This is a genomic window from Streptomyces sp. NPDC050211 (assembly GCF_040656035.1).
In the GTDB taxonomy this organism is placed as follows: domain Bacteria; phylum Actinomycetota; class Actinomycetes; order Streptomycetales; family Streptomycetaceae; genus Streptomyces.
In genome coordinates this window covers 1-57112 of record NZ_JBFALC010000057.1, presented here as the reverse complement: position 1 = coordinate 57112, position 57112 = coordinate 1, and the positions used below count along the sequence as shown (strand labels likewise).

General features: G+C 70.5%; 53 protein-coding genes (1 of these 53 cut by a window edge). 33 read left to right on the top strand and 20 right to left on the bottom strand.

From position 1 onward, the window contains the following. Positions 1–259, top strand: partial view of a glycoside hydrolase family 75 protein gene (locus AB0I98_RS38310; protein ID WP_362949963.1) — the 3' end only. The gene continues 449 nt to the left of window position 1, outside the view; 259 of the gene's 708 nt are visible here — the last part of the coding sequence; its start codon lies off the left edge, out of view; its stop codon occupies positions 257–259. Between the two features lie 78 nt (positions 260–337). Here the strand turns inward: AB0I98_RS38310 and AB0I98_RS38305 are convergent, their stop codons facing one another. Then, positions 338–1099, bottom strand: coding sequence for a glucose 1-dehydrogenase (locus AB0I98_RS38305; RefSeq protein WP_362949962.1), 762 nt, complete (start codon positions 1097–1099; stop codon positions 338–340). Positions 1100–1265: 166 nt separating this feature from the next. On the opposite strand from AB0I98_RS38305, the gene AB0I98_RS38300 reads away from it, so the two are divergent. Next, entirely contained in the window at positions 1266–1904 is a 639-nt protein-coding gene (locus tag AB0I98_RS38300; RefSeq protein WP_362949961.1) for a TetR family transcriptional regulator, read from the top strand. Positions 1905–1928: 24 nt separating this feature from the next. Here the strand turns inward: AB0I98_RS38300 and AB0I98_RS38295 are convergent, their stop codons facing one another. The 5 genes from AB0I98_RS38295 to AB0I98_RS38275 all read right to left on the bottom strand — a co-directional run bounded on the left by AB0I98_RS38295 (position 1929) and on the right by AB0I98_RS38275 (position 5500). Then, a complete protein-coding gene (locus AB0I98_RS38295) occupies positions 1929–2339 on the bottom strand; it encodes a PTS fructose transporter subunit IIA (RefSeq protein ID WP_362949959.1) in 411 nt (136 codons plus the stop codon). Then, positions 2332–2931, bottom strand: a complete 600-nt coding sequence (gene dhaL / locus AB0I98_RS38290) for a dihydroxyacetone kinase subunit DhaL (protein ID WP_362949958.1) — start codon at positions 2929–2931, stop codon at positions 2332–2334. The genes AB0I98_RS38295 and dhaL overlap by 8 nt, the downstream gene beginning before the upstream one ends. Positions 2932–2978: 47 nt before the next feature. Next, positions 2979–3971 (bottom strand): dihydroxyacetone kinase subunit DhaK, encoded by a 993-nt coding sequence (gene dhaK, locus AB0I98_RS38285; protein ID WP_362949957.1) that lies wholly within the window; start codon positions 3969–3971, stop codon positions 2979–2981. Between the two features lie 259 nt (positions 3972–4230). Further along, the gene (locus AB0I98_RS38280; protein ID WP_362949956.1) at positions 4231–5118 is read right to left on the bottom strand and encodes a PaaX family transcriptional regulator C-terminal domain-containing protein; all 888 of its coding nucleotides are present in this window, start codon (positions 5116–5118) and stop codon (positions 4231–4233) included. 49 nt (positions 5119–5167) lie between these two features. Next, a complete protein-coding gene (locus AB0I98_RS38275; RefSeq protein ID WP_362949955.1) occupies positions 5168–5500 on the bottom strand; it encodes a hypothetical protein in 333 nt (110 codons plus the stop codon). A gap of 489 nt (positions 5501–5989) precedes the next feature. Here AB0I98_RS38275 and AB0I98_RS38270 point away from each other — a divergent pair, with 489 nt between their 5' ends. The 6 genes from AB0I98_RS38270 to AB0I98_RS38245 all read left to right on the top strand — a co-directional run bounded on the left by AB0I98_RS38270 (position 5990) and on the right by AB0I98_RS38245 (position 11189). Beyond that, complete coding sequence (locus AB0I98_RS38270) at positions 5990–6967, top strand: ABC transporter substrate-binding protein (RefSeq protein ID WP_362949953.1); 978 nt, start codon at positions 5990–5992, stop codon at positions 6965–6967. Beyond that, on the top strand, positions 6964–7785 hold the full coding sequence (locus tag AB0I98_RS38265) for an ABC transporter permease (RefSeq protein ID WP_362949952.1): 822 nt from the start codon (positions 6964–6966) through the stop codon (positions 7783–7785). Before AB0I98_RS38270 ends, AB0I98_RS38265 begins: the two co-directional genes overlap by 4 nt. A 6-nt stretch (positions 7786–7791) precedes the next feature. Next, positions 7792–8574 carry an ABC transporter permease gene (locus tag AB0I98_RS38260; protein WP_362949950.1) on the top strand — a complete coding sequence of 261 codons (783 nt, stop codon included), beginning with the start codon at positions 7792–7794 and terminating at the stop codon, positions 8572–8574. A gap of 31 nt (positions 8575–8605) precedes the next feature. Continuing rightward, entirely contained in the window at positions 8606–9400 is a 795-nt protein-coding gene (locus tag AB0I98_RS38255) for an ABC transporter ATP-binding protein (RefSeq protein ID WP_362949973.1), read from the top strand. Positions 9401–9756: 356 nt separating this feature from the next. Further along, on the top strand, positions 9757–10731 hold the full coding sequence (locus AB0I98_RS38250) for an alpha-L-glutamate ligase (protein ID WP_362949949.1): 975 nt from the start codon (positions 9757–9759) through the stop codon (positions 10729–10731). 29 nt (positions 10732–10760) lie between these two features. Next, entirely contained in the window at positions 10761–11189 is a 429-nt protein-coding gene (locus AB0I98_RS38245; RefSeq protein WP_362949948.1) for an RpiB/LacA/LacB family sugar-phosphate isomerase, read from the top strand. A 119-nt stretch (positions 11190–11308) separates the two neighbouring features. Here the strand turns inward: AB0I98_RS38245 and AB0I98_RS38240 are convergent, their stop codons facing one another. Then, complete coding sequence (locus AB0I98_RS38240; protein WP_362949947.1) at positions 11309–11656, bottom strand: hypothetical protein; 348 nt, start codon at positions 11654–11656, stop codon at positions 11309–11311. A 186-nt stretch (positions 11657–11842) separates the two neighbouring features. On the opposite strand from AB0I98_RS38240, the gene AB0I98_RS38235 reads away from it, so the two are divergent. Further along, complete coding sequence (locus AB0I98_RS38235) at positions 11843–12211, top strand: ferredoxin (protein ID WP_362949946.1); 369 nt, start codon at positions 11843–11845, stop codon at positions 12209–12211. Between the two features lie 104 nt (positions 12212–12315). Further along, positions 12316–13494, top strand: a complete 1179-nt coding sequence (locus AB0I98_RS38230; RefSeq protein ID WP_362949944.1) for an acyl-CoA dehydrogenase family protein — start codon at positions 12316–12318, stop codon at positions 13492–13494. A 140-nt stretch (positions 13495–13634) separates the two neighbouring features. On the opposite strand, the gene AB0I98_RS38225 is transcribed toward AB0I98_RS38230, so the two are convergent. The 3 genes from AB0I98_RS38225 to AB0I98_RS38215 all read right to left on the bottom strand — a co-directional run bounded on the left by AB0I98_RS38225 (position 13635) and on the right by AB0I98_RS38215 (position 17512). Next, positions 13635–15524, bottom strand: coding sequence for a propionyl-CoA synthetase (locus AB0I98_RS38225; RefSeq protein ID WP_362949942.1), 1890 nt, complete (start codon positions 15522–15524; stop codon positions 13635–13637). Between the two features lie 261 nt (positions 15525–15785). After that, positions 15786–16799, bottom strand: a complete 1014-nt coding sequence (locus AB0I98_RS38220; protein ID WP_362949940.1) for an NADP-dependent oxidoreductase — start codon at positions 16797–16799, stop codon at positions 15786–15788. A gap of 134 nt (positions 16800–16933) precedes the next feature. After that, positions 16934–17512: a TetR/AcrR family transcriptional regulator gene (locus AB0I98_RS38215; RefSeq protein ID WP_362949938.1), complete on the bottom strand. Its 579-nt coding sequence runs from the start codon at positions 17510–17512 to the stop codon at positions 16934–16936. 239 nt (positions 17513–17751) lie between these two features. Between AB0I98_RS38215 and AB0I98_RS38210 the strand changes: the two genes are divergently transcribed. The 3 genes from AB0I98_RS38210 to AB0I98_RS38200 all read left to right on the top strand — a co-directional run bounded on the left by AB0I98_RS38210 (position 17752) and on the right by AB0I98_RS38200 (position 20445). Next, the gene (locus tag AB0I98_RS38210) at positions 17752–18543 is read left to right on the top strand and encodes an SDR family oxidoreductase (RefSeq protein WP_362949936.1); all 792 of its coding nucleotides are present in this window, start codon (positions 17752–17754) and stop codon (positions 18541–18543) included. Positions 18544–18886: 343 nt separating this feature from the next. Continuing rightward, on the top strand, positions 18887–19948 hold the full coding sequence (locus AB0I98_RS38205) for an alkene reductase (RefSeq protein WP_362949934.1): 1062 nt from the start codon (positions 18887–18889) through the stop codon (positions 19946–19948). A 62-nt stretch (positions 19949–20010) separates the two neighbouring features. After that, a complete protein-coding gene (locus AB0I98_RS38200; RefSeq protein WP_362949932.1) occupies positions 20011–20445 on the top strand; it encodes an alpha/beta hydrolase fold domain-containing protein in 435 nt (144 codons plus the stop codon). A gap of 752 nt (positions 20446–21197) precedes the next feature. Here AB0I98_RS38200 and AB0I98_RS38195 read toward each other — a convergent pair. Next, positions 21198–21665 carry a helix-turn-helix domain-containing protein gene (locus AB0I98_RS38195; RefSeq protein ID WP_362949931.1) on the bottom strand — a complete coding sequence of 156 codons (468 nt, stop codon included), beginning with the start codon at positions 21663–21665 and terminating at the stop codon, positions 21198–21200. A gap of 103 nt (positions 21666–21768) precedes the next feature. On the opposite strand from AB0I98_RS38195, the gene AB0I98_RS38190 reads away from it, so the two are divergent. From AB0I98_RS38190 to AB0I98_RS38160, 7 genes are all read left to right on the top strand, one after another. After that, the gene (locus AB0I98_RS38190) at positions 21769–22269 is read left to right on the top strand and encodes a PaaI family thioesterase (protein WP_362949929.1); all 501 of its coding nucleotides are present in this window, start codon (positions 21769–21771) and stop codon (positions 22267–22269) included. 124 nt (positions 22270–22393) lie between these two features. Beyond that, a complete protein-coding gene (locus AB0I98_RS38185; RefSeq protein ID WP_362949927.1) occupies positions 22394–22984 on the top strand; it encodes a TetR/AcrR family transcriptional regulator in 591 nt (196 codons plus the stop codon). Between the two features lie 360 nt (positions 22985–23344). Further along, positions 23345–24211: an alpha/beta hydrolase gene (locus AB0I98_RS38180; protein ID WP_362949926.1), complete on the top strand. Its 867-nt coding sequence runs from the start codon at positions 23345–23347 to the stop codon at positions 24209–24211. Positions 24212–24371: 160 nt separating this feature from the next. Beyond that, the gene (locus AB0I98_RS38175; protein WP_362949924.1) at positions 24372–24845 is read left to right on the top strand and encodes a helix-turn-helix domain-containing protein; all 474 of its coding nucleotides are present in this window, start codon (positions 24372–24374) and stop codon (positions 24843–24845) included. 277 nt (positions 24846–25122) lie between these two features. Then, complete coding sequence (locus AB0I98_RS38170) at positions 25123–25968, top strand: oxygenase MpaB family protein (RefSeq protein WP_362949922.1); 846 nt, start codon at positions 25123–25125, stop codon at positions 25966–25968. Between the two features lie 113 nt (positions 25969–26081). Then, the gene (locus AB0I98_RS38165) at positions 26082–27941 is read left to right on the top strand and encodes a serine/threonine-protein kinase (RefSeq protein WP_362949920.1); all 1860 of its coding nucleotides are present in this window, start codon (positions 26082–26084) and stop codon (positions 27939–27941) included. A gap of 54 nt (positions 27942–27995) precedes the next feature. Then, positions 27996–29561, top strand: a complete 1566-nt coding sequence (locus AB0I98_RS38160; RefSeq protein WP_362949918.1) for an NAD(P)/FAD-dependent oxidoreductase — start codon at positions 27996–27998, stop codon at positions 29559–29561. 4 nt (positions 29562–29565) lie between these two features. Here AB0I98_RS38160 and AB0I98_RS38155 read toward each other — a convergent pair whose 3' ends face one another. Then, positions 29566–30360, bottom strand: coding sequence for a glucose 1-dehydrogenase (locus AB0I98_RS38155; RefSeq protein WP_362949917.1), 795 nt, complete (start codon positions 30358–30360; stop codon positions 29566–29568). Between the two features lie 87 nt (positions 30361–30447). Here AB0I98_RS38155 and AB0I98_RS38150 point away from each other — a divergent pair, with 87 nt between their 5' ends. Continuing rightward, positions 30448–31299 (top strand): helix-turn-helix transcriptional regulator, encoded by an 852-nt coding sequence (locus AB0I98_RS38150; protein ID WP_362949916.1) that lies wholly within the window; start codon positions 30448–30450, stop codon positions 31297–31299. A gap of 7 nt (positions 31300–31306) precedes the next feature. Here AB0I98_RS38150 and AB0I98_RS38145 read toward each other — a convergent pair whose 3' ends face one another. After that, positions 31307–33094, bottom strand: coding sequence for a serine hydrolase (locus tag AB0I98_RS38145; RefSeq protein ID WP_362949914.1), 1788 nt, complete (start codon positions 33092–33094; stop codon positions 31307–31309). Between the two features lie 168 nt (positions 33095–33262). On the opposite strand from AB0I98_RS38145, the gene AB0I98_RS38140 reads away from it, so the two are divergent. Beyond that, positions 33263–34375, top strand: coding sequence for a nitronate monooxygenase family protein (locus tag AB0I98_RS38140; RefSeq protein WP_362949913.1), 1113 nt, complete (start codon positions 33263–33265; stop codon positions 34373–34375). After that, positions 34372–35913 carry an acyl-CoA synthetase gene (locus tag AB0I98_RS38135; RefSeq protein WP_362949911.1) on the top strand — a complete coding sequence of 514 codons (1542 nt, stop codon included), beginning with the start codon at positions 34372–34374 and terminating at the stop codon, positions 35911–35913. Before AB0I98_RS38140 ends, AB0I98_RS38135 begins: the two co-directional genes overlap by 4 nt. A gap of 68 nt (positions 35914–35981) precedes the next feature. On the opposite strand, the gene AB0I98_RS38130 is transcribed toward AB0I98_RS38135, so the two are convergent. After that, on the bottom strand, positions 35982–38396 hold the full coding sequence (locus tag AB0I98_RS38130) for a penicillin acylase family protein (RefSeq protein WP_362949910.1): 2415 nt from the start codon (positions 38394–38396) through the stop codon (positions 35982–35984). Between the two features lie 95 nt (positions 38397–38491). Here AB0I98_RS38130 and AB0I98_RS38125 point away from each other — a divergent pair, with 95 nt between their 5' ends. Further along, entirely contained in the window at positions 38492–39997 is a 1506-nt protein-coding gene (locus AB0I98_RS38125) for an acyl-CoA synthetase (protein WP_362949908.1), read from the top strand. A gap of 76 nt (positions 39998–40073) precedes the next feature. Here AB0I98_RS38125 and AB0I98_RS38120 read toward each other — a convergent pair whose 3' ends face one another. Both AB0I98_RS38120 and paaK read right to left on the bottom strand, forming a co-directional pair. Further along, positions 40074–41561 (bottom strand): glycoside hydrolase family 76 protein, encoded by a 1488-nt coding sequence (locus AB0I98_RS38120; protein ID WP_362949907.1) that lies wholly within the window; start codon positions 41559–41561, stop codon positions 40074–40076. A 139-nt stretch (positions 41562–41700) separates the two neighbouring features. Beyond that, on the bottom strand, positions 41701–42999 hold the full coding sequence (paaK, locus tag AB0I98_RS38115) for a phenylacetate--CoA ligase PaaK (protein ID WP_362949906.1): 1299 nt from the start codon (positions 42997–42999) through the stop codon (positions 41701–41703). Between the two features lie 197 nt (positions 43000–43196). Here paaK and AB0I98_RS38110 point away from each other — a divergent pair, with 197 nt between their 5' ends. Continuing rightward, on the top strand, positions 43197–43958 hold the full coding sequence (locus AB0I98_RS38110) for an alpha/beta hydrolase (protein WP_362949905.1): 762 nt from the start codon (positions 43197–43199) through the stop codon (positions 43956–43958). Here the strand turns inward: AB0I98_RS38110 and AB0I98_RS38105 are convergent. Both AB0I98_RS38105 and AB0I98_RS38100 read right to left on the bottom strand, forming a co-directional pair. Further along, on the bottom strand, positions 43924–45633 hold the full coding sequence (locus tag AB0I98_RS38105) for a sulfatase (RefSeq protein WP_362949971.1): 1710 nt from the start codon (positions 45631–45633) through the stop codon (positions 43924–43926). The genes AB0I98_RS38110 and AB0I98_RS38105 overlap by 35 nt on opposite strands. A 229-nt stretch (positions 45634–45862) precedes the next feature. Further along, positions 45863–47467 (bottom strand): acyl-CoA synthetase, encoded by a 1605-nt coding sequence (locus tag AB0I98_RS38100; RefSeq protein ID WP_362949903.1) that lies wholly within the window; start codon positions 47465–47467, stop codon positions 45863–45865. A gap of 167 nt (positions 47468–47634) precedes the next feature. Here AB0I98_RS38100 and AB0I98_RS38095 point away from each other — a divergent pair, with 167 nt between their 5' ends. The 8 genes from AB0I98_RS38095 to AB0I98_RS38060 all read left to right on the top strand — a co-directional run bounded on the left by AB0I98_RS38095 (position 47635) and on the right by AB0I98_RS38060 (position 53833). Then, positions 47635–48435, top strand: coding sequence for a crotonase/enoyl-CoA hydratase family protein (locus AB0I98_RS38095; protein ID WP_362949901.1), 801 nt, complete (start codon positions 47635–47637; stop codon positions 48433–48435). A gap of 9 nt (positions 48436–48444) precedes the next feature. Further along, the gene (locus tag AB0I98_RS38090) at positions 48445–49398 is read left to right on the top strand and encodes an OB-fold domain-containing protein (RefSeq protein WP_362949900.1); all 954 of its coding nucleotides are present in this window, start codon (positions 48445–48447) and stop codon (positions 49396–49398) included. Further along, entirely contained in the window at positions 49398–50444 is a 1047-nt protein-coding gene (locus AB0I98_RS38085) for a thiolase domain-containing protein (protein ID WP_362949899.1), read from the top strand. Before AB0I98_RS38090 ends, AB0I98_RS38085 begins: the two co-directional genes overlap by 1 nt. Continuing rightward, complete coding sequence (locus tag AB0I98_RS38080) at positions 50441–51607, top strand: thiolase domain-containing protein (RefSeq protein ID WP_362949897.1); 1167 nt, start codon at positions 50441–50443, stop codon at positions 51605–51607. The genes AB0I98_RS38085 and AB0I98_RS38080 overlap by 4 nt, the downstream gene beginning before the upstream one ends. Positions 51608–51690: 83 nt before the next feature. Continuing rightward, positions 51691–51933, top strand: a complete 243-nt coding sequence (locus AB0I98_RS38075; protein WP_155059979.1) for a DUF397 domain-containing protein — start codon at positions 51691–51693, stop codon at positions 51931–51933. Positions 51934–52068: 135 nt separating this feature from the next. Further along, the gene (locus tag AB0I98_RS38070; protein WP_362949896.1) at positions 52069–52962 is read left to right on the top strand and encodes a universal stress protein; all 894 of its coding nucleotides are present in this window, start codon (positions 52069–52071) and stop codon (positions 52960–52962) included. After that, positions 52963–53070, top strand: coding sequence for a CGNR zinc finger domain-containing protein (locus AB0I98_RS38065; protein ID WP_362949970.1), 108 nt, complete (start codon positions 52963–52965; stop codon positions 53068–53070). Positions 53071–53335: 265 nt separating this feature from the next. Further along, positions 53336–53833: a hypothetical protein gene (locus tag AB0I98_RS38060; protein ID WP_301977501.1), complete on the top strand. Its 498-nt coding sequence runs from the start codon at positions 53336–53338 to the stop codon at positions 53831–53833. 4 nt (positions 53834–53837) lie between these two features. On the opposite strand, the gene AB0I98_RS38055 is transcribed toward AB0I98_RS38060, so the two are convergent. Together AB0I98_RS38055 and AB0I98_RS38050 are read right to left on the bottom strand one after the other, a co-directional pair. Then, a complete protein-coding gene (locus tag AB0I98_RS38055; protein WP_362949894.1) occupies positions 53838–55787 on the bottom strand; it encodes a peptidoglycan recognition family protein in 1950 nt (649 codons plus the stop codon). A 215-nt stretch (positions 55788–56002) separates the two neighbouring features. Next, positions 56003–57112, bottom strand: a 1110-nt coding sequence (locus AB0I98_RS38050; RefSeq protein WP_362949893.1) for an aminoglycoside phosphotransferase family protein, incomplete at its 5' end; no start/stop codon positions are given.

Below are 57112 nucleotides of genomic sequence, written 5' to 3'. Positions count from 1 at the left end.
GGTGGCCGCCGTGATCCACGGGGACCGGGTCCAGTACGCCGTCGTCGGCGACACCGGCCCGCACGACCTCATCGGCGAGGCGTCCTACGCCGCCGCCCGGGGCCTGGGCATCGACCCCGACCCGCACGGCGGCGGCACGGACTCCGACGTCACCTACATCGTCTTCAAGGACAGCCGGGTGAAACCCATCGAGGACCACGCCGGAGCCGTCCTCATCGGGGAGCGACTGGCGCGGCAGTTCGTGCGGGGGCAGGTGTAAGCCCCGTTTCATCGAGACCCGTTTCATGCGGGGCGGTGAGCCGGAAGCAGCGGCTCGTGTCCGGACGCCGGGCGAGGGTCAGACCGCCGCCCAGCCGTCGTCGACCGGGAGGGTCACGCCGTTGATGTTGCTCGCCGCGTCCGAGGCGAGGAAGACGATGGCGGCGGCCTGCTCCTCCGGCCGAGCCAGCTTGCCCATGTTGACGAAGTGCGGGCCGAGCGCGGCGGGGCCGTGGGCGCTCTGATCGGCGTCCACCACGATGGCGGTCCGCGTGCCGCCCGGGGCGATGGCGTTCGCGCGGATGCCCTGCTTGCGGTACATGACGGCGAGGGACTTCGTCAGCCCCACGATGCCGTGCTTCGACGCGGTGTACGCGGCGCCCGCCGCGCTGCCCCGCAGCCCGGCCTCCGAGGCCGTGTTCACTATGGCGCCCCGGCCCGCCTCCAGCATGTGCGGCAGCACCGCCCGCGTCAGCATGAAAGGAGCGGTCAGGTTGACCCGTATGACCCGCTCCCACTCCGCGTCGCTCACCTCGCCGAGCGCCGACATCCGGTCCATGATCCCGGCGTTGTTCACCAGGACGTCCACCCCGCCGAAACGCTCCACGGCGGTCTCGGCGACCCGGTCGACGACGGCCTGCTCGCTCAGGTCGCCCACCACCGCGACCGCGGCGCCGCCCGCCTCCTCGATCTCCTTGACGACGGCCTGAGCGCCCTCGGCGTTGAGGTCCGCCACCACCACTCGGGCGCCCTCGACGGCGAAGGCCAGAGCGGCCGCGCGCCCGATGCCCGAGCCCGCTCCGGTGACGATGACGCTGCGCCCGTTCAGTCCGCCGGCCATGAGGTGCTCCTGTCTGTGCGTATGAGGACTGCCGCCCCTCGTGTGGGGGGCGCAGCGCTCGGGGCGTCGTGCCCGTTCGGCGCCACTCTACGACTTAATGTCTTCGAGTGACATAAAGTGGTGAGGGAGAATTCCGGCGCAGCAGCAACCGGAGCCGGAGGACCACATGACCGCCCCCAGCGCACGCACGGGACGCCCGCCTCTCACCGAGGAGCGCAAGGCCGAGATCCGGCTGGAGATCGCCCGGGCCGCGGTGGACCTGTTCGTCGAGCAGGGGGTGGCCGCGACCACCGGCGAGCAGATCGGTCAGGCGGTCGGCGTGTCGGCGCGCACGGTGTGGCGCTACTTCTCGAGCAAGGAGAGCTGTGTGTCGCCGCTGTTCTCGGCGGGCATCGACCTGATCGCCGACCGGCTGCGGGAGTGGCGGCCCGGGCACTCTCTCGACCAGGTCTTCTCACCGGAACTGGCGACCGACCACCGCCTCGTCGCCGGGCCGGACCGGGCCACCCTCGGCGCGCTGGTCCGGCTGACCCGCACCGAACCGGGACTGCGCGCGGTCTGGCTCCAGACCTACGACGAGGCCGAGCCGGTGTTCGCCCGTGCCCTCGCCGAACGGGCCGGGCTGGCCGCCGACGAGCTGCGTCCGACGATCCAGGCGGCGATGTTCAACGCGGCCCTGCGCGCGGCCGTCGAGCACTACGCCTGGCGCAGCGCCGAAGTGCGGATCGACCCGGAGACGGCGGAGGCCGAGCTGCTGGCGACCATGCGCTCGGCGCTCGCCGTCGTGGAAGAGGGGCTCACCTAGGACCGGTCAGGGCCCCGGGGTTCCTCATACCTTCCGATACGTGTACGCCTCCCCTGCCGCCGCCTCCACCGCCGCGAGGTCGGCTCCCGTCGCCGCCGTCACGACCGCGGCGACCGCGCCCTCGACGAAGGGGGCGTCCACGAGCCGTGTGCCGTCGGGGAGTTCGTCTCCCTCCGCGAGCAGGGCCTTGACTGTCAGCACCGCGCTGCCGAGGTCGGTGAGGACGGCGACCCCGGCGCCCCGGTCCACGGACGCGGCCGCAGCGGCGATCAGTTCGGCGCTGGTGCCGAGTTCGCCACTCTCGGTGCCGCCCGCGGGAGCGACGGGCACCGCCGTGCCGCCGCCCGCGAGCGCCTGCGCCAGCTCGGCCACCGACGCGGCGACCTGCGCGCTGTGCGACACCAGCACGATCCCGACGAGCTTGCCGTCACTCACCGCCCACCTCCGCGAGAGCAGCGATCAGCAGCGCCGACGAGGTGGCGCCGGGATCCTGGTGCCCGATGCTGCGCTCACCGAGATAGCTCGCCCTGCCCTTGCGGGCCTGCAACGGCGTGGTCGCGAGCGCCCCTTGCTCGGCTGCGGCGCGTGCCGCGGCGAAGGAGTCGTCGAGGGCGTCCGCGGCCGGCACCAGCGTGTCGATCATGGTCTTGTCGCCGGGCGCGGCCCCGCCCAGTGTCATCACCGCGTCCACGCCGGTGCGCAGCGCGGCCGCGAACTCCGCCTCGCTCACCTCGGCCGCGTCCCCGAGCGCCTTGCCGGTGCGGCGCAGCAGCGTCCCGTACAGCGGCCCCGAAGCGCCGCCCACCGTCGAGATCAACTGCCGTCCGGCGAGGGTGAGAACGCCGCCGGGCGTGTCCGGGGCCTCCTTCTCCAGCGTGGCGGTCACCGCGGTGAACCCGCGCTGCAGATTGCTGCCGTGGTCGGCGTCCCCGATGGGCGAGTCGAGAGCGGTGAGCCGTTCCGCCTCGCGGTCGACGGACGCGGCCGTCGCCGTCATCCAGCGGCGGAAGAAGTCGGCGTCGAGCACTGGATCTCCTTGCGTGGTAGGTGCGTTGGCTGCGTCCCGCGCCGGGCTCACATGCCCCAGCGCAGGCCCGGCGTCTTCACCGGCGCGTCCCACAACCCGAGCGTTTCCTCGTCGATCTGGCACAGGGTGACCGAGGCGCCGGCCATGTCGAGCGAGGTGACGTAGTTGCCGACGAGCGTGCGGGCGACGGCCACACCCCGCGCGGCGAGCACCCGCTGCACCTCCGCGTTGAAGCCGTACAGCTCGAGCAGTGGCGTCGCTCCCATGCCGTTGACCAGGACCAGGACGGGGTCACGTGGGCTGAGGTCCTCCAGGATCGCGTTCACGGCGAAGTCCGCGATCTCGCCGGACGTCATCATCGCCCGCCGCTCCCGGCCGGGCTCGCCATGGATGCCGATGCCCAACTCCAGCTCGCCGGGCGGCAGATCGAAGGTGGGGCTGCCCTTGGCCGGGGTGGTGCAGGCGCTCAGTGCCACACCGAAGCTGCGCGAGTTCTCATTGACCTGCCGGGCGAGTGTCTCGACGCGCTCGAGCGGCATCCCCGCCTCGGCCGCCGCGCCCGCGATTTTCTCCACGAACAGCGTGGCACCGGTGCCGCGCCGCCCGGCCGTGTAGAGGCTGTCGGTGACCGCCACGTCGTCGTTGACGAGGACCTTCGCGACCTGGATGCCCTCGTCCTCGGCGAGTTCGGCCGCCATATCGAAGTTGAGCACGTCACCCGTGTAGTTCTTCACGATGAACAGCACGCCCGCCCCGCTGTCCACGGCCGCCGCCGCGCGCACCATCTGGTCCGGCACCGGCGACGTGAACACCTCGCCCGGACAGGCCGCCGAGAGCATCCCCGGGCCCACGAACCCACCGTGCAGCGGCTCGTGCCCCGAGCCGCCGCCGGAGATCAGGGCGACCTTCCCGGCGACGGGCGCGTCCCGCCGTACGATCACCCGGTTCTCCACGTCGACGGTCAGCTCGGGATGGGCCGCTGCCATTCCCCGCAGGGCGTCCGTGACCACGGTCTCCGGGACGTTGATCAACATCTTCATGGGAACCTCCTGGTGAGGCCGGCAAGTCGGCGTCTGGCCAATGTTTTTGCTGGTCAGAGTAGGTGATGTCGGTTCTCGATCTTAGCGGTCCGGGTCCGTCGGAAGCGGGTTCCGGCGCTGTCTGCCGGTGATCCGTGGCGTAGTGGTCGCAGCGGCTGCTTTCGGCAGTATCGACCTTGCGACAGCGAAGGTCACGCGCGGCGGAGCAGCTGAGGCGGCGGATCGACGACACCCCGACCGACGTCGAAGTGGTGGTCGATCAGGGCGTGCTCAGCGGAATGGTGTCCAGGATGGCGCAGGCCATCACGCGGGCCGGTGTCTCGGTCGCGGCGGCGACACGGCGGAAGGTCTCCTCGGCCCGACGGGCCGGCCAGTCGGGCGGAAGATGCCGTCCCGGCAGCCGCGGATCGGTACGGATGATCCGGAGCCACTCGCTGACCAGCCGCAGCCGGGTGGCGATGGCGTCGTCGGTGCCCGGATCCGGAAGCGCGCTCCAGCGCCGGGTGAAGTCGGCGTAGCGGGCGGCGAGGGAGTCCAGGTCCCACGTGTCGCGGACCATGAGGCCGATGTCGGTCGCCTCGTCGGCGCGGGCGCGGAAGACCTTGACGTACGCGGACAGTTGGAGCTCGGTGATCACGTCGGAGACGTCCATGGGACCGGGGGCGATCCACAGGCCGTTGTAGAGGGGGCCGAAGCCGGCCCAGGTGAGGCGTGAGCGGAGATCGTGGCGACGACGCTGCCAGGACTCGGGGAGGGAGAAGCCGATCAGTGTCCAGGTGCCGTCCCAGTCGTCGTTGACCGCGCTGGTCTCCCAGATCCGCCGGCCGCCGTCCCGCAGGATCTGGGTGGCGAGCGGGGTCAGGCCGAAGTACATGCGGCGCCCCTGCCGCCGGCGCATCAGCAGACCGCGGTTGACCATGCGGGTGAGCGTGGAACGGACGGCCTGTTCGCCGACGCCGACCCGGGCGAGGACGTCGATGATGCTGCCCGAGTAGACGCACAGCGGGCGCCCGTCCAGGGCGTGGTTGCCGAAGAAGGCGAGCAGAAGCGACTGCGGGCGCGCTGTCGAACTCCCGGGACGGGCCGGGGAGCCGGGCGAGTCCGGCGGGTCCTGGAGGTCCCGTTGGGGCTCGGCGTTCACGTTCACCCGAGCCAGGGTACGGTCGCCGGAACTGCGGCGAGCAGGCGGTGCGGCGTCACCTGCGGGGCCCGTCGCATGAGTGGGTCCGGTCGTAGGGGCGGGGGCAGGCGGCGGGCGCGTAGGAGACGTAACGCGCCGGGGATGCCGGGTCGGCTTCTGTCGCCCGCACGTTGAGGTCGGCGGGGGTGGTGCCCGACCAGCGGCCGGTGCCGATGCGGGCCTCCAGGGTGTGCAGGGCGGCGAGGTCTGTTTTCCGGACCGGCCCAGCCTTGCCGTACAGCGCGGTGACCCCCTTGTGGCCGAGCATGGCGGTGTGCAGGGCCGCCGCCAGCGCGATACGGGTCCCGCCGGCGTCCGTCTCCTGGGCCCTGCTGACGGCCCCGGTCATGGCGTCGGCCTGCTCGGCTGCAACGGCCGGGCTCTCCAGGACGTTCCACTTGCCGACACCGCCTTGGACCAGCCCGCCGTAGGAGGTGCCCCAGACGACGGTCCGCCGGCATGTCCGAAGCGGGACGTGAACGCGTCGAGGGGTGCCGCGAGGGCCGTGAACGTACGGGTGCGGATGCGGTGGTTCACGGGTCGGAGCTCCTCGTCGTGGAGGCGGTGGTGCGAGGACGGAGATCGACAAATTCCCTCGGTCGGGGGGCCTGACACGGCGAAGGTAGGTGTGTAGATTGCGGGCGTCAAGAATGTGCACAACATCAGGCTCCGGAACTCCACCGGGGCCGCTCCGGTCCCGTAGGTCTCACCGCTCCAAGAGAAGCGCCGGCCGCTTTCGCGCTTGTCGCCTTCACCGTTGTCGTCGCATGGATGTCGCCGGCTCGCCCGTCCACTTCCCCCGCGCGGCACTCATCTCGTACTCCTCAAGGAGGAGCCCATGCAAAGGCGCATACTCGGGCTTGCCCTCGCCGTAGTGACCGTCGCCGCAGTCGCCGGGTGCGGCTCGTCGGACTCCGGAAGTTCCGCTGCCTCGCCCGCGGGTGACGGCAAGACCACGCAGGTCACGGTCGGTGTCATCCCGATCGTCGACGTGGCGCCGCTCTACCTCGGACAGAAGCAGGGCTTCTTCAGCAGCCGGGGCATCGAACTGAAGATGGTGACCGCCCAGGGCGGCGCCGCGATCATCCCCGGAGTGGTGAGCGGTCAGTTCCAGTTCGGCTTCAGCAACACGACGTCACTGATGCTCGCGCAGACCAAGGGCGTTCCCATCAAGTCCGTGGTCAACGGCGCCGCCTCCAACGGCAAGGTGGGCGCCGACGTCACCGCCGTCCTCGTCAAGAAGGACAGCTCGATCAAGTCGGCCAAGGACCTCGCCGGGCACACCGTCGCCGTCAACACCCTGCAGAACATCGGCGACACGACCGTCCGCGAGTCGGTGCGCAAGGCCGGTGGTGACCCGGCGGAGGTCAAGTTCGTCGAGATCCCCTTCGACCAGATGCCGGCCGCCCTGGACGGCGGACGCGTGGACGCCGCCTGGATGGGCGAGCCCGCCCAGACCATCGCCAAGGCCCAGGGCGCGCGTGCGGTGGCCTCGCCGTTCGCCGAGACGCACCCCAAGCTCACTGTCGCGACCTACTTCACCTCGACGAAGATCGCGCAGGAGAACCCCGACCTGGTGAAGAAGTTCAACGAGGCGATGGCCGAGTCGCTGAAGTACGCCTCCGAGCACCCCGACGAGGCACGCCAGATCCTCACCACCTACACCAAGATCAGCGGTGATGTGCTCACCAAGCTGACGTTGCCCAACTGGCCCGCCCAGGTGGACACCGCCTCCCTGGAGAAGCTGGCCCAACTCGGCGAGCAGGACGGCATCTTCGGCGGCAAGAAGCCGGACATCGGAGCGCTGTTCTCATGACCACGACGTACGTCCCGCGGCCGGCCTCGCCGGCCGCACGGCGTGGCCCGGCCCCAAGTCCCGTGGTACTACGGGGACTTGCCGGTCTGGCGGGACTGGTGGCCGTCCTGGAGGTCCTGCCGCGCACCCCGCTCGTCTCCGCCGACTACCTCCCCCCGGCCTCCACCATCGGCCGCGCCTTCTGGCACCTGCTCGGCGAGAGCACCTTCTGGAGCGCGCTCGGCGACACCCTCGCCGGCTGGGGGATCGGCCTCGCCATCGCCGTCCTGGGCGGAGTCGCGGCGGGGGTGGTCATCGGCTCCGTACCGGTGCTGCGCGCGGCGACCGCCTCGACCATCGAGTTCCTGCGCCCGATTCCCTCCGTGGCACTGATCCCCGTGGCGGTGCTGCTCTACGGCACCGATCTCCGCTCGAAACTGCTCCTCGTCGTGTACGCGTCGTTCTGGCAGGTGCTCGTTCAGGTGCTGGCCGGCCTCCAGGACGCGGACCCCGTCGCCCAGGACACCGCCCGCAGCTACCGGCTGGGCACCTGGGGCCGGATCCGGTACGTCCTGTGGCCCACCGCGCTGCCATACGTCATGACCGGCGTACGCCTGGCCGCCACCGTGGCTCTCGTCCTCGCGGTCACCGCCGAACTCGTCATCGGCGCACCCGGCCTCGGCCAGCAACTGGCCGTCGCGCAGACCTCCGGAGCCGTGCCCGAGGTGTACGCGCTCGTCCTGACGACCGGCCTGATCGGCGTCGCCGTCAACCTGGCCGCCCGGGCGGTCGAGCACCGCGTCCTGCACTGGCACCAGTCCCAGCGCGGAGAGAGTTAGGCCCGTATGACCGTCCGCATCGCAGCCCGCCGCGCCCTGTTCGCCGGGGCCCTGCCCGCCGTGCTGTTCGCCGTGTGGTGGTTCACCAGCGCCGGCAGCACCGACTTCTATCTGCCGCCGCTCTCCACGATCCTGCAGAAGTTCCCGGAAGTCTGGACCGCCGACCGGCTCATGTCGGACGTCCTGCCCAGCCTGCTCCGGCTCGCGGCGGGGTACCTGCTCGCCACGGTGGTGGGGATCGCCCTCGGCCTGGCCGTCGGCTCCCACCGCGTCCTGCGCGACGTACTCGAACCCGTCCTGGAACTGTTCCGGGCCATCCCGCCCCCGGTACTGGTCCCTGTGATCATGCTGTTCGCGGGCATCGGCGACACCATGAAGATCATCGTCGTGGCCAGCGGCTGCGTCTGGCCGATCCTGCTCAACACCGTCGAGGGCGTCCGCGCCGTCGACGAGGTCCTCGGCGACACATGCCGGTCGTACGGCATCACCGGCCCCACCCGGCTGTGGCACCTGGTGCTGCGTTCGGCGAGCCCGCAGATCCTCACCGGCATGCGCCAGGCGCTGTCGATCGGGATCATCCTGATGGTCATCAGCGAGATGTTCGCCTCCAGCAACGGCCTGGGCTTCACCATCGTGCAGTTCCAGCGCTCGTTCGCCATCCCCGAGATGTGGAGCGGCGTGCTGCTGCTCGGCCTGCTCGGCTTTCTGCTCTCCCTGCTCTTCCGGTTCGCGGAGAACCGGGCCCTGGCCTGGTACCACGGTCTGCGCCGTGCCCAGCGCGAGTCCTGACCGACAGGCCCCCACGGAGGCGTCCATGTCCATGCTCGACGTACGAAACCTGAACAAGACCTACTCCGGCCGCAACCGCACCGTCGAAGCGCTGCGCGACATCACCTTCTCCCTCGACGCGGGCGAACTGGTCTGCCTGGTCGGCCCGTCCGGCTGCGGCAAGACCACGCTGCTCAAGTGCATGTCCGGGCTGCTCGACCCCACCGGCGGCGAAGTGCGCCTCCAGGGAAAGCCGATCACCGGACCGCCGCCCGGTATGGCCGTCGTCTTCCAGGAGTACGGCCGCTCGCTCTTCGCCTGGATGACGGTGTTCGACAACGTCGCCCTGCCCCTGCGCCGCAAGAAGCTCGGCAAGGCCCGCCTGGCGGAGGTGGTCGGACACGCCCTGGAGGTCGTCGGCCTCGGCGACGCCCACCACGCCTACCCCTGGCAGCTCTCCGGTGGCATGCAGCAGCGCGTCGCCATCGCCCGTGCCGTCGCGTACGAGCCGCAAGTACTGCTGATGGACGAGCCGTTCGCCGCCGTCGACGCGCAGACGCGCGCCGACCTGGAGGACCTGGTCCGCCGGCTGTGGCGCGAACTCGGCGTCACCGTCCTGTTCGTGACCCACGACATCGACGAGGCCGTCTACCTGGGCCAGCGCACGATCATCCTGTCCAAGTCACCGACCGTCATCCAGGAGGACCTGCGCATCGACCTCCCCGACGAACGCGACCAACTGCACACCCGCTCCAGCCCCCACTTCGCCGAACTGCGCGCACACGTCTACGAGCAGATCCAGCGGGCCAAGCTCGGCGGCCCCGAGCACGCGGTGCCCGTCGGCTGACACGGACGCGACGCCACTGCCGTCGTCGGAAGGGCGCACGGCAGGGGGCGGACGGCGCAGAGGCAGGGGCAGGAGGCGGCTGCTCGTGCGCCCTGGCACGGGCTCCCGCCGCGCGCCTACAGTGTGGCGCCACAGCCCTGCGGCACGGACACGGCAGGGCGGAGCCCCACCTCGTGGTCACCGGCTATCCAGGCCCGGCCACCGTCCGGTTCCGGCGCAGCTCGCAGACCGGTACGGCGTGAAGAGCGACGGGTGCCGATGACCGCCCCGCGCGAAACGACACCCGTGACAGCGTCCGGGCCGCATCACCGCCGGTGCGCGGCACCCGTGCGCGTCGAGTACCGCTGGAGGCCGCTGTGTCCCGACCGTGCATCGCCCTGATCACCGACCCGACGTCGCCCGAAGGGTGCGGGGACGTACTCGCCCGGGCCGTGGAACTGCTCACCGTCGCCCCGCCGGTCCGGGTCGACGCCCGGCACTTCGCCGCCGGCGGTACCGGCATCGGCGTACCCGACGGAGACCGCTTATGCCTCCAAGTCCCGGAACAGGAACTGCACTTGGTGCCCGACATCGTCGTCCTGTACGAGATCCCGCCGCACCGCCGCCGCGCACTCGCCGACTTCCAGCGCCTCCTCGCCCGCCATGACGTGGTGACCCTGGGCGCCGGGGTGGCCGCCTGGCGGACCGCGACGGAGAAGGACCTCACCATGGAGCGCTTCCGGCGCGACGGCATCGCCCACATGGAGACCGTCGTCCTGTCCGCGCCGGACCCGCAGGAGGCTGCCGCCGCCTTCGACAAGCTCGGCCGGGACGCCTGGGCCAGGCCCGTGGTCGGAACCGGCGGCAACGACGTCTTCCACCTCACGACCGGCGATCAGCTGGAGCGTGCCGCCGCCTTCTACGCCGATCGCCGCACCGCCTGGCTGCTGTCCCGGGACGCGGGAAACATCACCGCCGACGGTCGGCGTCACCAGTTCCGGGTCTTCGTCCTGGGCGGGCGGGTCATCCACGCCCGCGAGCACCTCCAGCCCGAACTCGACACTCCCTGCAACACCTGCCAGGGCGCCACCCCCGTCCCCATCGCCCCACCCGACCTCCCCACCCGCCTCGCCGACCTCGCCGTAGCCGCCACCGCGTCGGTCGGACTGCCCTTCGCCGGCGTCGACCTGGCCGTCGAGAACGGCGGCGTCGTCTTCGAGGTCAACGTCCAGCCCGCCTTCGTCGACGGCGAACTCGACACGGTCGCCAAGCCGTACATCCAGGCACACCTCGACGCCCTCGCCTCGGGAAGCGGATGGCAGGAATCGGACGTTCTCCTGGACTGCCGATGAGAGACCGGCCCACCGGTAGGCTCCGGATTATGCGGATCTCGGTTTCCTCGGACATGGACGAACCTGTGGCCCGCGCCCTCGTCGCGGAGCTGCGCACGCGCGGCCACGAGGTGGTGACACACGGGGCGCTGCACGTCGGCGACGACCCGCAGTGGGCGGTGTGCTCGGAGGCGGCGGCCAGAGACGTCGTCTCCGGGACGGCGGACCAGGCGGTGGTGTGCTGCTGGACCGGCACCGGCGCGTCGATCGCCGCGAACAAGGTGCCGGGGGTACGGGCGGCCCTGTGCACCGACGCCTACACCGCGGACGGCGCCCGCCGCTGGAACGACGCCAACGTGCTGGCCCTCAGCCTGCGCCTGACCTCCGAACCCCTCCTCAAGGAGATCCTCGACGCCTGGTTCGCCGGCACGGCCAGCGAGGACGCGGAGGACCGGGAGAACGTGGACCGCGTCAGCTAACGGGTGCGCAGCCGCGCCCCGAAGGGGCGCGGGGCTGTGTTGAATCTGCGGCTACCGCCGCGTGGGCGCGACCAGCCCCCACCGGCCCGCGGCCAACGAACCGCATATCCGCGGAGCGCCTAGCGGTCGGCCTTCGGCCTGCCCCGCTGGTCCGGCGTGCCGTGCGGTGGCGGGCCGAACGGTTCCGGCGAGGTGGCGGGCGAGACCGGGGAGCCCGTGTGGCCTGCGGTCTGCTCGGGACGCAGGGCGCCCGGATCGCCGGACGTCGGCTCGGCGCCCGCGCGCAACTGCTCCAGCCGGGCCGTCAGGACGGCGGTCACCGGAGCGCGGTCGGCGTGCGCGCGCTCGTACGACAGCAGGGTCTCGACCTCCTCGGCGGTCAGTGACCGTACGCGGCTCTCCAGGCCGCCGATCGGCAGATGGTCGTAGTCGGGCAGCGGGAGGGTGCTGCGGCCGGAGTCGGCCATGGTTCTCACTTCCCTCGGTGCGGCGGGCCCGGCCGGGTCGCCGCACCCGCTTGGGCTCACGGTTCTCCAGGACCTCGCGGACCGGGCACGGTCCATGGGGTGCTCATGGCGCGCGAGTACCCGAGGTGCCTGCCGTGAACCGGGCGCACGGGGTTTGGCGCGTCCGGCTCCGGCTACCCGCTTGGTGTGACGGCATCCCAACAGGAACTCGTCCGGTTCCTCGAGGACCGCTTCGCATGCGCGCAGGCGTGCACCGAGTGCGCACGCGCGTGTGCTCTGCGCGCGAGCCTCCTGGACCCCGACGGGACACAGAACCAGGAACTCGTACGACGCAAGGGCATCATGTGCGCGGAAGTGTGCGACGCGACCTGCCGTGTGCTGTCCGAGCAGCAGGACCAGGACGAGGCGGGCGTGCGTATGCAGCTGGAGTGGTGCCGGGCCGTATGCCTGGAGTGCGCGCACCTGTACGACCAGCAGCCGGACGCCGAGGCGGCCGCCACGGCGTGCCGGGACTGCGCGCGGGCGTGCACGGACTTCCTCGCCAGCCTCGGCTGACCGCGCTTTGGCAGCCGGCCGTTCCCGATTCGGCATTCCCAATTTCTGGAACACGTTCTACGGTGTGCGCCGTCAGGACCGGCCTGGGGAAGCCTGGAGGCGTCGTGCATCTCGACTACACGCCCGAGCAGCAGCGGCTGCGCACCGAACTGCGCGCCTACTTCGCGGAGTTGGTGCCACGGCACGCCCAGGCCCGGTTCGCCGACCCGGCCGCACAGAAACGGTTCTACCGTGACACGATCCGGCGGCTCGGCACCGACGGCTGGCTCGGCGTCGGCTGGCCCAAGGAGTACGGCGGCCGCGGCCTGAGCGCGATGGAACAGTTCATCTTCTTCGACGAGGCCGCCCAAGCCGGCGTACCGCTGCCCCTGATGGCGCTCAACACCGTCGGCCCGACGATCATGCAGTACGGCACGGACGAGCAGAAGGCGTACTTCCTGCCGAAGATCCTCTCCGGCGAGATCGACTTCGCCATCGGCTACAGCGAGCCCGACGCGGGCACCGACCTCGCCGCGCTGAAGACCCGCGCGGTGCGGGACGGCGACGCCTACGTCGTCAACGGCCAGAAGATCTGGACGACCAACGGCGACACCGCGGACTGGGTGTGGCTCGCGGTGCGCACCGACCCGGACGCGCCACCGCACCGGGGCATCACCATGCTGCTGGTGCCGACCTCCGACCCCGGCTACTCCTGCACCCTGATCAACACCCTCGCCTCGCACGACACCACGGCCAGCTACTACGAGAACATCCGCGTCCCCCTCTCGCGCCGCGTGGGGGAGGAGAACCAGGGCTGGCGGCTGATCACCAACCAGCTCAACCACGAGCGCGTCACCCTCGCCGCGCACGGCACGATGGCGATCCGGGCCCTGCACGACGTCCAGCGCTGGGCGGCGGAGACGAAGCTCGCCGACGGCCGCCGCGTCGTCGACCTCCCCTGGGTCCGCCGCCTCCTCGCCCGCACCCACACCCGGCTCGACGCGATGAAGCTCCTCAACTGGCAGATGGTGAGCGCCGTCCAGGAAGGCACCCTCACCCCGCAGGACGCCTCCGCGGTCAAGGTGTACGGCTCCGAGGCCCGCCGCGACGCCTACGCCTGGCTCATGGAGATCGTGGCCGCCGCGGGTGCCCTGAAGGAGGGTTCCGCGGGCGCTGTCCTCCACGGCGAGCTGGAACGCGGCTACCGCTCCGCCGTGATCTTCACCTTCGGCGGCGGCAACAACGAGATCCAGCGGGAGATCATCTCGTGGATCGGTCTGGGGATGCCGCGGGTACGGCGTTAGCCTGCGGTGCGTACGGGCAGGTGGTGCTGATCTCGTCCGTGCCCGTCGGGTGGAGGTGGCCCCACCCTGGCCGACGGGCCGTGCCGCGCGGAGTCCGGTGGACGCGCTCGCCCACCGTCGGCCAGGGCGCTGTCAGCTGTTCACGGGGTGTGACCGCTGCGGCGGAGGACCGGGCGCAGTACTTCGATGACGCCGGGGTCGTCCACCGTGGAGGGGATGGGTTCGTCGCGGCCGTCGGCGATGCCGCGCATCGTCTTGCGCAGGATCTTGCCCGAGCGGGTCTTGGGCAGGGCGGCCACGACCGTGACGTCCTTGAGAGAGGCGACGGCGCCGATGCGCTCGCGTACGAGCTGGACGAGTTCGGCCTCGACCTCGTCCGGTTCGCGGTTGCTGCCGGCTTTCAGGACGACGAAGCCGCGCGGGATCTGTCCCTTGAGGTCGTCGGCGACGCCGATGACAGCGCATTCGGCGACGTCGGGGTGGGCGGCCAGGGCCTCTTCCAAGCTGCCTGTGGAGAGCCTGTGACCGGCGACGTTGATGACGTCGTCGGTGCGGCCCATGACGAAGACGTAGCCGTCGTCGTCGATGTGGCCGCTGTCGCCGGTGAGGTAATAGCCGTCGTAGGCCGAGAGGTAGGAGGCGACGTAGCGGTCGTCGTCGTTCCAGAGGGTGGGGAGTGCGCCGGGCGGCAGGGGGAGTCTGACGACGATCGCGCCGTCGACGCCCGCGGGCGTCGGCTTGCCCGAGGGGTCGAGGACGCGGACGTCCCAGCCCGGCAGCGGGCGGGTCGGGGAGCCGGGCTTGACGGGAGCGGCCTCGATGCCGACCGGGTTGGCGACGATGGGCCAGCCGGTCTCGGTCTGCCACCAATGGTCGATCACCGGGACGTTCAGCAGGGCGCTTGCCCAGTGGTAGGTCTCGGGGTCGAGGCGTTCGCCGGCGAGGAAGAGATAGCGCAGGTGGGAGAGGTCGTAGCCTGCGGTGAGCGCTCCCTTCGGGTCCTCCTTCCTGATCGCCCGGAAGGCGGTGGGCGCCGTGAACATGGTCTTGACCCGGTACTCGGCGGCGACCCGCCAGAACTGGCCCGCGTCCGGGGTGCCGACCGGCTTGCCCTCGTACAGGACCGTCGTCGCGCCGGCCAGCAGGGGCCCGTAGACGATGTACGAGTGCCCGACGACCCAGCCCACGTCGGAGCCGGTGAACATCGTCTCGCCCTGACCCACGTCGTAGACGGCACCCATGGACCAGTGCAGGGCGACCGCGTAGCCGCCGCAGTCACGTACGACTCCCTTGGGTTTTCCGGTCGTTCCGGACGTGTAGAGGATGTACAGGGGATCGGTGGCGGCGACGGGAACGCAGTCGGCCGGCGGCGCGGCGGCGACCACGTCGTCCCAGTCGAGATCGTCGGGCCCCAACTCGGCTGGCTCCTGCGGGCGTTGCAGGATCACGCTCTTCTCCGGCTTGTGGACGGCGAGTTCGATGGCCCGGTCGAGCAGGGGCTTGTACGCGATGACACGCTTGCCCTCGATGCCGCAGGAGGCGGAGACGACCACCTTGGGGGCCGCGTCATCGATACGGAGGGCGAGCTCGCGCGGGGCGAACCCGCCGAAGACGACCGAGTGGACCGCGCCGATGCGCGCACAGGCCAGCATCGCGACCGCCGCCTCGGGGACCATCGGCATGTAGATCACCACGCGGTCGCCGTGCCCCACGCCGAGCTGTGCGAGAGCTCCGGCGAAGGCCGCCACCTCGTCCCTCAACTGCACGTAGCTGTAGGTGCGTTGGGCGCCGGTGACGGGGGAGTCGTAGACGAGCGCGGGCTGTTCGCCGCGGCCGGCTTCGACGTGCCGGTCGAGCGCGTTGAAGCAGACGTTGAGCCGCCCGTCGGGAAACCAGCGGTAGAACGGTGCGCCCGAGGAGTCCAGGGCGCGTTGCGGAGTGACATCCCAGTCGATGCCCTCTGCCGCCTTCAGCCAGAAGCTCTCCGGGTCCTGGGTACTGGCGCGGAAGACATCCTCGTAGGTTCCCATCGCGTCGCGCACTCCTTTGTGGCATCGAGGGACGGTGGTGGGGCTGCGTGCGGAAACAGTGTCGGACACAAGTACCGCATGCTGGCCGGCTGGTCGAGGAGGATGCGGGAGCCAGGCGGACCGGTCACGGGCATCGCCGAGTTGGTTCCTGCAGCCAGGCGCCCAGGAAGCCCGTGCTGCTTGACCACTGCTCGGGTCAGCCTCGGGGTCGTTGCCCCTTCGGTGACCGTGCCGGACGGAGGGTCTGTGGTCGGCGCGGTTTCAGTCGTTGTAGGGCGCCATCGAGACCACGACCTTGCCGGATTTGGTGCGGCCCTGCTCGACGTGGGCCATCGCCTCGAGCGTCTGGTCGAACGGGAAAGTGCTGTCGATGACCGGGCGGAGCTTCCCGCTGTCGTAGAGGGCGCCGAGTTTGCGCAGTTGGGAGCCGTTGGCCTGCATGAAGAGGAACTGGTAGCGCACGCCCAGCGCCTTGGCCTGCTTGCGGATCTTGCGGCTGAGCACGTTCATGACCAGGCCCAGGAAGGAGGGGGCGCCGAGCTGCTTGGCGAAGCCTGCGTCCGGTGGGCCGACGACGCTGATGGCCAGGCCGCCGGGCTTCAGCACGGTCAGCGACTTCTCGAGGTTCGCTCCGTCCAGGGAGTCCAGTACCAGGTCGTAGCCGGACAGTACCTTCGAGAAGTCTTCCTTCGTGTAGTCGACGACGACGTCGGCGCCGAGGCTCCTGACGAGCTTCTCGGTGTCGGTGTTCGTGGTCGTAGCCACTGTGGCGCCGAGGTGTTTGGCGAGCTGGATGACTGTCGAGCCGAGGCCACCGGCACCGGCGTGGATGAGCACCTTCTGGCCCGGCTTCACGTGGGCACGATCGACGAGAACCTGCCAGGCGGCCAGGGCTACCAGCGGCACTGCGGCAGCTTCTTGGAGGGTGAGGGAGGCGGGCTTGGGTGCGACGTCGTCCATGTCGATCGCGATGAACTCCGCGAAGCCTCCGATCCGCAGGTCGCGCGGACGGGCGTAGACCTCGTCGCCGACTTCGAAGCCGTGTACGGCGGAGCCGACCCGCGTCACGACGCCGGCCACGTCGTGGCCGAGCACGAAGGGACGCTTGTACTTCAGGAGCTGCTTGAACTCCCCGTTGCGGACCATTTTGTCCAGCGGGTTGATGCTGGCGGCGCTCACTCTGACCAGGACGTCGCGGTCTCCGACGGTCGGCTCGGGCACTTCTGCGGCGCGCGCGCCGTCCTTGCCGTACCTCTCGACGACGAATGCCTTCATGCCGGCCGCCTCTCCACGTGGATGCTCCGGTGATCGTTGTGATTCTTCACGCAGGCCGCCCTGCGCGCCCGTTCTCGTGCGGCCGGGTTGGTGTGCTGGTCACGACGCTACTTCTTGAGTATAGAAAAGTAAACTCAGGGAGCTCGGTCTGCCGGTGGCTCGGTTGACGGGCCCAAAGAACCGTGTGACGCAGTCAGCGCTGTGTGGGTCGACTCCAGGATCTTCTCCGACAGTTGCGTGCCCGCCGTGGCCCGGGCAAGGAGGATCGCGCCGACCAGAGTGGCCACCATGGGAAGGCCGTCGTTGGCGTCGTCGGACAGCCACTCGGCAAATGCCTCGACTCCGGCTGCGTACGTTTCGCGCACCTCCTCGGCTGTGGGCTCGCGAGCCATGTCCCCTGCGAATCCCGCGGTGGGGCAACCGGTGCCGGGGTGGTCGCGGTGCTCGGCCGACAGGTAGAAGTCGAGGAGGGCGCCACGCGCGGTGTCGTGATCGCCGTGGGCCGTATCGAACGACGCCAGGAGTAGATCAAGGTCCCCGAAAGCGGTTTGAGCCGCCTCGGCGATCAGGGCCTCCTTGGAGGCGAACTGCTTGTAGAAGCCGCCCGTCGTCAGTCCGATGGACTTCATCAGATCGGCGACGCTGATGCCGTTCACGCCGCGCTCCCGGAAGAGCTGGGACGCCGCGGCGACCGCGCGCCTGCGGTTCTCCATCGCTTGTGCCTGCGAAACCCGACTCATCGGTCACCTGCCCACGTTAGATAATTAAGCGCATCTATCCTACGCGAAGTGCCGGGTGGCCACCGCGGCACCCTCCAGGCTCCGACTGTGGACGGTGACTGACGGCATCGGGGGACCGCGTTGACGGGACAGCTTTAGATACCTATCGTAATCTAAAGCGGGGCCGACGCTTTGGCCTCCACTCATCCGCCAGCCCAGAAATGAGATCCACCATGACCACGCAGAACAAGAGCGCCGTCGTCACCGGCGCGTCCGCAGGCCTGGGTGCCGCCTACGCACAGCGGCTTGCCGACCGCGGCTACGACCTGATCCTGGTGGCCCGGAACACTGAGCGGCTGGAATCGCTGGCGTCGGACATCCGCAGCCGCACGGGCCGTGCGGTGGACGTCGTCACCGCCGACCTCACCGATGCGGCGCAGATCTCCGTGGTCGAGGAGCGTCTGCGGACCGACGAGAGCATCGCGGTATTGATCAACAACGCCGGCGCGGCGCTGTTCGCGCCGCTGGCAATGTCCGACGCGGCGGCCTCCGCGGCGCTGATCAACCTCAACGTGACATCGCTGACCAGGCTGACCACCGCGGTCCTGCCGGGCCTGATAGCCCGCGGGCACGGCACCGTCGTGAACATCTCCTCTGCCCTGGCTCTCAACTTCCTGCCCGGCGGCTCCGTCTACAGCGGCACCAAGGGCTACGTGCTGACGTACACCCAGGCCCTGCAGCAGGAACTCGCCGAGAGCCCCGTCACGGTGCAGGCCGTGCTGCCGGGCGCTGTCCGCACGGAGATCTGGGACCGCGCCGGCGTCGACCTCTCGAGGTTTCCCGACGAGGCGATCATGAGCGTGGACGACGCCGTCGACGCGGCACTCGCCGGACTCGACGCCGGGGAGCCCGTCACCATCCCGTCACTGCCGGAGATCAGCGACTGGGAGTCGTTCGAGAAGGCGCGTCAGACGCTCGTCCCGAACCTGTCCCTGCGGGTCCCGGCCGCTCGCTACCGCGGCTGACCGCCGTCCGACTCCGGTGCGGTAGTCGTCCCTCTGTGACAACGGCACGCCCGCTGCCGCACACGACCGAAGCGTCCTCCGCCGTGGGCGAGGGAAGACCGACGAGCTCGGCTTCCTCCTTCCCTCTGTACGAACAGCCGGGGCCCGGCACCGCATGCATCGGCGGCGGTCATGTGCGCGGCTGCGAGCCCGTCCGCGCCGCCGACTGCCCCTTACGCGCAGCTCGCCTTCCGCGGTGGAAGGTCACCGGCCCATCCGGCCGGCTCACCGCCTACACGCTCCCCGCGGGGCAGGCAGCCCGCCACCCCGCAGCTCTCTCTCACTCTTATTTGAGGAAACATCCATGTTGAACGCCCTGTGGAACCCGATCGTCGCCGGGGAGATCTCCCTGCCGCACCGGCTTGCGATGGCCCCCATGACGCGGGACCGGTCCACCCCGGAAGGCATACCCACCGAGCTGAACGCCGAGTACTACGCCCAGCGCGCCTCGCACGCCCTCATCGTCACCGAGGGCACCCAGCCCAACGCCGACGGCCAGGGCTACCTGCTCACCCCCGGCATCTACTCCGAGGAGCACATCGCCGGCTGGCGCAAGGTCACCGACGCCGTGCACGGCGTCGACGGACGCATCGTCATCCAGCTCATGCATGTCGGACGGATGTCCCACCCCGACAACACCCCCCACCACCGGCAGCCGGTCGCCCCCTCGCCGGTCCGGCCGGCGGGCACCATGTTCACCCCGTCCGGCCCTCAGGAGATGCCAGTTCCGCGCGAGTTGTCCACGGAGGAAGTCGCCGCCACGGTCGACGACTTCCGCCGCGCCGCCGCGGCCGCCATCGCGGCCGGCGCCGACGGCGTCGAGATCCACAGCGCCAACGGCTACCTCCCGCATCAGTTCCTCGCCACCAACACCAACCAGCGCACGGACCGCTACGGCGGCTCCATCGACAACCGCATCCGCTTCGCGGTGGAGGTCGCCACCGCCGTGGCCGACGAGATCGGCGCCGGCCGCACCGGCATCCGGATCTCCCCCGGCAACCCCTTCAACGACATCGCCGAGAGCGACACCCACGAGCTGTACCCCGCCCTCGTACGCGCTCTCGCCCCGCTCGACCTCGCCTACCTGCACATCGGTCACGGCGGCGACGACGAACTCCTGCGCACCCTCCGCGAGTTGTGGCCGAACACCTTGGTTCTCAACCGGGCCGGCACCGACATCGCCACCCGTGCGCAGGACATCGAAGACGGCCTGGCCGACATCGTCACCGTCGGCGTGATGGCCCTCGCCAACCCCGACCTGGTCGAGCGCGTACGCACCGGCGCGCCGCTGAACACCCCTGACCCCGCCACCTTCTATGGCGGCGGCGAGGCCGGCTACACCGACTACCCCACCCTCACTGCCTGACAAACCCCGGCGATACCGCTCCTGGCGGCCGGTGGGCCCGGATGGCCCCATGGAGGTGCCACGTGTCTGAACACGCTGCAGTTGAACTGAGCCCGGAAGCGATCGAGTTCGCGGACTTCATGGCCGGACTGGCGGTTCCCGAATCCGAGCTGGATGCGATGCGCATCGTGTCCGAGAGCGTCCATCTCAAGGCCCGGGAGCCGGAAGGCGTCACCTACCGGGAGGTGGACGCGGGTGGCGTGCTGGGAATCTGGTGCGAACCGGTCGACGCCAACACCGACTACGTCCTCCTGCACGGTCACGCCGGGGGCTCCGTACTGTCGTCGGCATTCGTCGACCGAAAGCTCGCCGGCCATATCGCCAAGGCCGCCGGGGCTCCCGTACTGGTTCTGGACTTCCGGCGAGCACCGGAACACAAGTACCCGGCTCAGGTGGACGACGCGGAGGCGGCCTTCAACTGGCTGCTGTCCGAAGGGTATGAGCCGGCGCAGGAATGACGGATCCCGCCAAACCGCTGCCACCACCGCCCCCCGGCGTGCTGAGGCAGCGGCCGTGCGACCGGAGGATCGCACCGGGACAACCGCCCCCGCAGCGCCGAGTCACCACAGCACAGGCCGTACGGAGCGGACAGCTCCGGCACGGACCTCGCGCAGCACCCCCGCGGTGCGTCAGACGCGAGCGCGCCCACCCGGAAAGCACCCGCCCCACGGCCCCACCACCGTTCGGGGGTCCGGCATCCACGACCAGCAACTCACGCTGTTCGCAATGCCCGAAACGGCCAACACCGGCCAATCAACCTAGGAACGGTCCGGGAGACGACGAAGATCTGACCTAGGCGGGTCCGGGGAAGCGCGGGTGCAGGATCCGCGCGCCTGCCGGATCGGGACGATGGACGGACGCCGACATGGCCTGCGGTGGCGCGCAGGTCCGCGACGCCCGCGCCCTCGTCCCGGTCCGGCAGACGACGGTCGGGACGGACGACCACGACGGCGGCTTCAGCTACGCGCGCGCACCGCCGCGCCCGACCGAGCTCGCCGACTTTCGGGTCGCCGTCCGGGCCGAGAAGCCGTCGAGGACGTACCCACCCGACACTCCGCCCTTCAGCGCTGCGGGCGGTCGGCGCCAAGCTCGCAGTCCAGCCGGCCAGCCTCCCCGTCGACTGAGGAGCAACGGCGGCGGAGTACACGGCACTCAGCTGATGTCTCACCGCCGTCTGGCCCGCGACCGCGAGGCCGATGGCTCACGACCTTCAGGACCGGAGGCGGGCGCCTGTTCCCAGCCGGGCGGTGACGTCACGGGGGGTGAGGGCGGAGTGTTCCGCGGAGCACTCGACGACGACGCGGACCGGGGCGTCGCACTCGGTGTGGCGGACGTCCAGGGGAGGAGCCTCGGGGCCGAGGGCGTATGCCTCGCCCCACTGGCTCAGCGCCATCAGGACGGGCCACAGGTCCCAGCCCTTGCGGGTCAGGCGGTATTCGTTGCGGGAGCGGCTGCCGGGCTCCTGGTAGGGGACGGTCTTGAGGATGCCGGCCGAGGTCAGCTTGCGGAGGCGGTTGCTGAGGACGGCTTCCGACAGGCCGATGTGGCGGTGGAAGTCGTCGAAGCGGCGGACGCCGTTGACGGCGTCACGCAGGATCAGCAGCGTCCATTTCTCCCCGATCACGTCGAGCGTGCGCTGGACGGGGCAGTTCTCCGTGCTCGCCTCAAGCCACTCCATGCCGCCATCGTACGAGCCTGACTTCGCCATTGACAGTCAGGTGAGCGAAAGTCTAGCTTCGCTTGGAAAAGTCAGCTGACAGTCAGAGGGAAGGGCGCCGGCCGTGGGGCGAACGCGTACGTACAACTGGGAAGATCCCGCGCTCTCGGCGGAGGCCGCCGGGCGCATGGCCGGCATCGACTTCCTGCGCGAGCTGCAGGCGGGGCGGCTCCCGGCACCGCCCATCAACTACACCGTCGACTTCGCCCTGGACGAGGTGGAGCCGGGCAGGGCGGTCTTCTCGCTGACACCGGGAGAGGAGCACTACAACCCGATCGGCAGTGTGCACGGCGGCATCTTCGCCACCCTGCTCGACTCGGCGGCGGGCTGCGCCGTCCAGTCCACCCTCCCGCAGGGCATGGCGTACACCTCGCTCGACCTGACGGTGAAGTTCCTGCGACGGATCACGGTGGACACGGGCCGGGTGCGCGCCATCGGCACGGTCGTCAGCAAGAGCCGCCAAACCGCTCTCGCCCAGGCTCAGTTGGTCGACGCGACGGACCGTCTCCTCGCCCACGCCACCAGCAGCTGCATGCTCTTCCCGGTGCCCGCCTCTCAGGGGTGACTCCGCAGAAAGGGCCCACGGTTCCTCGGTCCGTGGGCTTTTTTAGATTACGTTCGCAATACCATTGACTGGCGGAGTCGGTGAAGGGCAACCGGTCCTTCTGGCCAGCGAAGGAGCGTGTGCTGTGGTGCGGTACGGAAAAGAGCACAAGGCGGAGACGAGGCGGCGGATCATCGAGACGGCGGGCCGCCGGTTCAAGCGAGACGGTATCGACGGCTCCGGGGTCTCGACGCTCATGAAGGACGCGGGCCTGACCAATGGGGCCTTCTACGCTCACTTCGAATCCAAGGACGACCTCGTCACCACGGCGATCGCCGACCAGTTGAAGGCGCAGGCCGAGAGCGTCGTCGCGCAGGCCGCACCCGGCCGTGCCGGAATCGAGCAGATTGTGCGGGGGTACCTCTCGTCCCAGCACCGCGACAGCCTTGCCGACGGCTGCCCCAACGCCGCTCTGCTCGACGAGATCGGGCGCTGCACCGACATGACCAGGCAGGCGTACACCGACGGCGTGCTGGTCCTCATCGACGGCATTGCCGCCCGTATGGCGCCCGAGGACCCGTCCTCCGCACGTGTGAAGGCGCTCAGCCTCCTCGGCCTGATGGCCGGGACACTGCAGCTTGCCCGTGCCTTGACCGACAGCCGACTCGCCAATGAGCTCCTCGAGCAGGGGATAAACAACGTCCTCGTCTTGCTGGACGCCGGGCAGCGCGTCTGACGCGCCACAGTTCCAGCCCCAGGCTGCGGCTTTCGAGGGAGTAGCTCGACGCCGTCAGGTTCATCGCCGGACCCGAGCTCTTGATCATCGACGGGCTCAGCTGTGCCTCTCGCTGCCGAGGGGTCCTCTACAGCGGCTCCGGCCACGCCTTCCTCTTCCAGAGCGCCATTCGCCGTCGCGGCCTCACCGTCATCGTGTGGGCCGCATCTCTTGCGGAGCTCATTGAAGTATGGTCATAATTCAATTGTCGACGTGATGCTGAAGACTCCACCGAATCGGGTTCCGACCCCTACGGACCTTCTGCCGCCGACCGAACCGACTGCAGTCGCAGTCCGGAATCCCATGCAGAAGGGCACGGCCGTGAACGATGCGCAAGGAGTACGAGGCGACGCGGTGACGTCGTACAAGAAGGCACCCACCCGCACCCTTGACGCCGGGGGAGTGACCTTCGCCTACCGCGACCTCGGTCCCCGGACCGGCGTCCCGGTGGTCTTCCTCAACCACCTTGCCGCGGTCCTCGACAACTGGGATCCCAGGGTCGTCGACGGCATCGCCGCCCGGCGTCGCGTCATCACCTTCGACAACCGGGGCGTCGGCGCTTCCAGCGGCTCGACACCGAAGACCATCGAGGAGATGGCGAAGGATGCCGTCACCTTCATCCGGGGACTCGGGCTCGAGCAGGTCGACATTCACGGCTTCTCGATGGGCGGCATGATCGCCCAGGTGATCGCGCAGGACGAACCGCGGCTCGTCCGCAAGCTGATCCTCACGGGCACCGGCCCCGCGGGCGGCGAGGGCATCAAGAACGTGACCCGGCTGTCCCATCTCGACACGGTCCGGGGCCTGTTCACCCTCCAGGACCCCAAGCAGTTCCTCTTCTTCACCCGCACCGCGGGCGGGCGCCGAGCCGGGAAGCAGTTCCTGGCCCGTCTCAAGGAGCGCACCCACGACCGGGACAAGGCGATCTCCCTCACGTCGTACTTCGCCCAGCTCAAGGCCATTCACCGCTGGGGGCTCGCGCAGCCCCAGGACCTCTCCGTCATCCATCAGCCCGTACTCGTCGCCAACGGCGAGAGCGACAGGATGGTGCCGACGAAGAACTCCTTCGAACTCGCCCGGCGACTGCCGAACGCCGACGTGTTCGTCTATCCCGACGCCGGCCACGGAGGCATCTTCCAGTTCCATGAGCAGTTCGTCGCGGAAGCCGTCGACTTCCTCGAGCGGTAATGGGAACGGTCGTCGCGTCCGGGGGTGCGCAGTTCTTCGTCGGTGCGGGGCGAGTCCTCCGTCGGACGCTGGGCGACAGGCTGAGTATCTAAAAGTAAACTTGAACTCGGTTAGAATCGCTCCCATGGATGCGTGGGCCGAAGTTCTCCAAGACACAGGCATGGACCCCAGACTCGACCGGGACACGTCCAACTGCTCGATCGCGCGGACCCTTGAGATCGTGGGTGAGAAGTGGACGATCCTGATCCTGCGTGAGGTGTGGTACGGCTCGTCCCGGTTCGGTGACTTCGAACGCGTCCTCGGCTGTCCTCGCAACCTCCTCGCGACGCGGCTTCGGATGCTGGTGGAGGAAGGGATCCTGGCGACCGAGACATACAAGGAGCCCGGTTCGCGGAGTCGGCCGAAGTATGTGATCACCCCTAAGGGGATGGATCTGGTGCCCGCCGTGATGGGGCTGCTGCAGTGGGGTGACCGTTACCGCGCCGACCCGGAAGGGCCCGCGGTACTGGCGCGACACCGCGAGTGCGGCGCGCACGTCGACGTCCAGATTCGCTGCGATCGAGGCCACCCGGTGCAAGCGAAGGACATCGAGAGCGTCCCCGGCCCAGCCTTTCGTATGAGGTCGCCCGCGTGAGCTGCGATGAGCCGGCGCGAGTGCGGAGTCGGCGGCGAGGTCGTCGTACCGGCGGGCTCCAGGCGGTCGTGAGTGATGACGAGTTGCAGGGGGTCTGGGGGCCGCCGCTGCCGGTCGGCTGAGCCTGGAAGCGTCCGCGGTTGCTGTCTGTCCACGGTCGGGGGCCTTCGATGCGTTCTCGGTCGGCCCAAGTCCGTCTGCTCGACAAGGAAGCCGTATCAGTGCAGGTCACGAACGTTGGCTTGTGTCAACTACCGATCCTGGTCACACTGCGGGCATGACGGGCGATCCGGGTTTGTTCGGCCCAGGTTCCGTGACCTGGCAGATGCACGGCGACCCGATGATGTGGGTCGCCGGAGTCCGCGCGCTCTACTTCCAGGCACTGCACCCACGCGCGGTGCGCGGCGTCATGCAGAATTCCGACTTCCGCAACGACGCCTGGGGCCGGCTGCTGCGGACCGCCAACTTCGTCGGCACCATCAGCTACGGCACCACCGAGGCGGCCGAGCGGGCGGGCGCCCGGGTGCGGAAGATCCACAGCATGCTCGGCGCGACCGACCCGGACACCGGGGAGCGGTACGGCGTCGACGAACCCGAGCTGCTGCTGTGGGTGCACTGCGCCGAAATAGACTCCTACCTGCACGTCGGGCGCCGCTCCGGCTTCCGCCTCACCGACGATCAGGCGGACCGGTACATCAGCGAACAGCGGGTCAGCGCTCGCCTGGTGGGCCTCGCCCCGGACGCCGTACCCGCGAACCGGGCGGAGATGGAGGCCTACTTCGAGAAGGCGCGCCCCGAACTCGCCGCCGGACCCGAAGCACGCGCGGTGGACGACTTTCTCCTCCGCCCGCCGACGCACCCCCTGCTCGTACCGGCGCGGGAGGTGCTGTGGCGGCGTGTGGCACAACTGGCGTACGCCGCCCTGCCGCCGTACGCCCATGAGCTGTACGGCAGACCGGCCCCGCAACCCGCCGTCGTCACCCGGCAGTTGCGTGCCATGGGCACCCTGCTGCGCTGTGTTCCCGCACGTGTGCGCTGGCAGCTCCCGCCCAAACACATCCTCCGCGCGATGGCCCGCCTCGGCCCCGGCTCGCGCCCGGCACCGTACAAACTCGGACGATAGGTCGCCATACTGGACGGGCGACGAGGGGAGTGTCACGGAGGGGGCCGACGATCGTCGGCGGGGATCCGTGAGACAGAGGGCGGGGCGACCATCGACGGGGGCGACGGCACGAGATGGCGGAGACCAGGCTGATCCAGGGCCGGTACCGGCTGCTCGACCTGATCGGGCGCGGGGGCATGGGCGAGGTGTGGCGGGCGCGCGACGAGTCGCTCGGCCGGCTGGTGGCCGTGAAGTGCCTCAAGCCGCTGGGCCACTCCCACGACCAGTCCTTCACCCGCGTCCTGCGCGAACGGTTCCGCCGCGAGGCCCGGGTGGCCGCCGCGCTCCAGCACCGCGGCGTCACCGTCGTCCACGATTTCGGCGAACACGACGGCATCCTCTACCTCGTCATGGAACTCCTGGAGGGCCGCAACCTCAGTCAGCTCCTGGAGGACAACAAGCACCATCCGCTGCCCGTCCCGGACGTCGTCGAGATCGCCGACCAGGTCGCCGCGGCGCTCGCCTACACGCATCAACAGGGCATCGTGCACCGGGACCTGAAGCCCGCGAACATCGTGCGGCTCACCGACGGCACGGTGAAGATCTGCGACTTCGGCATCGCCCGGCTCGGCCACGACATCGGTTTCACCTCACGGCTGACCGGCACCGGCATCGCCATGGGCACCCCGCACTACATGTCGCCGGAGCAGATCAGCGGAACGGAGGTCGACCGGCGCAGCGATCTGTACTCGCTGGGCTGCGTGCTGTACGAGATCGCCACCGGGGCACCGCCGTTCGACCTCGACGACGCCTGGGCGATCCTCATCGGCCACCGGGACACCCCGCCGCAGCCGCCCCGCAGTCACCGCGCGGAGCTGCCCGAGTACTTCGAGAAGGTCATCCTGGACCTGCTGGCCAAACGGCCCGAGCAACGCCCGCACGACGCCCGCGAGTTGTGCCGCAGGATCGACGCGGGCCGCACCACACCGACGTATGTGCCGACGGTCGTGACGCCGCAGCCGGAACTCCGCCCGCCCGAGCCCGCGCCCCGCGAGACCCGGCTGCCGTCCTGGACCCGCGGCATGACCACCGGCCACAAGGCCACCGGCGCGGGCATCGTCACCACACCCCCGGACGCCGGAGCCGGCCTCACCGGGGAGTGGATCGCGCGCCCGGTCACCGGCCGGGTCGAGGAGCCGGCGCCGGACGAGCGGCCCGCCCCTTCCGCGCAGACCCTCCTCGCGCTGGCCGGCCGGCACAACGCGGGCCTGAGCCTCGGGCGGCTGGGGCGCTGGGCCGAGGCGGGCGAGGTGCACCGCGCGGTCGCCGCCGAACGCGAGCACCTCCTCGGCCCCGACCACCCCGACACCCTCGCCAGCCGCTACGAGGTCGCCTTCACCCTCAGCCGCACCGGCCGCGCCGCCGACGCCCTGCGCGAGTACAAGAACGTCGCTGCGGCCCGCACCCGGGTGCTCGGCGCCGACCACCCCGACTCGCTCGCCGTGCGCCAGGAAATGGCGTACGTCCTGGGCCAGTTGGGACGGCACTTCGACGCCCACCAGGTCTATACGTCGGTGCTCGCCGCCCGGGAGCGCACCATGGGCGCCGACCATCCCGACACCCTGCGCTGCCGCCACAACCTCGCCTTCAACCTCAGCCGCCTCGGGCGCCTGGAGGACTCGTACCGCATGGCCTGCGACGTGGCCGCCGTGCGCGCCCGGGTCCTCGGCCCGAACCACCCCGACACCCTGGTCACGCGCTACGAAGTCGCCTACGCGCTCGGCCAGTTGGGCCGCTGGCCGGAAGCCCTGCAGACCTACGTCGAGGTCGCCGAAGCCCGCGCCCAGGCCCTCGGCGCCGACCACCCCGACACCCTCGCCAGCCGCAACGACGAGGCCCACTGCCTGGAACAGCTCGGCCGGGGCGCCGAGGCGGTCGAGCTGTACCGCAGGGTCGCGGTGCTCCGGCAGCAGCGGGCGTCCGGCGGACCCTGACCCCGGCGCGGCACGCCTCTGGCCGACCTAGATCATCACGTGTTACGAAGAACCATGCCTGCACACGAGGGACGCACCTACGACGCCGTCATCGTCGGCGGTGGCCACAACGGCCTCGTCGCCGCCGCCTACCTGGCCCGCGCCGGACGCTCCGTGCTGGTGCTGGAGCGGCTGGACCACACCGGGGGCGCCGCCGTGTCCACCCGCCCGTTCGGGGGCGTCGACGCACGGCTGTCGCGCTATTCGTACCTGGTCAGCCTGTTGCCGAAGAAGATCGTGCGGGATCTGGGGCTGGACTTCCGGGTACGCGGGCGCACCATCTCGTCGTACACACCCGTGGAGCGCGAAGGCCGGCCCACGGGACTCCTCGTGGGCGGCGGCGAGCGGCGCACCCGGGAGGCCTTCGCCCGGCTCACCGGCGGCGATACCGAGTACCGGGCCTGGCAGCGGTTCTACGGCCTGACCGGCCGCGTCGCCGAGCGGGTCTTCCCGACCCTCGTCGAACCGCTGCCCACCCGCGACGAACTGCGCCGCCGCGTCGACGACGAGGAGGCCTGGCGCACCCTCTTCGAGGAGCCCCTCGGCGTCGCCATCGAGGACCGCTTCACCGACGACCTGGTCCGGGGCGTCGTCCTCACCGACGCCCTGATCGGGACCTTCGCCGACGCCCACGACCCCTCGCTGCGGCAGAACCGCTGCTTCCTCTACCACGTGATCGGCGGCGGCACGGGCGCCTGGGACGTACCCGTCGGCGGCATGGGCGCCCTCACCGACGCCCTGGCCGCCACGGCACGGCACGCGGGCGCCGTCATCGCCACCGGCCACGAGGTGGAACGGATCGCCACGGACGGCCGTACCGCCGAGATCACCTACCGGACGGCCGACGGCGAAGGTGTCGCAGCCGCCCGGCACGTCCTGGTGAACGCCTCGCCGCAAGCGCTCGCCACCCTCATGGGAGACGAGCAGCCCGCCCCCGCCGAGGGCGCCCAGCTCAAGGTGAACATGCTGCTGAAGAGGCTGCCGAAGCTGCGCGACAGCTCCGTCGACCCGCGAGAGGCGTTCTCCGGCACCTTCCACATCGCCGAGGGCTACGAGCAACTGGCCGCCGCGCATGACCAGGCCGCCGCCGGTGAGCTGCCCGCCGCCCCGCCCTCCGAGATCTACTGCCACTCCCTCACCGACCCGACGATCCTCGGGCCGGAACTCGTCGACCGCGGCTACCAGACGCTCACCCTGTTCGGCCTGCACACGCCCGCCCGGCTCTTCACACGGGACAACGACGCCGTACGCGACGAACTGCTGAAGTCGACCCTGGCCCAGCTGGACGCCCACCTGGCCGAACCGCTCGCCGACTGTCTGGCGACGGACGTGGAAGGGCGGCCCTGCATCGAGGCGAAGACCCCGCTCGACCTGGAGCGGGACCTGCGGCTGCCCGGCGGCAACATCTTCCACCGCGACCTCGCCTGGCCGTACGTTCAGGAGGGCACGGGCCGCTGGGGCGTGGAGACCCGGCACGCCAATGTGCTGCTGTGCGGGGCGGGCGCGGTGCGCGGGGGAGGGGTGAGCGGGGTGCCCGGGCACAACGCGGCGATGGCGGTGCTGGAGAGCCCGGTCGGCTGACCGGTCAGGATTGGCTGCCGCCGTCGACGCGCAGGACCGTGCCGGTGACGTAGGAGGCGCGGTCGCTCAGCAGCCAGGCCGCGGCCTGGGCGACCTCTTCCGGGTCGGCGGCACGGCCCAGGGGGGTGCGCTCGACGAGCTGGGCGAGGATGCCCGGGGAGCGCTCGTCCCACTCGTAGATCATCTCGGTGAGCGTGGTGCCGGGAGCGATCGCGTTGACGCGGATGCCCTCCGGGCCGTACGTCATGGCGGCCGACGCGGTGAGGCTGTTCACCGCCCGCTTGGCCGCGCCGTAGATGGGCAGCCAGGGGTTGCCCATGAGGCTGCCGACGCTGGAGTTGTTGACGATGGCCCCGCGTCCGGCGGTGGCGCGGATGGCGGCGATCTCGGCGGTCATCGACAGCCACGGTCCCTTGAAGTTGACCGCGCTGACCAGGTCGAAGTCATCTTCCGACAGCTGGTCCATCGGCCCGGGCTGCTGCCCGGTCGCGCCGTTGTTGAAGGCCACGTCGAGACGGCCGTACAACTCCACGGCCCGGTCGACGGCGGCCCGGACACTCGCCGCGTCGGCGAGGTCGCACAGGACGTAGTCCGCGGTGCCGCCAGCCGCACGGATCTCCTCCGTGACCGCCTTGAGCTGGGACTCGGTGCGGGCCGCGAGCAGGACCCGGGCGCCCTCGCGGGCGAACAGCCGGGCGGCTGCGGCGCCGATGCCGCGGCCCGCTCCGGTGACGAAGGCGACCTTGTCGGTGAGCAGGCCCGAGGTCGTGAGGGTGGTGCTGGTCTGTGTGTTGTCCATGGTGTCGAGCCTGCGCCCGGCTGCCGAGCGCATCCAGGCACCGGCGGTACCTGGCTGGGCTCCCGGTTCCCCCGCACACTGGAAAGCGTGGACCGACGACAACTGGCCGACTTCCTGCGCAGCCGGCGCGAGCGCATCACCCCCGCCGACGCGGGCCTGCCCGCCGGGACGCGCCGCCGGACCCCGGGGCTGCGCCGCGAGGAGGTGGCGCAGCTGGCGTACATCTCGACCGAGTACTACACACGGCTGGAGCAGGCACGCGGCCCGCACCCCTCCCGCGAGGTGCTGGCCCAGATCGCCCGCGCCCTGCGTCTGTCGGACGCCGAGCGCGACCACCTCCACCACCTCGCCGGAACCCCGCCCGCGCCACGCCGCGGTCCCTCGCGGGAGGTGCGGCAGAGCATCGTCGACCTGCTGCACCGGCTGCCGCAGGCCGCGGCGTTCGTGATCTCGGCGACGTACGAGGTCATCGCCTGGAACGACCTTGCGGCCGCCCTGATGGAGGACTTCTCCGCACTGTCCCGGCGCGACCGGAACCTGATCCGGCGTGCCTTCCTCAGCCCGAGCCGTGACGGACGGCCGTTGTACGGCATTTCGGACGCGGACGAGTTCGCCGCCTCCGCGGCCAACGATCTGCGTGCCGCCGCGGCCCGCTACCCCGACGACCCCGAAGTGACCGGGCTGGTCGAGGAACTCCTCGCCGGAAGCGAGGAGTTCGCCCGGCTGTGGGCCGAGCACTGCGTGATCGCCCCGCCCACGCTCCGCAAGACCTTCGACCACCCGTTGGTCGGGCCCGTCACCGTCAACTGCGATGTCCTGGACATCACCGACCTGGACCAGCGGGTCGTCATCTACACCGCCACGCCCGGCTCGCGGTCCGAGGAGGCGCTGCGGCTGCTGTCGGTCGTGGGCACGCAGCGCCTGGACGTGCCGGGCTGAGCCGGCGTCAGTCGGTGGACCTGGTCCAGCCCGTCGCCTCGATGCGGGCCGCGTCCGCCGGGCGTGCGTCGTCGAAGAGAACGTCCTGGGATGTCCGCACGCACAGCCCGTCGACGTACGCCCCACGGCCGACGTACAGCCGGTCGGTGGTGTAACGCCAGCGGAGGGAGAGCTGCCGCGCGGACGGGAGGCCGGCCGTGAGGCGGTGCCAGACGCGGCCCGACCAGCCGGTCACGGAACCCGCCGGGTGGTCCTGCGGCTCCTCGGCGTGGCGCGTCGTGGTGAAGGGGAGGGGCTGCCAGGTGGCTCCGCCGTCGGTCGTGGATTCCAGGACGAGGACGTCCGAACGGGGTTCGGTGTCCCACCACAGGGCGCAGCCGAGTCGTGCGGCACCTGCCGTGGTGTCGAGGGCGGGCAGTGCGAGTGTCGCGGCCGTGTTGTTCGCCATGCCCGAGAACCAGGCCGTACGGCCGCGCACCGGACGGACCGGCACGGCGCGTGCCAGGTTGTTCGCGGCGGCGACCCGGGGTGCGGAGCCGGAGCGCCAACTGCGCACGGGATGCACGGAGTTGCCGAGGACGACGAGGAAGGAGTCGGTCGTCGGGTCGAGGACCAGCGAGGTGCCGGTGAAGCCGGTGTGGCCCGCGGTGCGTGGAGTGGCCATCGCGCCCATGTACCAGTGCTGGTAGAGCTCGAAGCCGAGACCGTGCTCGTCGCCCGGGAAGGCGGTGTTGAAGTCGGTGAACATCAGCTCCACCGACTCCGGTTCGAGGATGCGGGCCCGGCCGTAGGCGCCGCCGTTGAGCAGCGTCCGGCCGAGGACCGCGAGATCCCAGGCGTTGGAGAACACCCCGGCGTGGCCGGCGACTCCGCCGAGGCTGAAGGCGTTCTCGTCGTGCACCTCGCCCCACACCAGGCCTCGCTCCAGCCCCGACCAGGGCTTGCGTGCGTCCTCCGTGGCCGCGATCTTCGGCTTCCAGGAGGCGGGCGGGTTGTAGCGGGTGCGGTGCATGCCGAGCGGGGCGGTGATCTCCTCGCGGAGCAGGGTGTCGAGGGTGCGGCCGGTGACGTGCTCCAGGACCAGCTGGAGCGAGATCAGGTTGAGGTCCGAGTAGAGGTAGGTGCTGCCCGGCGGGTTGAGGGGCGCCTCGTTCCAGATGAGCTGGAGCTTCTCCTCGTACGTCGGTGCGCTGTAGAGCGGGATCCAGGGACGGAACCCCGAGGTGTGGGTGAGGAGTTGGCGGAGGGTGATGTCCTGCTTGCCGGCGGCGCCGAACTCCGGGAGGTACGAGGCGACCTTCGCCTCCAGCTCCAGGGCGCCCCGTTCGATCTGCTGCACGGCGAGGATCGAGGTGAACAGCTTGGAGACGGAGGCCAGGTCGAAGACGGTGTCCTCGGCCATGGCGAGCTGCTGCCCTGGCGGGAACTCGACGCCGGTGTCCGTCTTCTCGTCGTACGCCGAGTAGCGCACGGCCATGCCGATCGGCTCGTGCAGAGCCACCGTGCCGCCACGCCCGGCGAGCAGCACGGCGCCCGCGTACCAGGGGTACTTGGGGGAGGGGCCGAGGAAGGTCTCCGCGTCGGTGACGAGTTGACGCAGAGGGGCGGGGAGCAGACCGGCGCGTTCGGGGGAGCCGTGCCGCAGAGTGGGACCGCGGCCATGGGGTACGGCGGCTTCGGCGGGGCCGGCGGGAAACGGGGCGATGGCCAGCGCCCCGCCCACGGCGAGTGTCCGCCGGGCCAGTTGACGGCGGGTCAGTCCGCCTGGTCTGCCCGGCACTGCCTCTTCGGTCATCGACCAACCTCCCGCTGAGCCACCTGAAAGTATCTTTCCGGATTGCCCTTGCGCAGTGAAACTTTTGTGTCAGGCGTGTCGGGTGTCAACGGGGCGTCGGCCAGAAAAGATCTGACGGAACGTCAGAAAGGGCTTCCGTCGTCCGGAGGACTGCGGCATCCTGCGCCCATGCAGACGGAGCTGAGCAAGAAACTGGGAGTCGAGCACGCCATTTTCGGCTTCACGCCGTTCCCCGCCGTCGCCGCGGCCATCAGCCGGGCCGGCGGTTTCGGAGTGCTCGGCGCGGTCCGCTATACGGCCCCCGACGACCTCAAACGCGACCTCGACTGGATCGAGGCACACGTCGACGGCATGCCGTACGGCCTTGACGTCGTCATGCCCGCCAAGAAGGTCGAGGGCGTCACCGAGGCCGACGTCGAGGCGATGATCCCGGACACGCACCGGCAGTTCGTGCGGGACACCCTCGCCAAGTACGGGGTGCCCGAGCTGGCCGAGGGCGAGGCGTCCGGCTGGCGCATCACCGGATGGATGGAACAGGTCGCCCGCACGCAGCTCGATGTCGCCTTCGACTATCCGATCAAGCTGCTCGCCAACGCCCTCGGTTCCCCGCCCGCCGACGTGGTGGCCCGCGCCCACGACCGGGACGTCCTCGTCGCCGCGCTCGCGGGCAGCGCTCGCCACGCCAGAAAGCACCAGGAGGGGGGCATCGACATCGTCGTGGCGCAGGGCTACGAGGCGGGCGGCCACACCGGCGAGATCGCCTCCATGGTCCTCACACCCGAGGTCGTGGAGGCCGTCGACCCGCTGCCGGTGCTGGCCGCGGGCGGCATCGGCAGCGGACAGCAGGTGGCGGCCGCTCTGGCGCTCGGGGCGCAGGGTGTGTGGCTGGGCTCCATATGGCTGACCACCACAGAGGCCGACATGCACTCGGCCGCCCTCACCCGCAAACTGCTCGCCGCCGGTTCCGGTGACACCGTCCGCTCCCGCGCCCTGACCGGGAAACCCGCGCGCCAGTTGCGCACCGACTGGACCGACGCCTGGGACGACCCGGACGGGCCCGGCACCCTGCCCATGCCATTGCAGGGTCTGCTCGTCGCGGACGCCGTCTCACGCATCCAGAAGCACGAGGTCGAACCGCTGCTGGGCACGCCCGTCGGGCAGATCGTCGGCCGGATGACCAGCGAACGCAGCGTCCAGGCCGTCTTCGACGACCTCACCCGAGGCTTCGAGCAGGCCGTCGACCGCATCAACCGCATCGCCGGAAGGAGCGGACAGTCGTGACCACCGGATTCTGGGCCCAGGCCGCCGAAGACCCCAGCCGTACGGTGCTCATAGCGCCGGACGGCGAGCCCTGGACCGCGGGCCGCCTCCACGCCGCAGCCAACCAACTCGTGCACGGTCTGCGCGCGGCCGGACTCGAACGCGGCGACGCCTTCGCGGTCGTCCTGCCCAACGGTCCCGAGTTCTTCACCGCGTATCTGGCCGCCACCCAGGCCGGGTTCTACCTCGTCCCCATCAACCACCACTTCGTCGGCCCCGAGATCGCCTGGATCGTCGCCGACTCCGGCGCCAAGGTGCTCCTCGCCCACGAACGGTTCGCAGGACCCGCGCGTCAGGCCGCCGACGAGGCGGGCCTGCCGCCCTCCCACCGGTACGCCGTCGGCACGGTCGAGAGCTTCCGGCTGTACGCCGAACTCCTCGACGGACAACCGGAGTCGGCGCCCGCCGACCGCACCCTCGGCTGGGTCATGAACTACACCTCGGGCACCACCGGCCGCCCCCGCGGCATCCGCCGCCCCCTGCCCGGCAAGCTCCCGGAAGAGTCCTACCTCGGCGGCTTCCTCGGCATCTTCGGCATCCAGCCGTTCGACGACAACGTGCACCTCGTCTGCTCGCCGCTCTACCACACCGCCGTACTCCAATTCGCGGGCGCGTCCCTGCACATCGGCCACCGTCTCGTCCTGATGGACAAGTGGACGCCCGAGGAGATGCTCCGCCTGATCGACGCCTACCGGTGCACGCACACCCATATGGTCCCGACACAGTTCCACCGGCTGCTCGCATTGCCGGACCACACAAAGCGGTCGTACGACGTGTCGTCCATGCGGCACGCCATCCACGGCGCCGCCCCCTGCCCCGACCACGTCAAGCGGGCCATGATCGACTGGTGGGGCGACTGCGTCGAGGAGTACTACGCCGCCAGCGAGGGGGGCGGCGCCTTCGCGACCGCCGAGGACTGGCTCAAGAAGCCCGGCACGGTCGGCAAGGCCTGGCCCATCAGCGAACTCGCGATCTTCGACGACGACGGCACCCGGCTGCCGCCCGGCGAACTCGGCACCGTCTACATGAAGATGACCACGGGCGGCTTCGCCTACCACAAGGACGAGAGCAAGACCCGCAGGAACCGCATCGGCGACTTCTTCACCGTCGGAGACCTCGGCCTCCTCGACGAGGACGGCTATCTCTTCCTCCGCGACCGCAAGATCGACATGATCATCTCGGGCGGGGTCAACATCTACCCCGCCGAGATCGAGTCCGCCCTGCTCGCCCACCCCGCCGTCGCCGACGCCGCCGCCTTCGGCATCCCGCACGACGACTGGGGCGAGGAGGTCAAGGCCGTCGTCGAACCGGCCCCCGGCCATGAACCCGGCCCCGACCTCGCCGCCGCGATCCTCGAACACTGCGCCGAGCACCTCGCGGGCTACAAGCGGCCCAAGAGCGTCGACTTCATCGCGGAGATGCCGCGCGATCCTAACGGGAAGCTGTACAAGCGGAGGTTGCGGGATCCGTACTGGGAGGGACGTACGCGGCCGGTGTGAGCGGCCACTACGTACCGGCGTGACGTGAGGTGTGGGCCCGCCCCATGTGGGACGGACCCACATCGCCGTCACCGGTGTTCGGTCACCCGCATCACCCGCAGGGCGGGCGAGGACGCGATGTCCTTCTCGCAGAACCGCGCCGTCACCCACTTCTCACCCGAGAACAACCGGGTCTGGTCGCTGAAGTGGGGCGAATTCGGGTTCGAGGACTGGGAGTACGTCAGGAGCGTGCGCGCCACCGGACAGCGGCTGCCGTCCCAGCCCACGGCCTGGACGTGGCTGGAGCCGAACGCCACGTCACGGTAGCCGCCCTTCGCCGTGTCCCAGACAGGCTCGATCTTGTTCCACACCCCCAGGGACTCGGTGCCACCACCCACGGGCAGGCGCTGCCCTTTCCGTACGACGTACTGGTGGTCCCCGAGCCGCGCGTCCAGCGGGATGCCCGCCGCGCGCAGCTCCGCCACCGCGTCGGCGAGAGCGGTGGTGAAGCCCGGTGCGTCGGCGTTGAGCGTGTTGGGCGTGCCGACCGGGTCGGCCGGTGAGAACGGGACCTTCCAGAGCTGCGCGGACGGCACGGCGGCACGCAGCTTGCGCCAGAACCGGTCGAAGAGCAGCGCACCCCGGCTGTCGCTGTTCATCGTGCGGTCCCAGGACTTCAGCACACCGCAGGCCCGGCTCACGTCAACCGCCGTGCCGCCGCTGCTCGTTGCGAGTCCGCCAGGAAGCGCCGCGCACGCCCGTGCCGCGTCGGCCGCGGCCAGCTCACCCGCGGTCGAGCGGTTCGCGAACTGCTGCCGTTGGAGATCCCGGACGGTGAGCCCGCCCTTCGCCGCCAGGCCCGCGACATCGGCGACGGCACCACGGGTCCGCACGGAGGCGGCCGTACGGACGGGGCCGAAGACCCGCTCATAGTCGGTGACCTGCTGGTCGAGGTTGGTCAGCCAGGCGCTGTCATTGGAGTTCTCCACATACGGCGCGTCCTTCAGCGTCGGCATCCGCGCGGGCCCGAAGACGCCGGGCTGCACGGCGTCGGGGTCGTCGCCCAGCGCGCAGTCGGCCCGCGACCCGTCGAGCACCGCGAGCCCCACCGCCGGATAGATGACCTTGCCGAGCGCCGTCGAACAACGCGCCGCCAAGTCGTCCGTGATGCGGGGGAGGACCTGCGACTGGGTGAACAGGGAGTGTCCGGAGGAGTCGGCGGCAATGGTGTTCACCCAGGGGAGGCCCTGGCTACGAGCGAGGGACTCGACGACGCCGCCCGTGTCCCGCGCCTTGCCGAAGCCGAGCGAGGTGTCGAAGAAGCGCATGTTCAGGGCGTTCGGGTCGTTCAGCGCGTACGCCGTCGTCGTGGTCCAGGGCAGTGGGAGGTCGCCGCCGGGGGACACGACGACGGGGCCGTACCGGGTCCACCACTGGGTGCGGGTCACCGGGGCGCCGCTCCGCACCGGGACGGTCACGGTCCGCCGGGTCATCCGCTCCGGCCTGCCGTCCACCAGATAGGTCGTGGGGTCGGCCGGATCCAGCTTCAGCTGATGCAGGTTCAGCGGAATGCCGGTCGACACGGTGTGGCTCCACGCCACATGGGCGTTGTAGCCGACGGAGATCGTCGGCGAGCCGAGCAACGCGCCCCCGGCGACGTTCAGTTCACCCGGGATCGTCTGCTGCGCCTGCCAGAACCGGCGACCGCCCTGCCACGGGTAGTGCGGGTTGCCCAGCAGCAGACCGCGCCCATTGGCCGTCGTACTGCCGTTGAACGCGACGGCGTTCGAGCCCATGTCGGTGATCCCGAACAGCTCCCGCGCACCCTCGGCGGCCGTCCGGGCGTCCGGGACGCGGGCCTCGGCACCGGCGGCGGCACCGGTCGGCGGCCCCGCGGCCGTGATCGCGTCGACGAATCCACCCTGACCGCCGAGAACGGACAGTGCGTACGCGCGCGTGGCGACATCGAGTGTGGTGACGGGACGCACCCAGGCGGCGCCCGCGCACGCGGGGTCCGTGATCCGCCGCTGCTTCAGCCATGCGTTGTATCCGGCCGCCCATCCCTTCATCAGGTCCCGCACCGCACGGCTCGGGCCCTGCGGTGCGGGCTGCGCGAGCAGCCGCTCGACCGTGCGTGTCTCCCGCACGCCACGGAAGTACAGATCGCTGGAGAGGTTGTCGGAGGCGTCGGAGAGCGAGAAGTCGGTGGCCGCGTCGGGCCCGAAGAAGCGGGAGCGGTCGCCGCGCAGCGTGACGAAACCGTCGGCGAGCACGCACACCTGATCGGCGGCCTGCGCCCAGCCGGTGCCGAAGCCGAGGTTCGCGTAGTCCTGCGCGACGATGTGCGGAATGCCGTACTCGGTGTAGCGCATCACGGCGGACAGACCGCCGTGCGAGGGATGCTGCTGTGGGCTCTGCCGGTCTGCCGCGGCTGCCGGCAGGGCGGCGGTCGCGGTGAGCAGAGCGACGGCCGCGACGAGGAGCCGTCTGAAGCGGGTGCGCATCGTGCCTCCCAACGTCATTGAGGGAAGGAGCGGTTGAGCGTACCGACGGGTGTGTGCCTTGACCTCCGTCAGCGGCACAACCAGGATCACGTGTCATGACGCCTGGACACGGCAGTACGGTTGACGGGATCCTGCGGCGCAGCGCCCGGCGCACTCCGGCGCGCGTCGCGGTCGAGTACGGCGACCGCGCCTGGACGTACGAGGAACTCGACGGGGCTGTCTCACGGGCCGCGAGCGTCCTGCGCGGCCAGGGACTCGCCCCCGGCGACCGGGTCGGCGCCTACGGCCACAACTCCGACGCCTACCTCATCGGCTTCCTGGCCTGCGCCCGGGCGGGCCTGGTGCACGTACCGGTCAACCAGAACCTGACCGGCGACGACCTCGCGTACATCGTCGGCCAGTCCGGCAGCGCGCTGGTGCTCGCCGACCCCGACCTGTCGGACCGGCTCCCCGATGGGGTCCGTACGGTGCCCCTGCGCGACGCCGACGACTCGCTGCTCGCGCGGCTGGCACAGGCTCCCGCGTACGACGGCCCGGAGCCGCGCTCCGAGGACCTGGTGCAGCTGCTCTACACCTCCGGCACCACGGCCCTGCCCAAGGGCGCGATGATGACGCACCGGGCGCTGGTGCACGAGTACCTCAGCGCGATCACAGCCCTCGACCTCAGCGCCGGCGACCGTCCCGTGCACTCGCTGCCGCTGTATCACTCGGCACAGATGCACGTGTTCCTGCTGCCGTACCTCGCGGCCGGCGCGACGAACATCATCCTCGACGCGCCCGACGGCGACCGGCTGTTCGACCTGATCGAAGCGGGCCGCGTGGACAGCCTGTTCGCGCCGCCCACCGTGTGGATCGGCCTCGCCAACCGCCCGGACTTCGACCGACGTGACCTCGGCGGGCTGCGGAAGGCGTACTACGGGGCGTCGATCATGCCGGTGCCCGTGCTGGAACGGCTGCGTGAGCGGCTGCCGAAGCTGGCGTTCTACAACTGCTTCGGCCAGAGCGAGATCGGCCCCCTGGCCACCGTCCTCGGACCCCACGAGCACAAGGGCCGGATGGACTCCTGCGGCCGCCCCGTGCTGTTCGTCGACGCCCGCGTGGTCGACGAGGACGGCAAGGACGTCCCCGACGGAACACCCGGCGAAATCGTCTACCGCTCCCCGCAGTTGTGCGAGGGCTACTGGGACAAGCCCGAGGAGGCCGCCGACGCCTTCCGCGACGGCTGGTTCCACTCCGGCGACCTCGCCGTGCGGGACGCCCACGGCTACTTCACCATCGTCGACCGGGTGAAGGACGTCATCAACTCCGGCGGCGTGCTGGTCGCTTCACGGCAGGTCGAGGACGCGCTCTACACCCACGAGGCGGTCGCCGAGGTGGCGGTGATCGGCCTGCCCGACGACCGCTGGATCGAGGCCGTCACTGCCGTCGTCGTCCGCCGCGGTGAGACCACGGAGGAGGACCTGATCGCACACGCCCGCGACAAGCTCCCCCACTTCAAGGTCCCCAAGCGGGTCCTGTTCGTGGACGAGCTGCCGCGCAACGCGAGCGGGAAGATCCTGAAGCGGGAGCTGAGGGACCGGTTCGGCGGAACCGGAGTCTGACTCTGGCAGAACGCTGTCCGCGCAGGGGCCGGACCCTGCGCGGACAACGTTGTCGGGCATCAGCTGAACGTCCGCATCACGGCGCCGCGTTGAGCAGGTCGAGGGCGCTCTGCTGCCGCGCCGCGTCCAGCTTGTCGACCGGGCCGTACCAGCGCAGCCCGTACTGGTCGAGGGCGTTGCGGTCGCTCGCGTAGGCGCGGTCCGCCTGGCGTTGCAGATAGGCCGTGTAGGGACGGTCCGGCAGCGCCGCGTTGAGCTTGCCCAGACCGCGCACGTGCGCGCCCTTGAACGACGGCCCGTCTCCGCCGCAGTCGCCCCCCTCGCACGGGTCGCGGAGGATTCCGTCGGCGGTGTGGAGCGAGGAGGCCGTGGTCGCGGCGTTGGCGATCTGCCGTGCCCGGGTGAGCAGTGCGCCGTCGCCCGTCGCCCGGTGCAACTCGGTGAGGGCGCCCAGCAGGACGCCCTGGTTGTACGACCAGACCGGCTGGCCGTTGTTGCGGCAGGTGGACAGGTCGATGCCGTCGTTCACCAGGTTCGAGCCGTTGACCATGCCGGTGCCCTGGAACCAGGACCAGCCTGCGCGGGCCCGGTTCAGATACGTCGTGTCGCCCGGGATGCGGTTGTGCAGGGCGGCGCTGAGCTGGATGTAGAGGGAGTTGGCGATGGCGTTCTTGTACGTCCTCGCCGTGCTCCACCACACCCCGCCACCGCAGGTGCCGTCCCAGTACGCCGCCATGTGATCGGCGTCGGCGCGGGCGGTGTTCAGGTAGCGGCTGTCGCCGGTCAGGTCGTACGCGGCGATCCAGGCGAGCCCCCACCAGCCGGTGTCGTCGATGTACTCGTTGCGGAACTGGCCGCCTTGGGCGTTGAGGTTGAGGTCGTACGTGCGGGAGATCGCGTACGAGTAACTGCGCATGCCCGACACGCGGATGTTGTCGATCACGGCGTTCAGCGCGTTGGCCGAGTTCCACCAGCCGGTGGTGTCGAACAGGCCGGTCGAGTAGTTGTAGAACGTCATCAGGCCGGTGGCCGCCGCGGTACGCCGATTGCCGGCGTTCCATGTGGTGCGGGCCCATGGGGTGCAGGCGATCTCGGCGCGGTCCCCGGCCTTGCCGCAGGCACGCAGGGCGCCGACGCCATGGTTGTTCCAGTCGTCCACGTTGTACATGAGCGTGCGCCAGCCGCGCTGTCCCGCGGGGACGGCGGTGTTGCCGAGCCTGCTTCCGGAGCTCCAGGTGCGGCCGCCGTCGAAGGAGCGGTCCAGCCACACCTCGTCGCCGGGGTTGCCGTTGCCGATGGACGCCCAGCCCATCGCGTCGGCGTCGTCGAAGTGGAGGGCGATCGACCGCCCGTGGATGCTCGCCGTGACCGGGGTCCGGTCGCCGGGGGAGAGGGCGGGGTCGCGGGCGTCGCAGTACTTGTTGCAGATGGTCGCGGTGACGGCGGGGTCGGCGGCGGACGCTGATTGCGGGGCGAGCGCCGCGAGTAGGGTCAGGGCGAGTGCCGCGGCCGGGCGTCTGAGGGTGCGGGGTCTCGGTGTCCGGAGTCTTCGTACGGGAGTCATGGGGTCTCCCTGCAAGGAAGCGGTGGTGGATGTGAGAGCGCTCTCAGAAGCTAGTGACGGGCAGACGGAGCGTCAACGGTGTTGGCGCGTACGAGAGTTGTAGGCAGAGCGCGGGGTTCACGCGTCGCCGATGAACCGCCTACGTGGCGCGCAGGTCCACGATCCGCCGGATCTTGCCCACGGACCGCTCCAGCGACTCCGGGTCCACGATCTCGACGGCGACCGAGACTCCGATGCCGTCCTTGACGGCCGCCGCTATGGCCTGCGCGGCGGCCTCCCGGGTCTCGGGGGAGGCGTCGGCGCGGGCCTCCGCGCGCACCGTGAGGGCGTCGAGGCGGCCCTCGCGAGTGAGGCGGAGCTGGAAATGGGGCGCGACGCCCGGCGTGCGCAGCACGATCTCCTCGATCTGCGTCGGGAAGAGATTGACGCCGCGCAGGATCACCATGTCGTCACTGCGGCCCGTGATCTTCTCCATCCGCCGGAACACCCGGGCGGTCCCCGGCAGCAACCGGGTCAGGTCCCGGGTCCGATACCGGACGACGGGCATGGCCTCCTTGGTGAGCGAGGTGAAGACCAGCTCCCCTTCCTCGCCCTCCGGCAGCACCTCACCGGTGATCGGATCCACGACCTCGGGGAAGAAATGGTCCTCCCAGATGTGCAGCCCGTCCTTCGTCTCCACACACTCCTGGGCGACACCCGGCCCGATCACCTCGGACAGTCCGTATATGTCGACGGCGTCGATCGCGAATCGCCCCTCGATCTCCCGGCGCATCTGCTCGGTCCAGGGCTCGGCACCGAAGATGCCCACGCGCAGGGAGGTGCCGCGCGGATCCACGCCCTGCCGCTCGAACTCGTCCAGGATCGTGAGCATGTACGACGGCGTCACCATGATGATCCCGGGCTTGAGATCCTGGATCAGCTGGACCTGGCGGGCCGTCATGCCGCCGGACGCGGGGATGACCGTACAGCCGAGTCGCTCGGCGCCATAGTGGGCGCCGAGGCCACCCGTGAACAGCCCATAGCCGTACGCCACATGTGCGATGTCGCCGGGCCGCCCGCCCGCCGCCCGGATCGACCGGGCCACCATGTCGGACCACAGGGACAGGTCGTTGTCCGTGTAGCCGACCACCGTGGGGCGTCCGGTGGTGCCGCTGGAGGCGTGGATGCGGCGGACACGGTCCCGGGGCACGGCGAACATCCCGTACGGGTAGTTCTCCCGCAGGTCCGCCTTGGTGGTGAAGGGGAAGTGCGCCAGGTCGGTGAGGGAACGGCAGTCGTCCGGATAGACGCCCGCCTTGTCGAAGGACTCCCGGTAGAAGGGCACGCGGGCGTAGGCATGCCGCAGCGAGGCTTGCAGCCGCTCCAACTGCAGCGCCCGCAACGCCTCCGCGTCGAGCCGTTCCCCCGAGTCCAGCAGGTCCTCCACCGCATCCGCCATGTGCGCTCTCCCTCACACAACCGCATCAATCCGGACGACCGATCATTCGGTCGAGCCGCTCCGGATCAGTAACCCAGGCCATCCGACCTCAGGCAAGAGCTGTGCCGCCGATTTCTCCTGGATGCGTCGCCCGGGGCGGCTCGGCTGTGGGCAGAGCAGGGGGAGAGGGCGGTGCTCCGCCGGTTAGCGTGCCGGGCATGGATATCGAGTTGCGCACCGTCAAAGCCAACGGCATCACCCTCGCCTACCGCGCCTGGGGTCCGGAACAGGCGCCGCCCGTTCTGCTGCTGCACTGCCGCGGTGCTGACGGGGCGGACTGGGCGCCGGTCGCCGGGCGGCTGGGGGCCGGTCCGCGCCGGGTCTATGCCCCGGATCTGCGGGGGCACGGGCGCAGCGAGTGGCCGGGTACGGAGCCGGGGGCGGGTGCGGACGTGTACGCCTACGCGACGATGCGTGACGACATACGCGCCTTCCTCGCCGCCCTCGGCATCGACCGCGTCGATGTGGTGGGCCATTCGCTCGGTGGCGCCGTCGCCTACCTGCTGGCGCAGACGGAACCCGACGTCGTACGGCGTCTCGTCCTGGAGGACGTGCCCGCGCCGATCCCGCTCGACCCGCCCCGGCCGCGCGCCGAACGGCCCGATGGTGAGCTGCCGTTCGACTGGGCCATGGTGCGGGCCACCGACGAACAGCGCAACGCGCCCGATCCAGTGTGGTGGGACCACATGGGGCGGATCACCATGCCCACGCTGCTCATCGGGGGTGGCCCCACCAGCCTGATCCCGCAGGAGCAGATCTCCGCGCTCGCCGGACTGATCCCCGACGCCCGGCTCGTGACCATCGATGCGGGACATCTGGTGCATGAGACCCGGCCGGCGGAGTTCCTCGCGGCGGTGGAGGCGTTCCTCGACGCTGAGGGCGTCGTCACCCGGAGTTCTGCGGCCCGTACGCCGTCATGAAGCGGTCGCGGAAGGCGTCCATCCCCCAGCGCGGCCCGTCCGGGGCGGGCTTGAGGCCGTCCGTCCAGCCCCAGTCCGCGATCCTGTCGAGGACCTTCTTGTCACGGGCGACGATGGTGATCGGCACGTCCTTGCTCCGGTCGCCCGCGGTGACCGTCGGGACGGGCTGGTGGTCGCCGAGGAAGACGAGGACCGTGTTCTCGTCGCCGTAGCGCTCGACCCATTCGGTCGTGCTGCGCAGGGAGTACTCGATGGCGCGACGGTACTCGGTGCGTACGCTCTCCGGGTTCTTCCAGACCTCTTTGGGGTCCTTGCCGTCCTTCTTGATCTCGTGGAAGACCGAGCCGTCGCCGAGGTCGTTCCAGTCGATCATGCGGGCGACGGGGGCCCAGGGGTTGTGGCTGGAGGCCAGGATGATCTCCGCCATGATCGGCTGCCGGTTTTTGCGGCCGTGCTCCAGGCGTTCGAAGGCCTCCATGCTGAACTGGTCCGGCACGGGCGTCCAGCTGAAGTAGGGGCCGTGGTAGCCGAGGTGCTCGGAGTCGTAGATGTGGTCGAGGCCGAAGAACTTCCCCTCCGGCCAGGCCCGCCGCACCCCGGGCACGACGCCGACCGTGCGCCAGGCGCCGGTCTTGCCGAAGTAGTTGGTGAGGGTCATGCGGTCGCTGGTGGTCAGGCTCCGGTAGCGTTGCTGGTTCTTGATCCACAGTCCGGACAGGAAGGTCGAGTGGGCCAGCCAGCTGCCGGCCCCGGTGATGGGGGACCTGAGCCAGGCGCTGCGCGACGCGAATCCGGCCGCGTCGAGGGAGCGGGTGCCTTCCTTCAGGACCGCGTCGATCTGCGGTGCCATCGCCGGGTCGTCGATGGCGACCCGTCCGTAGCTCTCGATGAACGTGAACAGGACGTCCTTGCCGCGCAGACCGGTGAGCAGCTGGTCCGGCGGAGTCTTCGCGAACGCGTCGACGGCGGCCTGCTGCTGGAAGACCCGGGCGTCCCGCAGGCCCGCGCGCACCTGTTCCACCCGGTTGCCGAGGAACTCGGCGTTGCCCTTGGTGGCGACCTGGGTGCCGGCGACCTGCACGCTCAGGGTGACGCAGGTGATCCACGCGGTGCCGAGGACCAGGGTGGTACGGGCGGCGGCGGGACGGTGGCGGACCATCAGGTTCGTCAGCCGCACCATCGCGAGCGTGGTCAGCACCAGCACGGCGGCGAACAGGACGATCACCGCGACCACGGCGAGCACCTGGCCGGTGCGGCCGAACGACTCGCGCAGGAAGTCCGTCGCGTCGTCGAGCAGGATCCAGTCCAGGACCAGGTCGAAGGGGCGGGCCAGCACTTGGTAGAAGCCCATGTCGACGAACTTCAGGATGGTGAGCAGACCCAGGAACACGCCGGAGACGACCGCCATGATCCGCCGGGGCCTGGGCGGCAGCGCCAGCAGCAGCCCGGCGAGCAGGACGCCCTCGGCGGGGATGCGCAGGAACGCGCTGGGGTTCAGGCGTTCGAGCCGGTTGGGCATGAGCAGGGCGAAGAGGACGAGGACACCGGCCAGGACCGTGGTGCCCACGGTCACGCCGTGGGCCGTACGGGGGTACTTCCGGCGCCAGCCGAACCAGCCACCTTTCCCCTCAGCGGGGGCGTCCGTCGTATCAGCGGGGGCGTCCGTCGTATCAATGAGGGCGTCTGTCGTCCCGGTCTCAGCCGTCCCGTCTTCGGCGTCCGGCAGCTGACGAGAACGAGTGACGTGCTGAGACACAAAGGTCCTTCCGTGCGAAACCGCGATGGTGCGGCGGACCGGATCCGATCGAAACCCGTTCCGCCACCATCAATACGGTCGCACGTCACCTGCTGTTCAAGCGAGCAACCCACGGAATCGCAGGTTCCGCCCCCACCGGATCACCGGGTCACCGGTTCGCCGCCACCGCCACGTCCCGCGCCCACCGGTAGTCCGCCTTGCCACTCGGCGACCGCCGGATCGCATCCGTGAGCACCAGCTGGCGTGGGATCTTGTAGCCGGCCAGATGGGAACGGCAGTGCGTCTGGATGTCGTCGAGGGACGGCGCCGGCGCACCCTCGCGCAGCTGCACCACTGCCGCGACGTGATGACCCCACTTCACGTCCGGCACCCCGGCCACCAGTGCGTCGTACACGTCCGGATGGGACTTGAGCGCCTGCTCGACCTCCTCCGGGTACACCTTCTCGCCCCCGGTGTTGATGCACTGCGAGCCGCGGCCGAGGACCGTGACGACGCCCTCCTCGTCGACGGTGGCCATGTCGCCGAGCAGTACCCATCGCTCGCCGTCCTTCTCGAAGAAGGTCTCGGCGGTTTTCGCCGGGTCGTTGTAGTAGCCGAGCGGGACGTGGCCGCACTGGGCGACGCGGCCGATCTCGCCGACGGCGACCGGCTCATGGGTGGCCGGGTCGACCACCTGCGTGCGGGAGTTGACGCGGATGCGGAAGCCGCGTTCGGGGCCGGAGTCCTCCGTCGCCGTGCCGTTGAAGCCGGACTCGGAGGAGCCGAAGTTGTTGAGCAGCATCACATTCGGGACGAGTGCCTGGAACTGCCGCCGCACCGTGTCCGACATGATCGCTCCCGACGACGACACGCTGAACATCGACGAGCAGTCGGTGCCCTTCATGGGGCCGTTCAGGGCGTCGATGAGCGGCCGCAGCATCGCGTCGCCGACCAGCGACACGCTGGTGACCTTCTCCCGTTCGATGGTGCGCAGCACCTCCTCGGGCGCGAACTTGCGGTGCAGTACGACCCGTTGGCCGAAGTTGAAGCCGATGAACGCCGTCAGCGTGGACGTGCCGTGCATGAGCGGGGGAGTGGGGAAGAAGGTGATCCCGTCCCCGCCCGCCGCGACCCGCTCGGCCAGCTCCTCCGGCTTCTTGACCGGCTCACCGGTCGGCGCACCGCCGCCGAGCCCGGAGAAGAACAGGTCCTCCTGCCGCCACATCACGCCCTTGGGCATCCCGGTCGTACCGCCGGTGTAGATGATGAACTGGTCGTCGCCCGACCGCTGGGCGAACCCGCGCTCCGCGGACCCGGCGGCCTCGGCCTCGCCGAAGGGCACACCCAGCGTGCTGCCGGCCCCCACGCGCACCAGATGCCGCACCTTCTCCGCCCGCGGCAGCGCCGCCGCCACCCGGTCGGCGAACTCGGCGTCGAAGACGAGAGCCACCAGGTCGGCGTCCCGGTAGAGGTAGACCAACTCCTCTTCCACATACCGGTAGTTGACGTTGACCGGCACGATCCGCGCCTTGAGGCAGCCGAGTACCGTCTGCAGATACTCGACGCCGTTGTAGAGATGGAGCCCGAGGTGCTCGCCGGGACGTATCCCGCTGTCGAGCAGATGGTGCCCGATGCGATTGGCGGCCGCATCCAACTGCGCATACGTCAGCCGACGTTCCGCCCCCGTGCCGGGCTGGTCGATGTACACCAGCGCCTCACGGTCCGGCACCACGTCGACGACCGACTCGAACAGGTCGGCAAGGTTGTACTCCACCGCTCCTCCTGACCTCGCCCTCCACACCGGCTGCCGGTCATCAGAGCAAAGGGCGGCACAACTGTGAAGGGTCCGCGCACAATAAATCTGACTGACTGTCAGAAAACTCTTGAAGTGCTTCCCCGCCTCCTGCAACCTGTTCTCGTTCTGGAGAGGGGAGACGGTCGATGGGTGGGACGGAACACCTCGCCGTACGGCGGGAAGGCGCCACACTGGTGCTCACGCTCAACAGGCCCGAGGCCAAGAACGCGCTCTCGCTGCCGATGCTCGTCGGGCTGTACGACGGATGGATCGCGGCCGACGAGGACGACGAGGTCCGCTCGATCGTGCTGACCGGCGCGGGCGGCGCGTTCTGCGCGGGCATGGACCTCAAGGCGCTGGCCGGGAAAGGCATGGAGGGGCAGCAGTACCGGGACCGGTTGAAGGCCGACCCCGACCTGCACTGGAAGGCGATGCTGCGGCATCACCGCCCCCGCAAACCGGTGATCGCCGCCGTGGAGGGCCACTGTGTCGCGGGCGGCACTGAGATCCTTCAGGGCACCGATATCCGCGTCGCGGCCGAGTCGGCGACCTTCGGGCTCTTCGAGGTCAAGCGCGGGCTGTTCCCAATCGGCGGGTCGACGGTCCGGCTGCAACGCCAGATCCCGCGCACACACGCCCTGGAGATGCTGCTCACCGGCCGCCCCTACAGCGCTCGGGAGGCCGCCGACATCGGCCTGATCGGTCACGTCGTGCCGGAGGGCACGGCCCTCACCAAGGCCTTGGAGATCGCCGAACAGATTAACGCCTGCGGCCCGTTGGCCGTCGAGGCCGTCAAGGCGTCGGTGTACGAGACCGCCGAGATGACCGAGACCGACGGGCTCGCCGCCGAACTCAAGCGCGGCTGGCCGATCTTCGACACCGCCGACGCCAAGGAGGGCGCCCGCGCCTTCGCGGAGAAGCGACCGCCCCACTACAAGCGTGTCTGAGGAGTCCCCGTGCCCGAAGTCCTCAAAGCCCCCCTCGTCCTCGAGTTCCCCTTCACCCGCTCCCTCAGCCCCGTCCAGAGCGCCTTCCTCACCGGCCTGCGCGAACGCGTCGTCCTCGGCGTGAAGACAACCGACGGCCGCACCCTCGTCCCGCCCGTCGAGTACGACCCCGTCACCGCCGAGGAGATCCGCGACCTGGTCGAGGTCGCCCCCACCGGCACGGTCACCACCTGGGCCTGGAACCACGCCCCCCGCCGCGGCCAGCCCCTCGGCACGCCCTTCGCCTGGGCCCTCGTCCGGCTCGACGGAGCCGACACGGCCCTCCTGCACGCCCTCGACGCCCCCGGTCCCGATGCTGTGCGCACCGGTATGCGTGTCCGGGTTCGCTGGGCCGAGGAACGTACCGGCGCCATCACGGACATCGCCTGCTTCGAGCCGTACGACGGCGACGACCCGGCCGAACCGGCGGGCCGCGGCGGCGAGGTCGGGAACTTCGAGGACATGGTCACCGGCATCGTCGCCCCCGCCCGCCTCGACTACACCTACTCACCCGGCCGCGCCCAGTCCGCCTACATCAACGCCCTGTCCGAGCATCGCAACGTCGGCGAGCGCTGCCCGAGCTGCCGCAAGGTGTACGTCCCGCCGAGGGGTGCGTGCCCCACATGTGGTGTGGCCACATTGGAACAGGTCGAGGTGGGTCCGCACGGCACAGTGACCACGTTCTGCATCGTCAACATCAAGGCCAAGAACCTCGACATCGAAGTGCCGTACGTCTATGCCCACATCGCCCTCGACGGCGCCGACCTCGCGCTGCACGGCCGGATCGGTGGCATCCCCTACGACCAGGTGCGCATGGGCCTGCGGGTGGAACCGGTGTGGACCGAAGGCGGCCGCTTCCCTGATCACTACCGGCCGACCGGCGAGGCCGACGCGGACTACGACACCTACAGGGAGCTCCTGTGATGCGTGACATAGCACTGGTCGCCTTCGCCCAGACCGACCACCGGCGCACCAGCGACGAGCACTCCGAGGTCGAGATGCTCATGCCGGTCCTGCACCAGGTGCTCGACCGGACCGGCCTGAAGACCGCCGACATCGGCTTCACCTGCTCCGGATCCAGCGACTACCTCGCCGGCCGCGCCTTCTCCTTCACCCTCGCCCTCGACGGCGTCGGCGCCTGGCCGCCGATCTCCGAGTCGCACGTCGAGATGGACGGCGCCTGGGCGCTGTACGAGGCATGGACGAAACTCCTCACCGGGGACGCGGACACCGCGCTCGTCTACGCGTACGGCAAGTCCTCACCTGGCTCCGTCCGCGACGTCCTGACCCGGCAACTCGACCCGTACTACCTCGCGCCCCTGTGGCCGGACTCCGTCGCCCTGGCCGCGCTCCAGGCGCAGGCGCTCATCGACGCGGGCCACACCGACGAGCCCGCGCTCGCCGGGGTCGCCGCCCGCAGCCGAAGGGACGCCGCCGACAACTCCCATGCGCAGCTGAGGGGTTCGGTACCGCACGGGGACTATCTCGTACGGCCCCTGCGCACCGGTGACTGCCCGCCCATCGGCGACGGCGCGGCCGCCGTGATCCTCGCGGCCGGAGACCGGGCCAGGGAGCTGTGCGAGAGGCCCGCCTGGATCCGCGGCATCGACCACCGGATCGAGGCACACGGACTCGGCGTCCGCGACCTGACCGACTCCCCGTCCACGCGCCTGGCCGCCGAGAAGGCGGGCGCCTTCGAACGCCCCGTCGACACCGCCGAGCTGCACGCGCCCTTCACCTCACAGGAGGTCGTCCTGCGCAAGGCGCTCCGCCTCGACGAGAGCGTCCGCGTGAACCCGTCCGGCGGCGCCCTGGCCGCCAACCCGATCATGGCCGCCGGGTTGATCCGGGTCGGTGAGGCCGCGGCCCGCATCCACCGCGGGGAGTCCGACCGGGCCCTCGCCCACGCCACGTCCGGCCCCTGTCTGCAGCAGAACCTGGTCGCCGTACTCGAAGGGGATCCCCGATGAGCAAGGAGCCCGTGGCCGTCGTAGGCATCGGCCAGACCAAGCACGTGGCGGCACGCCGGGACGTGTCGATCGCGGGCCTCGTGCGGGAGGCCGCGCAGCGGGCGCTCGACGACGCGGAGCTGACGTGGGCTGACGTCGACGCCGTCGTGATCGGCAAGGCGCCCGACTTCTTCGAGGGCGTCATGATGCCGGAGCTGTACCTCGCCGACGCGCTCGGCGCCGTGGGCAAGCCCATGCTGCGTGTGCACACCGCGGGGTCGGTCGGCGGGTCCACGGCGCTGGTCGCGGCCAACCTCGTCGCCGCGCGAGTGCACGGCACGGTCCTGACCCTGGCCTTCGAGAAGCAGTCCGAGTCGAACGCGATGTGGGGCCTGTCGCTGCCCATCCCCTTCCAGCAGCCGCTGCTGGCCGGCGCGGGCGGCTTCTTCGCGCCGCACGTGCGCGCGTACATGCGGCGCAGCGGCGCGCCCGACACCGTCGGCTCGCTCGTGGCGTACAAGGACCGGCGCAACGCGCTGAAGAACCCGTACGCGCATCTGCACGAGCACGACATCACCCTGGAGAAGGTCCAGGCCTCGCCCATGCTGTGGGACCCGATCCGCTACTCGGAGACCTGCCCGTCCTCGGACGGCGCCTGCGCCATGATCCTCACCGACCGTGCGGGCGCGGCCCGCGCGCCCCGGCCGCCCGCCTGGATGCACGGCGGCGCCATGCGCAGCGAACCGACGCTCTTCGCGGGCAAGGACGCGGTGTCGCCACAGGCCGGCAAGGACTGCGCGGCCGATGTCTACCGGCAGGCCGGCATCGCCGACCCGCGCCGGGACATCGACGCCGTCGAGATGTACGTGCCGTTCTCCTGGTACGAGCCCATGTGGCTGGAGAACCTCGGCTTCGCCGCCGAGGGCGAGGGCTGGAAGCTCACCGAGTCCGGGGTGACCGAACTGGACGGGGATCTTCCGGTCAATATGTCGGGCGGCGTCCTGTCGACCAATCCCATCGGCGCCTCCGGCATGATCCGCTTCGCGGAGGCGGCCCTCCAGGTCCGCGGACAAGCCGGTGAACACCAGGTGGAGGGGGCTCGCAGGGCGCTCGGGCACGCCTACGGCGGCGGATCGCAGTTCTTCTCCATGTGGCTCGTGGGGTCGCGGCCGCCCGACTCCTGAAAGGTCCCCCTCACGTGGCCTGTTGGCACTCGGTACCGATCGCTAGGCTGACCCGCGGACGACGAATCGGGAGGAGCACGGACGTGGCCGAGAGCACCATCCAGGACCACCCGCTCACGGGCTGGGACAAGCCGGAGCTGGACCTCAGCAACGCCGAGTGGCACTCCAGCAGCCGCGGGCTGGGGGACGTACAGATCGCCTTTGTCGAGGGCTTCATCGCCATGCGCAACAGCGGCCGCCCGGAGAGCCCTTCCCTGATCTTCACGCCGGCGGAGTGGGGCGCGTTCGTGTCGGGTGCGCGGGAGGGCGAATTCGACCTCACCTGAGCCGGGGCGGGCGGGACCGGGCCCAGAGTGTTCCGCCCGTTTTTCCGGACACGCGACCCTGAGCACCCTCCGGGGCCGATGCCTGAGCGAGGCTGGTCCCAGGAGGTGCAGGTCGCACTCCGGAGGTGAGGAACCATGAGCACCCTGCCGGTCATCGCCGCGGTCGACGGCTCGGACGACAGTCTGCGCGCCCTGGACTGGGCGCTGGACGCCGCCCGGCGCCGCGAGGCACCGCTGCGGGTCGTCCATGTGCGGCAGTACGCCATGTGGACCCAGCCCGAGGTCCTGGCGGCCGGGCCGCCGGATCCGGATGTCGATCCCGTGCTCGACCAGGTCCGTGCGTACGTCGCCGGCCGGACCACTGCCGAGTACGTGGCGCTGGAGGGCGCCCCGAGTGCGGTGCTGCCCGAACTGGGCTCCGCCGCCCAGCTGTTGGTGCTCGGCTCCCGGGGCCGCGGCGGCTTCGCCAGTCTGCTGCTCGGCTCCAACGGCATGGCCGCCGCCCGCGACGCCGAATGCCCGGTCGTCGTGGTGCCCCGGCCCGAGCGCGAGGTCCATGACGGCGCACCGGCCGGACCGGGCCCGCGGGTCGTCGTCGGCCTGCACGTCGACGGCCCCGACGAGGCGACACTCGACTTCGCCTTCACCGAGGCCGCCCTGCGTGGCGCCCGACTCCAGGTGGTCGCCGCCTATCCGTGGCCCCTGCAGACCTGGGCGACCCCCGGCGAACTCGTCCCGCCCGTGATCGACCAGGACGCCGTCGAGAATGAGACCCGCGTCCTCGCCGAGGGCTTCCTCGCCCCGCACCGCAAACGGCACCCGGACGTCCACGCCGAGCCGTATGTGGCGCCGGGCGACGCGGCCGGCCACCTCGTCGCCTCCTCCAAGGACGCCGAGCTGGTCGTCGTCTGCCGCCACCGACGCCGTCTGCTCGCCCCCGCCCGCATGATGGGCTCCGTCACCCAGGCCGTCCTGCTGCACGCGGCGAGCCCGATCGCGGTGGTGCCACCGACGCCGGGCGAGGAGTGAATCTCCGTCGGGACTAATGAGTGGTGCACGCCGTCCTGCGGCAACCGGGTCCGCGTGGCCCGCCATCACGACCGGCACAAGAAGGCCGCGGACAGGGTCGGTCAGTAGTCTGCGCGAGGCGTGCGTGCCCGCTCGCGGGGCAGCAGGACCCCTCGAACGCGACAGCGAACTCGCCGTCGTCGACGAGGCGTTGGCCGAACTCACCGGTCTGCGTTCGGACGGCACTGAACCACTGAACCGGCCTGCTCGCCTTCGTCGGCGGCGCCTGCTGTCGGCGGGCTGCCGAAAGAGGGGCCCAATGTGAACGTCGACCCACGTAAGGGGCGCGGGGCTGTATCGATATGCGGCCCCTCGGCCACGTACCATTGGCCGCATGTCGTTCCTCCGCCGCCGCAGTGCCACCCCCGCCGGGCCCGACTTCGACGTACTGGCCATGGACCCGGGCGACTGGCCCGGAAATCTCGGCGCGGGCCTGCTGCCCGCTCCCGACGGCACCTGCCAGGGCGTCTTCCTGCGCTACGACCTCTTCGGCGGCCGTGGCCCGGCGATGATCATCGGCAATCTGCCGGAGGGCTCACCGGCCCGTGAGGTCGCCGAGGACGAGATCCCCTTCGAGGTGGCCCAGCTGCTGCTCGCGCTGGAGAACGAGGAGGACGTCACCGTCGTCGGCGCCGAGGACGTGCCCGTCATGCAGGGCGACAACCTGCTGATCGTGCGCCGCCTCAAGCTCTCCGAGAGCCGGATCTCCTGCGTGCAGTTCGACCGCAGCGACAAGGTCCTGGTCACCATCGCCGCCTGGGACCGCCCCATCACCGACGACCTGTACGCCCTGCTGAAACCGCTGCCCGCGGAGCTGTTCCAGCAGGGCTGACGATCTACCGGGACGGCTCTTCGCGCACGTCGGCGGCCCGCACATACGCCACCCGGTGGCCGAACTGGATCTCGTAGTAGAGATCCTTCCCGACGATCACCTTGTGCGCGTCCGTCGCGAAGGCGACCGCGTAGTAGTACTCGCCGGGCACCTTGTCACCCACCACGTACTTCTGCCCCGCGAGCAGTTTGTACGGCAGTGGCGACACCGCCTGCGCGGGCACATCCGCCGGATACGCCTCCGCCTCCGGGTACGCGCGCCCGTACACGGGAATCTGCGCCAGCCCCGCCCTGGGGGTGACGACCGCACCGGAGGCGTTCACCGCCGTCGGCTGCTTCTTCGGGTTCTTGAACCAGGCCTTCTGGCCCAGGTACCAGATCGCCGTCCAGTCGCCCTGCCGGCCCGCGACCGCGTACTGCTGGCCGGTGGAGACCCGCGAACCGATGTCGTTGACGTCGGTCGTCGAGGCGTCTCCCGAGGGACGCAGACCGATGTCCTTGATCAGGGCGGAGTTCTCGTCGGGCTGGGAGTACAGGCGGACCGCGCTGGAGCCGTGAGCCGGGCAGGGCTTGCCCTGCGCCGAGCAGCCCGTGAAGGCGGGCCGGTGGTTGGCGTAGTCGGGCAGGATCGTCACCATGCCCGCGCCGGCTCGCGCGGTGGTGCCGAAGGGGCGGCCGAGCAGGGTGAAGTAGTGCTGCCAGTCCCAGTAGGGGCCGGGGTCGGTGTGCATGCCGGGGATCGTCGACGTGGTCGGGCCGGGCACGGTGTCGTGGCCGAGGATGTGCTGCCGGTCCAGCGGGATGCCGTACTTGGCGGCGAGGTACTTCACCAGACGGGCCGACGTCCGGTACATCGCCTCCGTGTACCAGGCGTCCGGGTTCGCCAGGAAGCCCTCGTGCTCCAGGCCGATCGACTTGGAGTTGATGTACCAGTTCCCGGCATGCCAGCCGACGTCCTTGGCCTTGAGGTGCTGGGCGATATGGCCGTCGGTGGAGCGCAGGCTGTAGTTCCACGACACATACGTCGGGTCCTGCACCAGGTTGAGGACCCCCTCCCAGGCGCCCTCCGTGTCGTGGATGACGATGTAGTCGATGCTCTGGGACGCGGGCCGGTCGCCGAGGTCGTGGTTGCCGTAGTCGCCCTCGCCGAACTGCTTGTACGGCGCCGGGATCCACTCGCAGGACACCGTCGTGGGGCACTCGGTCTCCGCGGCCGAGGCCTTCCGCAGCCCCGCCCGGGCCAGCTGCCCGGTCTCGGGGGCCAGGCCCGGCCGGGCGGGGAGGGTGATCTGCTGTCCCGTGTCCGTGGTGCGCCGCTCGCCGGTGCGGAGTACGTCGTACACGTCGTTCGCGTATGCCGCCGCCGTTGCCTTGTCGTCGGCGGCCGGGAAACGGGCCACCGCCCCGTACCAGTCCGCCGGATCGTCGCTGAGCGGCTCGCCCAGGTCCTTCTGGGCCGCGGCCAGAAGTGCCGCACCGCCCGCCACGTTGGCCGCCGGGTCCGTGCGCAGCTTCTCGGCCGCGAGGCCGGTCAGCTCGGCCGCCTTCGTCAACGTCGTGAGGCGGGCGGGGAGTTCGGTGCGCGCCGGCACCTCGGTCTTGGGCAGCAGGGGCTTGCGGGCGCTGTCGCCGCGGGCGTCCTCGGTGCCCTCGCTGTGGTGCGGGGCCTTGGCCAGCGCGGTGCGGGCGTCGGTGAGGTGCATCGGGCCGTAGCCGCCGGCCACGCTCGGTGCCCCGCCGTGTGCGTCCCAGCGGGACTGGAGATAGGAGACGCCGAGCAGCACGCTCTGCGGCACGTGGTACTCGGCGGAAGCTGTGGCGAACGCTTGCTGGAGCCCGTCTGCCGACGTCTCGGAGGGTGCCGCGCCGAGGAGCGGCAGGATGAGGGCCGCGGCGGCGACGGCTTGGGCGGCTCTGCGACGGCCTCGGTCGGGAGCGGTGGCGGATCCTCGCAAAACAGCCTCCTGGGACGGACGAGTGCGATGAGCCGTGCAGGGCCTGATGTGCGTCTGTGCTACCGGCCTGCCGACGATCCGTCAATCATGCCCAGAGGGAGGCGTTTTATCGTGTAATCGTAGGGTGTAGGGAGTTTCGCGGCGGGGGTGGTGCAGCCCATACGAAGATCCGCGGTACGCCGCTGTCCTGGGCGCACCGCGGATCGCCGTCCCCGTCAGCGAGTGCCGACCGCCGCGCGCACGGCCCGTCGGGCCAGCTGGCAGTCGTCGTGCAGCCGCCTGAGCAGCAGCCGCTGTTCCTCGCCGGACGGCGCAGCACCCGGGTGGGCCACTCCCGGTGCCGCCGGGGTCGTGTCGTGCATCGAACGCTGCACGGCCGTCTCATAGGTGCGGATCTCACGCGTCAGGACGAGCATCAGGTTCACCAGGAAGGCGTCCCGCGAGGCCGGTCCCGCCGACTGCGCGATCTGGCTGATCTGCCGCCGGGCCACCGGTGCGTCCCCGAGGACCGACCACAGCGTCGCCAGGTCGTACCCGGGCAGATACCAGCCCGCGTGCTCCCAGTCCACCAGCACTGGACCGGCCGGTGACAGGAGGATGTTCGACAGCAGCGCGTCGCCGTGGCAGAACTGGCCCATGCCCTGCCGTCCCGCCGTATGCGCGATGCCGTGCACCAGCTTCTGCAGATCGCCCATGTCCCGGTCGGTGAGCAGACCCAGCTCGTGGTACCGGGCGATGCGCGCCGCGTAGTCCAGCGGTGCGTCGAAGGTGCCCGCCGGCGGCCGCCAGGCGTTCAGCCGGCAGATCGCGCCGAGTGCCGCTCTGATGTCCGCACGCGGCGGGGCCTCGGCCGGGTGCCGCTGGAGGGCCGCCACCCGCCCCGGCATCCGCTCGATCACGAGCGTGCAGCTGTCCGGATCCGCGGCGATCAGCCGGGGCACCCGCACGGGCGGGCGGTGCCGGACGAACGAGCGGTATGCGGCTATTTCGTGCTGGATGCGCTCGGCCCACGCTGGGGAGTGGTCCAGTAAACACTTCGCGACGGCCGTGCTGCGCCCCGTCGTCCCCACGAGGAGGACGGATCGCCCGCTGCGGCGCAGGACCTGGACCGGAGCGAACTCCGGGCAGATGCGATGCACCGACGCGACCGCCGTGCGCAGCTGCGTGCCCTGAGGGCCGGACAAGTCGAGTCTCCCGCTGAGCGGTTGGGTGCCGACCCCCGCGGCGCGCGGCGGCCGGCCCGCTCCGAGCCGGGGAGGCGCGGGACGCGCGGGGTCGTGGTAGGGGCCGCTGCCCGCAGGGCGGGGGCGCAGCGACCGGGGCGG

Coding starts and splice junctions, on each gene's coding strand:
- AB0I98_RS38305 (WP_362949962.1), bottom strand. CDS start 1,099: ATGGCCGGCGGACTGAACGGGCGCAGCGTCATCGTCACCGGAGCGGGC.
- AB0I98_RS38300 (WP_362949961.1), top strand. CDS start 1,266: ATGACCGCCCCCAGCGCACGCACGGGACGCCCGCCTCTCACCGAGGAG.
- dhaK (WP_362949957.1), bottom strand. CDS start 3,971: ATGAAGATGTTGATCAACGTCCCGGAGACCGTGGTCACGGACGCCCTG.
- AB0I98_RS38275 (WP_362949955.1), bottom strand. CDS start 5,500: ATGACCGGGGCCGTCAGCAGGGCCCAGGAGACGGACGCCGGCGGGACC.
- AB0I98_RS38270 (WP_362949953.1), top strand. CDS start 5,990: ATGCAAAGGCGCATACTCGGGCTTGCCCTCGCCGTAGTGACCGTCGCC.
- AB0I98_RS38265 (WP_362949952.1), top strand. CDS start 6,964: ATGACCACGACGTACGTCCCGCGGCCGGCCTCGCCGGCCGCACGGCGT.
- AB0I98_RS38260 (WP_362949950.1), top strand. CDS start 7,792: ATGACCGTCCGCATCGCAGCCCGCCGCGCCCTGTTCGCCGGGGCCCTG.
- AB0I98_RS38255 (WP_362949973.1), top strand. CDS start 8,606: ATGCTCGACGTACGAAACCTGAACAAGACCTACTCCGGCCGCAACCGC.
- AB0I98_RS38245 (WP_362949948.1), top strand. CDS start 10,761: ATGCGGATCTCGGTTTCCTCGGACATGGACGAACCTGTGGCCCGCGCC.
- AB0I98_RS38240 (WP_362949947.1), bottom strand. CDS start 11,656: ATGGCCGACTCCGGCCGCAGCACCCTCCCGCTGCCCGACTACGACCAT.
- AB0I98_RS38225 (WP_362949942.1), bottom strand. CDS start 15,524: ATGGGAACCTACGAGGATGTCTTCCGCGCCAGTACCCAGGACCCGGAG.
- AB0I98_RS38220 (WP_362949940.1), bottom strand. CDS start 16,799: ATGAAGGCATTCGTCGTCGAGAGGTACGGCAAGGACGGCGCGCGCGCC.
- AB0I98_RS38215 (WP_362949938.1), bottom strand. CDS start 17,512: ATGGAGAACCGCAGGCGCGCGGTCGCCGCGGCGTCCCAGCTCTTCCGG.
- AB0I98_RS38210 (WP_362949936.1), top strand. CDS start 17,752: ATGACCACGCAGAACAAGAGCGCCGTCGTCACCGGCGCGTCCGCAGGC.
- AB0I98_RS38205 (WP_362949934.1), top strand. CDS start 18,887: ATGTTGAACGCCCTGTGGAACCCGATCGTCGCCGGGGAGATCTCCCTG.
- AB0I98_RS38195 (WP_362949931.1), bottom strand. CDS start 21,665: ATGGAGTGGCTTGAGGCGAGCACGGAGAACTGCCCCGTCCAGCGCACG.
- AB0I98_RS38175 (WP_362949924.1), top strand. CDS start 24,372: ATGGACCCCAGACTCGACCGGGACACGTCCAACTGCTCGATCGCGCGG.
- AB0I98_RS38170 (WP_362949922.1), top strand. CDS start 25,123: ATGACGGGCGATCCGGGTTTGTTCGGCCCAGGTTCCGTGACCTGGCAG.
- AB0I98_RS38165 (WP_362949920.1), top strand. CDS start 26,082: ATGGCGGAGACCAGGCTGATCCAGGGCCGGTACCGGCTGCTCGACCTG.
- AB0I98_RS38160 (WP_362949918.1), top strand. CDS start 27,996: ATGCCTGCACACGAGGGACGCACCTACGACGCCGTCATCGTCGGCGGT.
- AB0I98_RS38155 (WP_362949917.1), bottom strand. CDS start 30,360: ATGGACAACACACAGACCAGCACCACCCTCACGACCTCGGGCCTGCTC.
- AB0I98_RS38145 (WP_362949914.1), bottom strand. CDS start 33,094: ATGACCGAAGAGGCAGTGCCGGGCAGACCAGGCGGACTGACCCGCCGT.
- AB0I98_RS38140 (WP_362949913.1), top strand. CDS start 33,263: ATGCAGACGGAGCTGAGCAAGAAACTGGGAGTCGAGCACGCCATTTTC.
- AB0I98_RS38130 (WP_362949910.1), bottom strand. CDS start 38,396: ATGCGCACCCGCTTCAGACGGCTCCTCGTCGCGGCCGTCGCTCTGCTC.
- AB0I98_RS38125 (WP_362949908.1), top strand. CDS start 38,492: ATGACGCCTGGACACGGCAGTACGGTTGACGGGATCCTGCGGCGCAGC.
- AB0I98_RS38120 (WP_362949907.1), bottom strand. CDS start 41,561: ATGACTCCCGTACGAAGACTCCGGACACCGAGACCCCGCACCCTCAGA.
- paaK (WP_362949906.1), bottom strand. CDS start 42,999: ATGGCGGATGCGGTGGAGGACCTGCTGGACTCGGGGGAACGGCTCGAC.
- AB0I98_RS38110 (WP_362949905.1), top strand. CDS start 43,197: ATGGATATCGAGTTGCGCACCGTCAAAGCCAACGGCATCACCCTCGCC.
- AB0I98_RS38095 (WP_362949901.1), top strand. CDS start 47,635: ATGGGTGGGACGGAACACCTCGCCGTACGGCGGGAAGGCGCCACACTG.
- AB0I98_RS38085 (WP_362949899.1), top strand. CDS start 49,398: ATGCGTGACATAGCACTGGTCGCCTTCGCCCAGACCGACCACCGGCGC.
- AB0I98_RS38080 (WP_362949897.1), top strand. CDS start 50,441: ATGAGCAAGGAGCCCGTGGCCGTCGTAGGCATCGGCCAGACCAAGCAC.
- AB0I98_RS38070 (WP_362949896.1), top strand. CDS start 52,069: ATGAGCACCCTGCCGGTCATCGCCGCGGTCGACGGCTCGGACGACAGT.
- AB0I98_RS38060 (WP_301977501.1), top strand. CDS start 53,336: ATGTCGTTCCTCCGCCGCCGCAGTGCCACCCCCGCCGGGCCCGACTTC.